The organism is Olivibacter sp. EAT-5 (assembly GCF_044784325.1).
GTDB lineage: Bacteria > Bacteroidota > Bacteroidia > Sphingobacteriales > Sphingobacteriaceae > Olivibacter > Olivibacter oleidegradans.
This window is the reverse complement of record NZ_CP173028.1, coordinates 5,015,214-5,072,884: the sequence shown is the minus strand read 5'-3', so window position 1 is coordinate 5,072,884 and position 57,671 is coordinate 5,015,214. Positions and strand designations below refer to the sequence as shown.

Genomic DNA, 57,671 nt, shown 5'->3' with positions numbered 1-57,671 from the left:
TCTAATCCCCGGAGAAGTAATCGCAGAAATCATTAATGGAACGGAAGAAATCCTTCAAGAACTGAGAGATCTGGGGATAGGCATCTATTCGACCGGGGGAGAAACGGCGGATGTCGGCGATTTGGTTAGAACAATTATCGTCGACAGTACAGTTACCTGCCGCATGAAGAGAGCTGACGTGATTTCAAATCATAAGATAGAGGCAGGAGATGTTATTGTAGGGCTTTCCTCTTACGGAAAAGCTGTGTATGAGTCTGAATACAATGGCGGAATGGGATCAAACGGCTTGACATCCGCCCGTCACGATGTGTTCAATAAGTCAGTCGCTGAAAAATATAAAGAAAGTTACGACCCCGCAATTCCTCATGAGCTTGTTTTTTCGGGAAGCAAAGCGCTTACCGATACGATTACTATTGACGGCGAGGAGATTACAATCGGAAAATTGGTCCTTTCGCCAACCCGTACTTATGCGCCCGTTATGAAGGAAGTGCTCGATCATTATCGCCAAGATATACACGGCATGGTTCATTGCAGTGGTGGAGCACAAACAAAGGTTCTGCATTTTATTGATCGTTTCCATATTATTAAAGATAACCTTTTTCCGATCCCTCCCTTGTTCAGACTGATACAAACGGAGTCAAAGACTGATTGGCAGGAGATGTATAAAGTCTTTAATATGGGACATAGAATGGAGTTATACGTTCCGGAGGCGAGAGCAGTCGATATCATTCGCATCGCAGAAAAATTTGGCATTGAGGCTAAAATAGTAGGAAGAGTTGAAGATAGTGAACAAAAGAAGGTAACCGTCCATTCCGAAGTTGGGGAATTTGTTTACTATTAATTATCTTACGCATACATTATAGTTGAGAAATTAGTTAATATTATGAAGATTATCGGCTGGAAGGAGACTGTCGATTTTATAGATTTTAAACTTTATAATGTTCCAGCCAAAATAGATACGGGAGCCAAAACATCCGTATTACATTGTAAGTTCATCGAACTGGTTAAAGTAAAGCGAAAAAATTTTGTTCGTTTCATCCCCTTGGACGACAATTTTGGGGGAAATGGAACAGTTTATATGCTTCCATACCATAAAGAGCGAAAGGTTAAAAACTCGTTTGGGAGTGAAGAAAATAGATTCATAGTAAAAACAGCAATCTCTATATTTAATGAAAATCACGAGATTGAAATTTCGCTTCGTGATCGGTCGGGTATGGAATTTCCGATGTTACTTGGAAGAAGTTTTATCCGGAAGAAATTTCTGGTCGACGTCTCCAAGTCAAATTTATCAAAAAAAGAAAGCAAAACCAAATAGAAACCTAATAACGAAAGAATCACAACTGACCTCTCGAAACAAAACATGATCAGCTGCTGTTGAAACACATGTTTATCGTTGCGTTCAATTTATTTATACATATTGTGAAGATTGCAGTACTGTCAACCAATAAAAATTTGTATTCTACCAAGCGTTTGGTAGAGGCGGCCCTAAAAAGAGGGCATGAATGTGTTGTGCTAGATCATAGGCAGTGTTATGTAGGCATAAAACAGGGGGAGCCCAGTATACATTACAAAGGGCAGGATGTGTCCAATATCGATGCAATCATCCCCAGAATAGGTGCTTCGGTAACCTTTTACGGCTCGGCTATTGTGAGGCAATTTGAAATTATGGGAGTAGCGTCCGCTAATCCAAGTCAGGCTATTACGCGATCCAGAGATAAATTACGATGTATGCAGATTTTATCCGGTGCCGGTATTGGTATGCCGATAACGGGATTTGCACGACAAACAAATGATGTCGATGATTTAATAAAGATGGTAGGAGGGGCGCCTCTTGTGATCAAACTATTAGAAGGAACACAGGGTATTGGCGTTGTTCTTGCCGAAACCAGAAAGGCTGCCAGCTCGGTGATCGAAGCATTCTATGGGCTTGGAAACAACATTTTGATACAGGAATATATTAAAGAGTCGAGAGGCGCAGACATCAGGGTGTTGGTAGTAGATGGTAAAGTGGTAGGCGCAATGAAGCGCACTGCTAAAGAAGGCGAATTCCGATCGAATCTTCACCGAGGTGGATCTGCTACCGTCATCAAGTTAACGAAAGCCGAAAAAGAAACCGCTTTACGAGCTTCCGCTGAGCTTGGCCTAACCGTTTGTGGAGTAGATATGTTGCAATCTGATAGAGGTCCGCTTGTTTTGGAAGTGAACTCTTCACCGGGTTTAGAAGGTATAGAAAAGGTTACCGGAAAGGACATTGCTACCCACATTATCGAATTTTTGGAAAAGAAACACCAGCTAAAGAAAGAGCCAAAGGAAAGGAAAAAGAAGAGTAAGGTGGGGCAGACACTTTAGTGTCCCGGTCAATCTTTCTTTTACAATCGATTATGCTTTGATTATCAAATTCTTTTTCATATTTTTGCGGACTTTAATAGAAATAGGACAAAAAGCAAATTAAAAAACAGTAAATGCCTACTATTCAACAATTAGTTAGAAAAGGTAGAGTAGCTCTGGTTGATAAGAGTAAATCACCAGCGTTGGACAGCTGTCCACAGCGAAGAGGTGTGTGTACACGTGTATACACCACTACCCCTAAAAAACCAAACTCAGCCATGCGTAAAGTTGCTCGTGTACGTTTAACCAATGGAAAAGAGGTGAACGCCTATATCCCTGGTGAAGGACACAATTTACAAGAGCACTCGATTGTATTGATCCGCGGAGGTCGTGTAAAAGACTTACCAGGTGTGCGTTATCACATCATTCGCGGTGCCTTAGATACTTCCGGTGTTGCCGGTCGTAATCAACGTCGCTCTAAGTATGGAACAAAACGTCCAAAACCAGGACAAGCTGCTGCAGCTCCTGCAAAAGGTAAAAAGAAATAGTTAAACGGAGGAAATTAAGATGAGAAAGTCAAAACCAAAGAAAAGAATCATTTTACCTGATCCAAAGTTTAACGATATTCAGGTTACACGTTTTGTAAATAACATGATGTACGATGGAAAGAAATCCATTGCATACTCAATTTTCTACAATGCTGTTGATTTGGTTGAACAAAAAACCAATGAAAATGGCTTGGAAACATGGAAAAAAGCACTAAACAATGTGATGCCTTCAGTTGAAGTAAAATCACGTCGTGTAGGCGGTGCTAACTTTCAAGTACCAACAGAGGTTCGTCCGGAACGTAAGATTGCCTTGGGAATGAAGTGGCTGATCAGCTATGCTCGTAAACGTGGTGAAAAAACTATGTACGAGAAATTAGCCGGTGAGATAATTTCAGCTTCTAAAGGTGAAGGTGCTGCTGTTAAGAAAAAAGAAGATACCCATAAGATGGCGGAAGCTAACAAAGCTTTCTCTCACTTTAGGTTCTAATCCAATTACAATGACACAGATTAAATTGAATAACACAATAGCATGTAACAAACTAGTGTGTGTCAATTTAATCTGTGTCGTTTTTTGCCGAAGTATAAAGCAAAGTGGATTTACCAATAGTAGATTCACATTTATATAAGAGTTTAAATACACCTTTAGGGAATATAAAAAAGATGTCAAGAGACTTAAAATTCACAAGGAATATCGGTATTGCCGCACACATCGATGCTGGTAAAACCACTACTACCGAGCGTATCTTATACTACGCCGGAGTTAACCACAAAATTGGGGAAGTGCATGAGGGAGCTTCAACCATGGACTGGATGGTCCAGGAAGCTGAGCGCGGTATTACCATTACTTCCGCTGCTACCACTGTATTCTGGAACTATCGAGGAAGTAAATATCAGGTAAATATTATAGATACACCGGGACACGTTGACTTTACCGTTGAGGTAAATCGTTCTTTACGTGTACTGGACGGATTGGTATTTTTGTTCTCTGCAGTTGACGGTGTAGAACCTCAATCCGAAACTAACTGGCGCTTGGCAGATAACTATAAAGTTTCACGTATCGGCTTCGTTAATAAGATGGACCGTTCAGGTGCTGACTTTTTAAAGGTAGTTAAGCAAGTAAAAGATATGTTAGGTGCTGATGCAATTCCTTTGCAATTACCAATCGGTGCTGAGGATAACTTCAAAGGAGTTGTTGATTTGATCAATAACCGTGGGATCGTTTGGAATGAAGAAGATAAGGGTATGACCTTTACTGAAGTGCCTATCCCTGAGGATATGGTTGACGAAGTTGCCGAGTGGAGAGAGAAGCTATTGGAATCGGTAGCGGGTTACGATGAATCGTTGATGGAGAAATTCTTTGAAGATCCTAACTCGATCTCAGAACGTGAAATCTTAACAGCACTTCGTAAAGCGGTAATTGACAATGCTATTGTGCCAATGGTTTGTGGATCGTCCTTTAAAAATAAAGGGGTTCAAACCATGTTGGATTTAGTAATGGAGTTGTTACCGTCCCCGCTAGATCAAGAAGCGGTAAAAGGAACAGATCCTCGGACTGATGCAGAAATTATTCGTAAACCTTCTGTTGACGAACCATTTGCTGCACTAGGTTTCAAAATTGCAACGGATCCATTTGTGGGCCGCTTATGCTTCATTCGTGTTTATTCGGGCATATTGGAAGCAGGTTCCTATGTTTATAATACACGCTCAGGCAATAAGGAGCGTATATCTCGTATCTTCCAAATGCACGCGAATAAGCAAAATCCTATTCCAAATATCGGAGCAGGTGATATCGGTGCAGTTGTTGGTTTCAAAGATATCAAAACCGGGGATACCCTTTGCGATGAAAAACATCCAATTGTTTTAGAATCCATGACTTTCCCCGAACCGGTAATTGGTTTGGCGATTGAGCCTAAGACGCAAGCCGATGTTGACAAGCTGGGTGTTGCTTTGGGTAAATTAGCTGAAGAAGATCCTACCTTCGTGGTACAAAGTGATGAAGAAACAGGCCAAACGGTTATCAAAGGTATGGGTGAGCTACACTTAGATATCTTAATTGATCGTTTGAAGCGCGAATTTAAAGTAGAAGTAAATCAAGGCGCTCCGCAAGTGGCTTATAAAGAGGCGATTACGGCAGAAGCTGCGCACCGCGAAGTATACAAAAAGCAAACCGGTGGTCGTGGTAAGTTTGCGGATATACAAGTAGTTATTTCTCCAATCGATAAAGATTACGAGAAAGGCGGCTTACAATTTGTGAATGAAATCGTAGGTGGAGCAATTCCACGTGAATTTATTCCTTCAGTACAGAAAGGTTTTGAAGCAGCCATGGTAAATGGTGTGTTAGCGGGCTTCCCGGTAACGGATATGAAAGTTCGATTGGTAGATGGATCTTTCCACGCGGTCGACTCCGATGCACTGTCTTTCGAGATTGCCGCTCGTACTGCCTTCCGTGAAGCACTACCGAAATGTCGCCCCGTGTTAATGGAGCCGATCATGAAAATTGAGGTGCTTACACCGGAAGAAAACATGGGAGATGTAATGGGTGACTTAAACCGTCGCCGCGGACAGCTTCAAGGTATGGATACACGTAACGGATCTCAAGTAATTAAAGCACTTGTGCCACTTTCTGAAATGTTCGGTTATGTGACTCAATTGAGAACAATTACATCCGGTCGCGCTACTTCTACCATGGAGTTTGATCACTATGCAGAAGCACCTAAAAACGTTCAGGACGAGGTGATTGCAAAAGCAAAGGGTAAAGTTAAAGCCTAATTTTTAAATCTGATGTTCCGTTATAAATAGCTCTAACGGAACATCATTAATATAACATATAATGAGCCAAAGAATCAGAATTAAATTAAAATCGTACGATTACAATTTGGTTGACAAATCAGCCGAAAAGATTGTAAAAACTGTAAAACCTACAGGAGCTGTAGTAAGCGGTCCAATTCCACTTCCTACTGAAAAGAAAATTTACACCGTTTTACGTTCACCACACGTGAATAAAAAAGCGCGTGAACAATTTCAGTTGTGCTCTTATAAAAGATTGTTAGATATTTACAGCTCTAACTCAAAAACAGTTGACGCTCTGATGAAACTTGAATTGCCTAGTGGTGTAGAAGTTGAAATCAAAGTTTAATGATTTTAGTTTTCTTTAGAACAAGAAGCGAGGGCCAAACCCCTCGCTTTTTTTGTTTAGGGACATGATATAAGCCATAAAATGTGTATTTTAGCAATTAACGCTTTTTTATTTAATAAGTATGGCCAATAAAATCTTAGTTATCGAGGATCAGTCGAAATTAGCATCGTTAATTCAAAGGGGACTCAGCGCAGATGGTTATGACGTTCGGATTGCTTCCGATGGAGAATTGGGCTTGGACATGATATACCACAACGCATTTGACCTTATTGTTTTGGATGTCATGTTGCCTGGAATTAGTGGAATTGAAGTTTGCCAACTGTTGCGTAAAGAAAATAACCCCGTTCCTATTCTAATGCTAACCGCATTAAGTGCAACAAACAATGTTGTAACCGGATTGGATTCAGGAGCGGACGATTACATGGTTAAACCTTTTAAATTCGAGGAACTGAAAGCTCGCATTCGCACATTGGTGAGAAGGGCAAATGGCACTAACGGTCAGCAGAATCCAGCTTCGTCTACTATTCGAATTATGGACTTAGTATTAGATATGGATGCGCGGATCGCTACTCGAGGTGGTAAAGAAATTGCCTTAACGGCAACCGAATACCGTTTGCTGGAATTTATGATGAAAAACAAAAATAAAGTACTAACGAGAATCGAGATTTTAGAACATGTCTGGGACATCAATTTTAATATGGGAACCAACGTGGTAGACGTTTACGTAAACTATCTTAGGAAGAAGGTAGACAAAGGTTTTGACGTAAAATTGATTCATACGATGATAGGAGTCGGTTACTCGATCAAAGAAGCTTAAATATTGAGACTGTCGAAACAAGTGCGGTATAAGCTTCTCTGATGATAAAGAATATGTTGACTTAGATGAAAATCCAAAGTAAGTTTGTCCTTCTTTTCTTCTGTGTTGCGCTCGGATTAATTTCCATTTTAATGGGAGCTATCTTCTTTTTTACGCAGCAGTATGCTTTTGAAGATTTCTATAAGCGCTTGGAGGCAAGGGTGAATATCGGTGCTGAGGTATATATGCAGGAAGACGAACTGACCATTTACTATTACCGACGGATACGAAATCGTTATCTCGAAAGATTGCCGGCAGAAAGCGATTTCTTCTTTCGTGTTGAACATGGAAAGGTAATTCCAAAAAAGGGAGCGCCGCAACTGCCGAAGAGCTTTTTTACGGAAATACTAAAAAAAGGCCGTAGTCGATATAATAACCGGAACGATTTTTTTGCCGGTCGATTTTTTAAGTCGGAGAAAGGTGATTTCATTGTAGTGGTTTACGCCAAAGACCCTTCCGGTTTCCGTGAACTGGCCATGCTTCAAAAAATATTGATCATCGGTTTTTTTATATCTATTCTGGTTGTTTATTTCATCGGCAAGGTTTTTTCTCAACAAATTTTCAAACCTTTTTCGCAAATTATTAAAAAAGTGCAGGAAATAACGGCTGATAACCTACATCTACGCTTGCCTGGACGTAAAGGAACGGATGAGCTGGCTGAAATTACCACAACATTTAATGATATGCTGGATCGATTGGAAACTGCATTTGATACACAGAGTAATTTCATCAGTAATGCTTCTCACGAGCTACGAACTCCCATCAGCATTATATCCGGGGAAGCAGAATTGGCTATGGGTAGCGGTGAATTGCCAGAATCACATAAACAATCCTTGTCGGTCATTATTAGCGAAGCGGATAAATTACAGGAGATTATCAGTGGCTTACTTTACCTTGCCAAAACGTCTGCAGATAAAAGTAAGCAGCCAAAAGAACGGGTGCGAATGGATCAGCTTTTAATGAATATTAAAAAGATCACCGATCAGGTGAATCCCGATTGTGAATTGAGGTTAACCTTTGAAGACTTGCCGGAGGAGGAAGATGAACTTACGGTGATGGGATATGAACATTTGTTACAGCTGGCTTTATCTAATATTGTGACAAATGCCTGCAAATACTCCGACAACAAACCAGTACGAATTCATTTAAAAACTTCTAATAAACATATTCTCATTAATGTTTTAGACGAAGGGATAGGTATCCCCGAACAAGAAAAGAAATACATCTTCGAACCATTTTTCAGGGCATCCAACACTCATTTTTATGAAGGACATGGTGTAGGGTTACCTTTAGCCTTAAAAATAATTCGCTTACACAGAGGCACAATCGATATTAGAACCCAAGTAAATTCCGGAACAGATATCACTGTTTTATTGCCAAGCGTTGCCAATCACAAATAAGGTCATAGCTTGATTTTACCTAAAACTCTAATCCTATTTTAATTTTATCCTTAATCTTCTTTAATGAGTTTCTTATTTCTTTGTAAAGTTAGGTAAAATGAGCAATTGTTTGTGGGAGCTTTAACAATGTTCTTTTTTATTGATTTTTAAGCTAAAAGGAGACATTTTATGAAGAAAATTCTTATTCCGACTGATTTTTCAGGCCAATCATTGGATATTCTGACCGATTATCTTTTGTCTTGCAATGAAAAAGAGGTATCTGTTTTATTCTTTAGCGTAGTGAAACTTTCTGATTCTATAACTGATTTGTTGCTTTTGTCGAAAAGGACTAAAGAAATAGAATTGATCCCAAGATCGTTCGAAAATTATTGTAGATGTATACAGGATGAGTTCGAAAGGATTAAAGATGTAAGATTTGAATACTTTTACGGGAATACAATTGCACTTTTTAGAAACTTTTTGGATGCAAACCGTATCGATGAAATTGTTTACGATCCTTCTATTGAATTACAGATGATTACCAAGGAGAGTTCCGATCCCATTGATCTAATTGAAAGGTGTAAATGGAACAAATGGGTTCCATCAAGAAAGCAGATGGGCAGTAAATTAACCGAGGAGGAGAAAGCAATTTATGCTCGGGAATTAGAAAGAGCGCTCCTATAAATCAAAAAACTTAAAGAATTTACTTATGCTACTGAAAAACAATATACCCATAGGATACGTGCTTGGTAAAGTAAAATACGACAGCGCGCTGGTTGCCATATATGCCATTGTTGTGACGGTTTCACACCAACTGAACATATTTAATTTTGACATTCCAATAGGAGGTGTGCCTGCGATTCTTGGAACGGTTATTTCCTTATTACTGGCTTTTCGTTCAAATCAAGCTTATGATCGTTGGTGGGAGGCCCGCATCGTTTGGGGAGCTATCGTAAATGATTCAAGAAGTTTCGCAAGGCAGGTTATTACATTTATTGGAAATCTTTACGATTCAGGAAGCACCGGCGAATTGAAAGAAAGACTGATTAAACGTCAAATCGCATGGAATTATGCGTTAACGAAGTCGTTGCGGAAACAAGATCCGTATAAAGATATCAAAAGGTTATTATCCGAATCTGATTTTGAGTTTGTCAAGGCTTATGACAATGTACCTAATGCTTTACTTAAGTTGCAAGGCATGGACATTAATAGGGCGACAAATGAGGGGCTTTTAAACCAGTTTCAACAGATTGAATTAGAGAGAACCTTAATGAAGCTGACTGATTCGATGGGGAAATGCGAACGCATAAAAAGTACGGTATTTCCTGAAACGTATACACTATATATACGTTTGGCAATTTATCTATTCATTACAGTGCTGCCATTCAGCCTTTTCGGTTTGTTCGGATATATATCTATTCCTTTGGTTATCGCCATCGGTACGTTGTTCCTTTTAATAGAAAAGATGGCTGTACATTTGCAAGATCCATTTGAGAATAAGCCGACGGATACGCCTATGTCTACCATTTCCGCAAAAATCGAGCGGGATTTAATGCAAATGTGGCTCGATGATCGAATGGAAGATCAGCGAGATGAAGCGAAAAATGCAGATCGAAAAATGTTCTATATACTTTAATTAACCTAACCTTTATCCGTTAAAAAAGCCGGTAGAGATTATCTCTACCGGCTTTTTAACTATAATCGCCATAGCCTATTATTTATAAGCGAAGACATCATCCAATTGGGTGCTTTCTGTAAAAGTTAAGTCAAGGTCAATCAACCTGCCTGTTTCCAGTTCAATAACCATACCGTGAACAGCTAAATCGTCCCTTTCCTTCCAGGCGTTTTGGATGATGGTTGAGGTGCAGAGATTAAATACCTGTTCTGCAACATTCAGTTCAACCAAGCGATTCACCTTAGCAGTAGAGTCGGTAATAGCATCGATTTCGCCTTTATGTAAGCGATAAACGTCTTTAATATGGCAAAGCCAGTTGTCAATTAAGCCAAACTGCTTTTGACTAAGAGCAGCAGCCACGCCGCCGCAACCATAGTGCCCTGCAACGATAACATGTTTAACCTTTAATACATTTACTGCATAGTCCAATACACTCAACATATTCATATCCGAATGAATACACATATTTGCAATATTTCTATGCACAAAAACGTCTCCCGGTCTTGTATGCGTGATTTGATTTGCCGGTACACGACTATCTGCGCAGCCGATCCAAAGAATCTCAGGACGTTGTCCCTTGGCTAATTCTTTAAATAAGCCCGTTGTATCGCTTGCTACTTCATTAACCCATGCGTCATTTCCTGCCTTAATTCTATTAAATGTTTCTTCTAAAATGGGATTCTTAAAAGCTTTGTTCGACATATTAAATTTGTTTTATTGGTTTAATCTTTTTTTTTCTTGTTCTTGGTTGTATTTTCTTAAATAAATGATGGATATTCGGCGCTTCTCGTTTATCATACACATCGATCAATTCGACGCGTTTTCCCGAACTGAGCGCATTTTGTTCAAAGTCTTTGATTACTTGAACAACATCTTTGTCTATGAAACGGCTACCGGTTCCGTCCACGATAATATGCGTTACATCTTTCGGCAAATTATATAATGATTGTTGAATAGCTGCCTTATTTAGAAAGGACACTTCTTCAGATAAGTATACTTTTATTTTTTTATTTCCATTGCTTTCTTCCAGGTCATATCCAAAAGGATTGCGCATATTGTTACGTAAGATATAGAATATAGCCACTACCATGCCAATACCGACCCCTTTTAATAAATCAGTAAAAACAATTGCTAATATCGTAACAACGAACGGAATAAATTGATCGAGCCCTCTTCGGTACATGCGGGTAAATAGGGGGATTTTGGCTAATTTGTATCCGGTAACCAATAGTATGGCCGCTAAGCAGGCGAGCGGTATCATATTAATAATGGCAGGAATAATTAATAGTGCCAATAGCAACCAGAAGCCATGAAACATCGCGCTTTGCCTGGTCTTTCCGCCGGCATTAACATTCGCGGAAGACCTCACAATTACGGAAGTCATTGGAAGGCCACCTAACATACCGGTTGTCATATTTCCAATTCCTTGCGCAACCAACTCCCGATTAGTAGGAGATACACGCTTATAGGGATCTAGTTTATCAACCGCTTCAATGCAGAGAAGTGTTTCCAAACTCGCAACAATAGCAATTGTAAATGCAACTATCCAAACATCATAGTTTACGATCGCAGTGAAATCAGGGAACTGAAATAAGCCTAAAAATTCATTAAAAGAGTTAACAACCGGTATCTCTACTAAATGTTTTGGGTCAATTTCGAGCTTGCTGCCCTTAAAGGCGATATTAAGCAATACGGCGAAAACAACGACCATAAGAGGCGCCGGCACTATACTCAGCTTTTTAAGTTTTGGCCAGTAGATTAATACTAGGAGGGATAAAGCCGTTATAATAGTAGCACCTAAATGGATCGCTCCGAAAGCGGCTTTAATAGCTAATAACGTGTTGTCTCCGTCTAATTGCTTGAAGCTTTCATCTCCAAAAAAATCAGCGTCATATCCCAATGCATGGGGTAACTGTTTAAGGATGATGGTTATACCGATGGCAGCTAACATACCTTCGATAACTGCTGAAGGGAAATAGTTGCCGATGGTTCCTGCTTTAATCATACCAAGAACTAGTTGTATCATGCCCGCCAAGACTACAGCTAATAAAAAAACATGATACGAACCTAACGACTGAATAGCACCGAAAACAATAACCGTTAAGCCGGCGGCAGGGCCACTTACACTTAATTGCGAACCACTAATAGAGGCTACTACGAGTCCTCCGACAATTCCTGTCAATAGACCTGCAAATAAAGGTGCTCCCGATGCCATTGCTATCCCCAAACAAAGGGGGAGGGCAACTAGGAAGACGACCACACTTGCGGGTAAGTCGTACTTTAAGTCTCTTTTGGCAACTTTAAAAAATGCTGAAAAACGTGTGCCTAGCATAAAATTTTAATGTGTTAGATAAATGATAATTATTTGTTGTTTTAAGCAAGTATATGTTATCCCTACAATACAGCACCGAATCTTTATTATTGGTTATACGATTATAAAGAGCTGATTGTGGGAGTATATCAGTCCTTTACTAGCTCGCATAACCAATAAGGTATGTGGGTGCTATAGCTTTAGGAAAAATTAATTTGGGAATTACTTGTTTAACAATTTGGAGGCGGCGTCGGGACAGAAGGGTAGAATGACTTTACGCTGATGTCATCATCTGTAACATATTGCTTAATAGCTAAATAACGCAAAGGAGTCATGAAAATGTCCCAATTAATTACCGTTGCGAATTCTTTGCTGAAATTTTCAATATTGGTGTCGCCACAATTAGATTTACCGGAGTGGTTTTCAATCTCTAATTGCAAGATAACTGCCATTACATGTTTGCTATCGTATAAAGAAGCATATATAGGTGCGATTGAAATAGCCATCTTCAAAAAGAAGATAGAAAGAAAAAGAGCGCTATATACTTTTCTGATCCTTTTCGTTCTCATGCTATTTTAAGTTGGTAATTTCATATCATACCTGTCGCTAAAATAAACAAAAAACATTTATATATGATTTTAATGAATAAAAAAATTACGAAAGTCAGACAAAGTTGGGGAGTTTAAAAACTAAACCAGACAGGCTTTGTTTTTCAGTCGTGATCTTCATATGATCGATATTAATAAGACACGAGAATCATCGGCCAAAGCAAAATAGCTGGATGATAAAGGCTTTTGAACGCAAGCTCCTATGTCAGTACTTAAAGCGAGGGCAATGAAAATGAGCTTTATGAAGCATTAAGGGTAAATTTATTTTAGGTGAAATGTATAAATTACCTTGAGATTATTCAATAAAAAAGGCGACTTTTGCAGCAAATAGAATTTTTATGTAAAAACTTTACTTGAGGGCTTTTGTATGGAGAATAACCTGGACACTCTGGTAGAACAAATAGAATTATTGATTGCCGAAGGTGATAAGGAACAGCTACAAGAATATCTGGATAGCCTAAATATATCCGAGGTAGAAGATCTCATCGACGAACTGCCCGAATATGGTTCTACATTTATTGAGACGCTCAGTATCAATAGAGCGGTTAATGTCTTTAGGATTTTAGATTTCCCTACGCAAGAGCGGATTATAAAGAAACTATCCGGTGCAAAAATAACTGAACTGATCAACGAGTTGCCCCCGGATGATCGAACAGCTTTCTTTAGCGAACTTCACGGCGACGCTGTGAAGAAGATGATCATATTAATGCCGCCTGAGGATAGAAAGGAGGCTCTGACATTATTGGGTTATCCCGAGGATAGTGTAGGTCGGTTGATGACACCGGACTACGTAACGGTGAAACAAGACTTTACCGTGGCGCAAGCACTGGAACACATACGTAAATATGGGAAAGACTCCGAAACCATTGACGTCATTTACGTGATAGACGATAAAGGCGTGTTACTTGACGATATCCGAATCCGCGAAATACTTTTGTCCGCTCCCGATGTAAAGGTTGCCGATCTAATGGATAATCGATTAATCGCCCTTAATGCTTTCGATCCACAAGAAGAAGCTATTAATATATTTAGGATGAACAACCGGGTAGCTCTACCCGTAACTGATAAGCAGGGCATTATGTTGGGAATCGTGACGGTGGACGATGTGTTGTGGATAGCTAATGAAGAGTATACTGAGGACATACAACGAATGGGGGGGTCCGAAGCGCTGGACGAGCCTTATTTGGACGTATCAATTTGGCATCTGGTAAAAAAACGGGCTCCATGGTTAATGGTGTTGTTTATCGGTCAGCTATTTACAGCTACCGTTATTGAAAAATATGAGGTACAATTGGCGACAGCCGTTGTATTAATGACCTTTGTTCCTTTGATTACTTCAAGTGGAGGGAATACCGGTTCGCAAGCTTCTGCTCTTATTATCCAGGCGATGGCTATGGGAGAGGTTAATCTATCTGATTGGTTTAGAGTCTTTAAAAGGGAATTGATATCCGGTGTCATATTAGGCGTTATCTTAGGTGTGCTTGGCTTATTGCGGATATTCGGTTATCATCTTTTCGGCGAATATGGGCAAGACTGGTTTTTAATCAGTATGGTCGTAGGCCTATCCCTGGTAGGAGTGATATTATGGGGTTCTTTGGTTGGCTCCATGCTTCCCTTCATTTTAAGAAAATTGGGAGCCGATCCCGCCACGTCATCGGCTCCTTTTGTTGCTACTTTAGTGGATGTTACGGGGTTGGTCATCTATTTCACCGTGGCGACATCGATTCTAAAGGGTACGCTGCTTTAATCGATTATTACTTTTTCTTTTTATAGGCCAGGTAAAATACCTGTGGTAAAACAACAAGGCTCAGTATCATGCAGATTAAGAGCCCCCCAACGATCATGATGGCTAAGGGTTTCTGTATTTCAGAACCCATTCCCTGAGAAAGGGCAGCTGGTAATAAACCTAATGATCCCATAATAGCAATCATAAACACCGGTCTAATTCGGTCATATACTCCTTCCGAAATAGCATTTGATAGATCTTTGCCCTTGATTAAATTACTTTTCATAACCGAAATAAGAATAATTCCATCAATTGTTCCTACACCGAACAAAATAATGAAACCAATACCGGCAGAAATACCAAAAATAGTTCCTGTTAACCATAAAGATATGAAGCCACCAATAAAGGCAAAAGGAATGGTTATTAACGAAATGAGTGTATCCTTTAAGTTGCCAAAGTTTAAGTACAAAAGAAAGGCTATTAGCAGCAGCGACACAGGCACTATAACGGCCAGTCTACTTAAAGCGCGTTGTTGGTTTTCAAAATCACCCGCCCACTCTAATCTGTAGGATGAGGGGAGAGACACTTGTTTCGTTACCTTATCCTGTGCTTCTTTAATTGCGCTGCCCAGGTCACGCCCCCTGACTGAAAAGCCGACGGCAATATAGCGCGAGTTCCCTTGCCGATAAATAAAGGCAGGGCCTGAATGATACCCGATGTCAGCAATTTCGTAGAGCGGAATTTTAGCATTGTCGATTGAGGGAACTAAAATATTTTTAATCTGTTCTTCTGTATCCCGAAAGGGCTTATCATAGCGTACGCGAATATCAAACATCTTTTCTCCGTCATAAAAGGTAGACGCCGCCTTTCCGCCAATAGCCATTTCAACAACGGCTTGTGCGTCACGCATGGAAACACCGTATCGTGCCATTCTGGCCTCACTCAAGCGTATTCTTAATTCCGGTAAGCCAATATTTCTAAAAACTAATAGATCTTCAATCCCCTTTACCTGATTCAGGCTTTTGGCTATACTATCCGCAATTTGTTCTAATTTGTATAGATCATCACCGTATACTTTTGCCACTAAAGAACTCTTAACACCGGCAACATACTCCTCCACATTATCCATAATGGGTTGGCTAAAGCCGAAATTAATTCCCGGATAAACATTAAGCGTTGCTTCCATCTCTTCCAGGAGGTCTTCTTTCGTTATGTTTTTTCGCCATTCGTTGTCGTCCTTTAGCTGTACGTGAAATTCTATATTAAAGAAACCAGTTGGGTCAGTTCCATCGTTAGGTCGTCCTGTTTGTGTCAGTATAAACTTCACTTCCTGAAATCTTCTCAATTTTTCTTTCATTTCTTTGGTTAAACGTACCGATTCGTCGAGATTTACGCTATTTGGTAGGGTTGCTCGTATATAGATGGCACCCTCATTCAATTCAGGTATGAATTCTGTACCAATTTTGGTAAAGCCGATGCTGCAAATTGTTAAAAGCAAAGCAAATAAGAACAAGGTTGTTTTGATATGCCTGTGGGCAAATTGATAGCAATTGAAAATGAGCCGACGAAAGAACTCGGCAACGGGATTGTGCCGATCCACCACATGGGTATTCAATAAGAGCTTGCACATGGCCGGAACGTAGGTGAGCGATAATAAAAGCGATCCTAAAAGTGCATAACCCAAAGTGAAAGCTAAGGGTGCAAACATCTTGCCTTCAACTTTCTGGAAAGTGAAAATCGGCATCAGTGCGATGATCAATATAATTTGGGCAAAAAGGATAGATTTTGCGACGCCCTTTGCGTTTTTTCTTATAATGCCTCCTTTAGCAATTTTGTTGAAGCGTTCCATTCCCAATAGCTTCGCCTTTTTGTCGAGACTTACATATACGTGCTCTACAATAACCATCGTACCTTCCAAAAGTAATCCGAAATCAATAGCACCAATTGAAATTAAATTGGCGGGTAAACCCTGGATTCTCAACATCAAAATTGCGAACAGAAACGCCAGTGGGATGACGGAAGCAACGATTACGGTTGTACGCCAGTTAAATAGAAATAAGAATATGACAACAGATACCAGTACAATACCTTCAATCAAGTTATGCGTTACAGTATCTACCGTTTTCTCCACAAGATGCGTGCGATCGTGAAAAGCTTCAATCTTAACACCTTTCGGCAATATACGATCGTTTAAATCCTGTATACGTTCTTTCAATCGTTCAATAACTTCACTTGGGTTTTCGCCCCGTAACATCACGACGATGCCTTCGATCAGGTCGTCTTGTTCATTTAATCCGGCCTGACCTAATCTTGGTTTACTGCTAATCTGGACGTCGGCCACATTCTTTACCAGTACGGGTACCCCGTTTACATTTTTTATCAATATACTGGCGATATCACTTACCTTGTCAAGTAAACCAACGCCCCGAACCACATAGGCTTGATCGCCCCTTTGAATGACATCGCCTCCCACATTAATATTGCTCTTTTCTACCGCATCATACACATCAAGCGCCGTCAAATTATAGTTTGCTAACTCAGCGGGATTAACTCTTATTTCAAATATCTTTTCCTCACCACCGAAACTAACAATGTCTGCCACGCCATCTACGGATAAAAGTTCTCTTTCAATAACCCAGTTTTGCAATGCAGATAACTCTCTAATCGGAATCTTTTTTTCACTTTTAATTACATACCTAAAAATCTCGCCGGTTGCCCCATAGGGCGGCTCTATTTCTGCTTCAGCCCCTTCGGGTAGATCAACAGCACGCAACCGGTTGGCTGTATACTGTTGGGCGTAAAAGTCTTCTATATGATCTTTGAAATTGACAGTGATCACAGATAGGCCAAAAAGTGATATGGAGCGGACTTCTGTTTTACCGGGAATGGTGTTCATTTCCTTGCTTATCGGCAAAGTAATGAACTTTTCTATTTCTTCGGCGCTTCTCCCGGGCCATTGCGTGATGATCCGTGCACGTGTATTGGTAACATCAGGAAAGGCTTCTATAGGAGTATGTTTATACGCATAGACGCCGGCGGCTATCAAGAGGGCCACAAAAAAGAAAACAATCAGTTGATTCTTCAGTGAAAAACCAACAATCTTCTCTACAAGTTTAATCATTTGAAATAAAGTATGAGTAGGGGATAGCGCTTAAAATAACTTAGAACAAATTGTTATCTTCCGATCAATCGGTTATAGATTAATAAACTGTTTTTACCAATAATACGATCACCGTCATGAAGGTGGTCATCAGACACATAATAATAATGATTGTCTTCATAGCTAGGTGTAAAATCCACCACCTCTAAATCACAATCGTTATTGTATTTAATAAGATGATACGCTTCATTATCAAAAATAACGGCGTTATGTGGAATGGCCATGCTGTGAACTTGATGATCTAAGTAAACATCAATAGTAGCCATCATTTCCGGTCTTAATAGTAAGTCTTGATTGTCTAGCTCAATAATGGCTTTCAGAACACGTTCGTTTGGGTCCACTACATTGGAAATACGATTAATAACCCCATTAAAATGCTTGTTTGGATAGGCTGTTGTTTCTATATTGACAGATTGTCCCCTTCGTACACTACTAATATTGCCGGTATACACGTTAGCTTTTACCCAAACCCTACTCAAATCGCCAATTACAAACAGCGGTTCTCCTCCCGCTTCTATCTGTTGACCATTTACAATATTTTTCTCCACGATGTACCCATCATTCTTTGAGCGGATAACCAGTACTCCTTTTTCAATATTGCCACCAAAGATGTCTAAGCTTGCTTTGGTCTTTTTAATTTCGGATTGTGCATTGCTTACATCAGCCTGTGCCTCTAAAATTTCTTTATCCGAAGCTACGCCATCGGCATATAAATTTTGGGTTGCGCTTAATTGTCTTTGTGCAATTTTTAATTTTAGTTCGGCTTCATTCAAACCGGCAACCATATCATTCAGGTCTGTGCTGCTTATTTCAAGTAATATCTGACCTTTCTTCACATAGTCGCCAAGGCTGAATCCCACATGTTGCACCACACCGCTTAATAGCGGTACAAATTTGTAAACTTTATCTTCGTCATAGCTAACACTTCCGGTAAGTTTGAGAATTTCCTTGTTTTCAACGCTTGTTCGGATCGTCTCGGTTGATATTATTTTTTTAAGATCATCGTTCAAACAGGTTTTTTTTATGTTTTCTTCTTCTTGACCTCCATTGCTTTCTTTACTTGAATTACAAGAGCTTACACCTAAGGCTATAATGAACGAAATAAATATTATACTTTTTCTCATTAGAATGAATTTGTTTATGTATCACCTGTTTAAGGTACTAATCTATAAATGCTATTTTCAGCGCCGAAGCGCTTTGAATAAACTTGGTTAATATGTTAGTTGAAGCTTACTTTCTTATACCTATTCAATTTTTCCTATCCAGCTACAGATCCTTGCCAATTATATAGGTCAGTTCGCAAGCCTGTAATTGAATATCCCTTTTCGTTTTGTAGTACAATTGTTTATTGCTTTTAAATGAATCGAAGAGATCAAGAAATTCAAGCAGGCTTAGGTTGCGGCCGAGTAGATTATTGGCGATAGATGATTGCATTTTTTCTAACTGAACAAGGTAATTGGCATCGAAACTTCTATAAAGCTGAATCCGCTGGCGGATGTTTTTGTAGGCCTCGTCCAGCTGATTGCGAATGGCGTTTCTCTTTTCCTCCGTCAACTGCTCCTGCTTTTTCATCTCAATTGTGGCATACTTAATATTGCCTTTGTTTCTATCAAACAAGGGTAAATCGAACGAAATACCGGCACCGAAAAAATTGAACATCGTAGAACCATTGCGATCATAGTTTAAATTAACAGTCAGGTCTGGAATCCTTTTTGCTTTTTCAACAGCCAATGTAGATGATGAAACTTCTTTTAGACTATTGGCAATCTTAAGTTGACTGTTATGATGATCAGCCATTTCAAGCAATGCCGTATAGGGCATATCGGACCATTTATTAATCGTCTTTTCGTTAAGTTTATTGTCATTTAGTACAATGAAGGTAGAACCACTAATGGCCATAAGCGTTTTTAGATTTGATTGCAACTTATTGCGTTCTTCGCTAGTTTCATTAAGCTCACTGAGCAGCTCAATTCCAAGCGCCTTTAGGCGTAGATAGCTGGCTTGCGATATATTTCCTTCCTGCAGTTGCGCCTCCTGTGCCTTTACTAGCTTGTTAACGAGCTGTGCTTGTCGTTCCAGATCCGAAAAAGTTTCCTGATTAAATAATAAATTAGCCAGAAGCGCCCTAAACTCTACTTTTAATGATTGTAAAAAGTCGATGAACGTATTTTCCGCTAATTGTTTATTGCTAACTTCAAGGCTTATGTTTTTCTTTCTTTTCCTAGCCGTTAAGATCAATTGTTCGAGTTGTACGGTAAATTGTTGATTGCGCGCAAAGCTTCCGAATAGGGGCGGAATGGATTCGGATGTAGAATTGCGATTCAAGTTGATTTCATCAATACTCAAGTTTGGGTTTGGCCAAACTTTCGCTTGCAGTATCAAAGCATTTGCCTGATCGATATTTAATCGTTCGGCTATCAATGATAAGTTATTGCGAAGAAATAGCTGTTCCGCTTCTTCGGGATATATGCGGAGCGTATCCGGTTTTATCTGTCCGTAAGAGACGCTACAAATGGAAGAAAGAAAAAATATAACCAATAGAATAGGTGTCTTTGCCGTCATTATCATTCATTATAATGCAGCAAAGATGAGGCACGCCTTATTAGGAATACTTTATAAGTATATTAGAGTTAGATTAAAGTTGTGGGCCTTTTGAACTTTCCCTTACGATTAGTAAGGGGTCAAGCTTGATTCTTTGCGGGGCCATTTTATAAAAACTTCCCTCTTTTAACATCGTCAAAAATAACTGTGCTGTCTCTTGTCCCATCAAATGCGTTTGTTGATCAATGGTTGAAAGAGATGGCGTAACCAGACTGCCGAAAGCTTCGTTGGCAAAGCCTATTACACCTACTTCTTCCGGTATTCTGATCTGTTGTGATTTTAACTGCTGTATAACTCCCATAGCAGTAAAGTCTTCTAGTGTAAAAATAGCATCAAAGTCGATGCCTCTGCTTGTCAACTCCTTTACACAGTCTTTACCGAAATTCAGCGATAAGTTGCCCTTAAGAATTAAATCCTCGTTAACGGGAATATTATAGGCTTTCAAAGCATCTAAATAACCTTTTAGACGTTCCTTAAAAATGGATAGATCCCTTGTTTCTGTAATGTGGACGATCTTTTTGTACCCAGATTGGATGAGGTGTTCTGTTGCCATATAGCCACCTTTGTAATCGTCTATAGTAACGGACGGTGCATTCAATTGATATAACGCACGATCGAAAAACGTAAGCGGAATATTTTTCGAGATAATTTCCTCAAAGATGGTACTATCTTCACGGTCGATAGCAAATGAGGTAATGATGCCATCAACACGCGAATTAAGCAGCGTTTCAATACCTTTGTCCTCTTTTTTATAGGATTCCTGCGATTGGTATAAAAGTATCGAATATCCATGTTGGTTCATAATAGATTCAATACCATGTACCACTGAGCTGAAGAAACTAACGTCCAACGAAGGGACGAGGACACCGATGATATTACTTTTGCCCGAACGTAGCGAAGAGGCAATCTTGTTTTTACTATACCCTAGTTTCTCGGCTGTCTTCTTTACAGCTTCTTTTGTTGATTTACTAATAGCAGGATGATCATTTAAGGCCCTTGCAACAGTTGAAAATGTGATGTTCAGTTCTTTGGCAATATCCAGTATAGTGACTTTCTTCATTCGGTAATATAATATTTAAACTTGGGTTGCCGGAACTAGACCACCAAAGCAAAGATCCACGGCTATTATAGAAAATATACGAAATAATTTATCAAACATAGAAAAAATGAAGGTGATATGCAATTTTGCTATATAGCAGCGGGCGATATCATTGTGAAGCCAAAAACAATAAAATAATACGCTGCCTATTGCAATTTTCATTCTTTAGTTCTATTTTTATGCCAACGTTAGCATTAACCTAAGTAAACTGAAGATCTATGTTATTATTAGGAATAGATATTGGAACATCTGCTATTAAGATATCAGTGGTAGACGCTGACAAGCAAAGCTGTGTCGCCTCGTTAAGATATCCCGAAGAAGAGGAGACAGCGATTTTAACTCCCGAGGCAGGCTGGGCGGAGCAATCACCCGATATGTGGTGGGAGCATGTTCAACAAGCGATCCGCTCATTAAACAATCAAAAATGTTATAACCCGCAAGATATTAAGGCTATTGGTATTGCTTATCAAATGCATGGATTGGTCATGGTTGACAAAGCGTTAAATAATCTTCGTAACGTGATTATCTGGTGTGACAGTCGGGCTGTTTCAATAGGAGAGAAGGCTTTTCGTGCATTAGGAGAAGAAGCCGCTCTTGCTAGCTTGCTCAATTCTCCCGGAAATTTCACCGCTGCTAAATTGGGATGGATAAAAGAATATGAACCAGTTCTATATGATAGCGTATATAAAGTAATGCTTCCAGGCGATTATATTGCCATGAAATTAACAGGAACCATTACGACAAGTATTTCAGCTCTTTCTGAAGGGATATTTTGGGATTTTCGGAACAAGCGATTATCCAAAGAACTTATGGACTATTTTGGCTTTAGAGAAGATCTAATACCAACAGTGGCACCCCTTTTCGGGGAACACGGCAGGCTTAGCAAGGAGATAGCCGATAAATTGGGTCTTGCTGCCGGTATTCCTATAAGTTATAAGGCAGGAGACCAGCCTAATAATGCATTATCCTTAAATGTTTTAAATCCGGGAGAGGTGGCCGCAACGGCAGGCACATCCGGCGTTATTTATGGTGTAAGTGACCAACTTGTTTATGATCGCCTCTCGCGTGTGAATACATTTGCTCACGTCAATTACGGGTTAGATGACCCGAAGGTTGGTGTATTGCTTTGTATAAACGGCACAGGGATTTTAAATAGATGGGTTAAAGAACAATTCGGAAAGGGACTTGATTATGAGGATATGAATAGGCTGGCTTCGACAGTTTCCTTAGGAAGCGATGGACTTAAGATACTGCCATTTGGAAATGGTGCCGAACGGATTTTGGAAAACCGTATACTTGGTGCGCACTTAGCCAATCTGGATTTAAATAAGCATCAGCGTGAACATGTATTTAGAGCTAGCCAGGAGGGAATTGCCTTTGCTTTTCGATATGGTCTTGATATTATGAGAGAGAACGGTATGTCTCCCGAGGTGATACGTGCGGGTAAAGCTAATTTATTTTTAAGTGACCTATTCACACAGATTTTTGTGAACGTAACGGATACCCCCGTCGAACTTTACAATAACGATGGCAGTGTTGGAGCTGCGCTTGGAGCAGGTATTGGTGCCGGCGTTTTTAATTCATCGAAAGAGGCTTTTCAAAACGCAAAAGCACTTAGGGTAATTGAACCAAATCCCAACTGGAACTATGAGGAGGAATATGGTCAATGGCTGCATCTATTAGAGAATCAAATGAAATAATGTATTATAATAAACTAATAAATAGATATCATATGTCAATTATTATTGGAGAACGCGAGTATTTTAAAGGAATCGGACAAATAAAGTATGAAGGTCCGGAAAGTGATAACCCATTAGCTTATCGTTGGTACGATCCTAACCGGGTAGTAGGAGGTAAAACCATGAAAGAGCATCTTCGCTTTGCTGTAGCCTATTGGCACTCATTCAACGGAACGGGTTCGGATCCTTTTGGTGGTCAAACGCATGTGTTTCCGTGGGATGAGCACGCAGACGTAATTCAGCGGGCAAAAGACAAAATGGATGCCGCATTTGAGTTCTTTACCAAAATTGACATGCCATACTATTGCTTCCATGATGTAGATGTAGTGGATTATGGAGATAATGTTATGGAAAATGAAGAACGTCTACAAAAATTAGTCGCTTATGCAAAAGAAAAACAACAGGCTAGTGGCGTAAAATTGCTATGGGGGACGGCTAATCTCTTCAGTCATAAACGCTATATGAACGGCGCTGCAACGAATCCTGATTTCCATGTAGTGGCACACGCGGGCGCACAAATCAAAGCGGCGCTCGACGCAACAATCGCTTTAGGTGGTGAAAATTATGTCTTCTGGGGTGGTAGGGAAGGTTATATGACCTTGCTGAACACGGACATGAAGAGGGAACAGGAGCATTTGGCGAAGATGTTACATATAGCAAAAGACTATGCACGTTCGCAAGGTTTCAAGGGCACCTTCTTCATTGAACCCAAACCTTGTGAACCTACAAAACATCAATATGACTACGATGCCGCGACTGTTATAGGTTTTCTACGTCAATATGACTTGTTAAATGATTTTAAGCTAAATCTGGAAGTGAACCACGCTACCTTAGCAGGACATACTTTCCAGCATGAGCTACAAGTAGCTGCGGATGCGGGATTATTAGGTTCCATTGACGCTAACCGTGGCGATTACCAAAATGGATGGGATACGGATCAGTTTCCGAATAATATCAACGAACTGGTGGAATCCCTGTTGATCATTTTAGAGGCGGGTGGTTTTGCTGGAGGCGGTATTAACTTTGACGCTAAAATTAGACGAAACTCAACCGATCCGGCCGATTTATTCTACGCACATATCGGTGGCGCAGATACTTTTGCACGTGCTTTATTAGTGGCAGACAAAATTTTAAAAAACTCTGACTATACTAAAATAAGAAGAGAGCGCTACCTTTCTTTCGATAGCGGTGATGGCAAAGCCTATGAGGAAGGAAAGCTATCGTTAGCGGATCTTCGAAACCTGGCGATTTCGCTTGGTGAACCGAAAGCAATCAGTGGTAAACAAGAATATTTGGAGAATCTGATTAATCGGTATATTTAAAAATGTACTCGGAAACCCTGCCCCATAAGCAGGGTTTTTGGTTTGCTCAAAAAAATGTAATATATTGAACCCTCAGTATTAGAAAAGCCAACAAAAAGTAAAATTTGGAATGAAACCGAGACGTAAATAATATTGACACATAGAGCAATATTATTTACGCGAGCTCTCATCAGCAATTAAAAAAAATAATAGATGAAAACAATTAAAGGACCAGGCATTTTTTTAGCACAATTTATTGGAGAAAATCCACCATTTAATACCCTAGATTCTATTTGTAAGTGGGCTAAAGATTTAGGGTTCAAAGGTATACAAATTCCCACATGGGCGACTTCTTATTTCGACTTGCAAAAAGCCGCTGAAAGCAAGACCTATGCTGATGAAATAAAAGGGCTTGTAAATAGTTACGGTTTAGAGATTACGGAGTTATCAACCCATTTACAAGGACAACTGGTAGCAGTGAATCCCGCATATGATAAATTGTTTGACGGCTTTGCTCCGGAGAAGTATCATAATAACCCGAAAGCTCGTACCGAATGGGCGGTTCAGCAGCTCAAATATGCAGCGAAAGCCTCACAGCATCTTGGCCTTACCGAGCATGCTACTTTTAGCGGTGCCTTGCTGTGGCATACCGTGTATCCTTGGCCGCAACGCCCTGCGGGTCTAGTGGAAGAAGGCTTTAAAGAGTTGGCTAATCGATGGTTACCCATCTTAAATACATTTGACGAAGCTGGTGTTGATTTATGTTACGAAATTCATCCGGGGGAAGACCTACATGATGGTATTAGCTACGAGATGTTTCTAGATAAAGTCGATAACCACAAAAGAGCTTGTCTTTTATATGATCCATCTCACTTTGTACTTCAATGCTTGGATTACCTAGCCTATATAGATCATTACCATGAGCGTATTAGAATGTTTCATGTAAAAGATGCCGAATTTAATCCAACAGGTAAACAAGGTGTTTATGGAGGATATCAGGGTTGGGTTGAACGTGCGGGTCGATTCAGGTCGTTAGGCGATGGTCAGGTAGACTTTAAGTCAGTGTTTAGTAAACTCACCGCGTACGATTTTAGCGGATGGGCTGTTATGGAATGGGAGTGCGCACTAAAACACCCCGAAGATGGTGCTAAAGAAGGGGCTAAGTTTATTAGTGAACATATTATTCGAGTAACGGATAAAACATTCGATGATTTTGCTTCTACCGGGGTGAATGAGAAACTCAATAAAGAGATACTAGGAATCCGCTAGATCAAAGAGTAGGAGGTCGTCTAGAAAGTAGTTTCCGGACGACCTCTTACTTAGATTTAGAAACTGCAATTAAATCCGAGATTAAACCACCGTCCCGGCAGCGGAATAGCTGATGCTTCAATATAGCTCGTATCGAATATATTATTGGCGTCTAAGAACAGTCTGTACTTCTTCCAGTTATAGCTCAGTTTTACATCTGTTAAAAAATAATTTTTATAACTTATCCGCTCAACAAAACGTTCTGATATACTGAATGATATAGGTTCTGATCTAAAGCTTAATTGCAGTGCTGCTTGATGCCTTAAACTCTCAATGGCGTATTTGGACATAACAGGATCCCGGTAAACTGCCTTTACCTTGGGATCTAGGTAATTATAGGCAAGACAGAGATACCAGTTACTATTAGCGAGGGTGCTCAATTGCCAATTGGCATTTACATTAAAACCCTGCACTTGATTTTGCATAAAATTGGAAGCACGCCAACTTTCATCGGTGTTAGCCCTTGTCCAATCAATAAAATCAGTTATTTTCCTGTAAAAATAACTGATGTTTACAAAACTACGCTCATTGTTATATTTTAATCCCCCTTCTGTATACCAAGCATTTTCGGAATTTAAATCGGGATTACCAACGTTGCCTCCACCATTGGTGTAAAGATCGGTAAAAGAAGGAATTCGCTGTCCCGAACCCGTGTTGATATAGAGACGCCAATGAGGAGCTAATTTATAGCCCAAGTCTAAGCCAGGGTATACCTGCCAGCCGAAATGTGTGTTATAATTCAAATAGGCGCCGATATTAGCTGTTAATCGTTCCGAAAATTCAGTTTCATACTCGGCGTACAGGCCATAGTTATTTCGTTGTCGATCACCCATATTCGTACTGATGAGAAATTCATTTCGCAACTCTATGCCTAATCCTAATACACCTCTTCCTGTGCCATAGGTAGCATTGAACTCTGTGTTAACTACATGAGAGTGGTGTAAATTTCTGAACAAGCTTAAATTATATTGGTTGTAACGATAGTCGTCATAATTATATCGATAACTCAGTCGCGGTGAAAACTTCCATCGATTTAAAGTGCTGCTGGTAAACCCAAGCGAAAAAAGGGCGGTTTGTACAATCTCCTTTGCTTCTTTGTCATTTGGCGGAGCGTAGAAAGCATTGGCTCCAAAATTATTATAGGTATAGCCTCCCATGAGGTTCCACAGTCCCTCATGATGGTTTTTTATCTTTCCTTGATAAAAAATCTTGCTGTTATTGTAGGGCGTATTATAACGATATCCATTTCCGGAATCATGACTTCCATATACGAGATGCGTCGCAGTACTACCTGCGAATCCGGTGCCCAATTGGATAGTGCGTCCGTTATAAAGGCCGCTGCCTTCTTCCTTGCTTTTTAAACTGGAAGCGAGTTGGACAGTTCCCTCGTAGAAATCGTTATCAGGTGTTCGGGTGACGATGTTAATGGCTCCGGTTAAACTATTTATACCATAGACACGAGCCGCTGGCCCACGGATAACTTCCACTCGTTCTATGGCTCCGATAGGAATTGGGATATTCATGGAATGGTGTGCGGTTTGTGGATCATTTACTTTAATACCATTGATCAAAATCATCGTTTGCTCGAAAGTACCCCCATCAATACTGATATCCGCTTGTGCACCCCACGGACCTCGCTGTCGAACATCCACACCGGGTATAAAGCTGAGCAACTCACTAACCGAACGCGCAGGTAAATTTTTTATTTGCTCTTTCGTTAGGATATTGATATTTCTGTTTTGTTCCGAAAAAGGTGTCTGAAGGCGATTTTCATTAATAATCACTTCATTTAGTGAAGTAGTCACGGTATCCGTGTCAATAGATGATAGGGGCGATTGTGCTAATAGGGCCTTTGTAAAGAGGCAAAAGACTATAAACGTAAAAACTCTCATGACAGCTAGGTGTTTTTAAAAGTGCTTCTTCCGGTTTCTCATAGTAGAAACCGGTGCAAATTAAACAGCTATTACGTTAGATTAGGTAGTCCGGTTTTAATATTAGAGGTAGTCCGGATTACTTATTGCCATTCTTCCCTGCCAAAGGCTTTACCATTAGGGGGGATGCTATCTTTTTCGGGATTAACCAGGTGGCGGCTATCAATTTTTAAAAGATTTTCCAGATCGGGCTGCCCGGCATCGATCCATGCCGAATACCAGAAACTGCCGGTAGCTAAGATTGATTTCCTCATCTGTCTTTCTACCATTCCGCCCAATGATCGATGATAAGCTGTTGAGTAAGAACGGGAATAGACCCTTTCCAATGTACGTAGTCGGTTTTCATAGGTGTATTTTTTTTCCTTGGGATGCCGATCGTTAAGCGTAGATTCCAAAGTCAACACGCTGTCGACGAGTAAAAAACTTTGCTGGACGATTCTCCAAGCCTCATCTAGCGGATCTGCAACATACCGGGCACGGCCGACAATAAAATTATATTGATGAGCAAACAATTCAGGAAGACGGCTTTCCCAGAACGCGTGGATTCCGACTTGATTGGTCAATTGACCATTGTAATTGTGCGTCGTATGAAGTGGAACATGTGCGTCGGCAATATAGTGCCCCAAGTCAGCAGAATATCGTAGAATCTTCGATAGTTCACCATCGCTAAAGGCTTTTGTTAAAAGACGGTAGGTTCGATCGATCTGCCAAGGCACAATACCATGGCTGTTGAGTGTATCCTCGCCGTACTTTGAGACAGCTTCCGACCAATGCTTCGGTAAACTATCAAATGGATGGCTTCCATAAGCATCGATGTCAATATAGTGTCGGGCCGCCTCGTATTCATTGGCATATCTTCTTTTGTCAGCATCCACCGCGTGTTCACTTAAATACAACAGATGTTTTTTGTAAAAAGGAGCCAATTGGCTTGGTAAGGTGAAAACGGCTAAGCGATTGATCTCTGTGTGGGCATAAAAGCCCCAAGAACTTAAGAAAAATATGGTTGTACAGGCTAATAAAAATGTCAGGATACGATTCATAAGCAAGATTCGTTTCAAACTCTTTTTAAAACTTTTTTGTAATATCCAAATCTTAATTCTATATTTGCAGTCCGAAAAAAAACATTAAGGATTAAAGGCTAAAAAATGGCAAACCATAAATCTTCAATTAAAAGAATTAGAGCTAACGCTGCGAAGCGTTTAAGAAATCGTTACCAAGCAAAAACAACGCGTAACGCTATTAAGAAATTACGTGCGACAACTTCGAAAGAGGAAGCTGCTACTTTATTACCTCGTGTAATATCAATGCTAGATCGTTTAGCAAAGAAAAACGTGATTCATAAAAACAAAGCATCTAACAATAAGTCTAAATTGACGAAGTTCGTTAACGGTTTAGCTTAAGATATATAGTTTAAGATTTTTGGGGTTGGGATTTTTTCCACAACCCCTTTTATTATTTGGTGGCCCTTTCACGAATTTCCTTCAATATACCATCCAACTTTTTTGGATCTTTAGCATAAGGTTCTAAATCAATAATAGCAACTTTTCTAAATTCTATTGGATGGCTTTCGCTTTGCAGGGAAAAATATCCGCTGCTCAGCAATTTCCCATCTTGTTTCACTTTAGGGTCGTAATTGCTAACGCCACCACCATTTATCGTCGGCTTGGTATAAACCATTACGGTATCACGATTGATGATATGTTTGATAATGGAATCACCGAGCACTAGCACATCCGCAGTAACCCATTGATCACCGGCATAGGTCTTTGAATTAGAGTTCAAACAATGAGGCGTATATTGCTCATTTTTATAAACGACCTCGGTACCCGGCGTGCATAAATTTCCGGTGCTTCTTTCTTCTTTTCCATTCCCGCCAAGAAGTTGTGCTTCAAGAGAAATCGGAAAGTCTTGATCTTTTAACATAGTATGAGGTTCCTGCCCATGAAGCATAATACCGCTGTTTCTCCAGGCCCAACCTTCACCGCCTTTTGCTTGCTCACCAACAAATCGATATTCAACTCTTAACAAATAATAAGAATACGGTTTATTATAAAAAATATGTCCGTACTGTTGGTCGAACTGATCATATCCTTCGTAGCCTACCTTGATAACGCCATTTTCCACCCGAAACGTGTTAGCATAATTTTCGCCAACCTCATGTTTGGCAATCTTTACCGTCCAATCATCAAGGTTTTTTCCGTTGAATAAATCAACCCAAGACGGTGTTTCCATTTTTGCTTCTTTCGATTGAATGTGTTGACAAGCCGATAGCGTTCCGCCGATCAATGCGCACATTCCTAGCTGTAGTAATTTGTTCATTGCTTATAATTGCGTAAATTAAGGCCTAAAATAGTAAACTTAGATGAATTTGCTACTATAAGATTTGGGTTTTAGCTATCGGGAGGAGGAGAGAGGATTTCCAACCGAAATTTGCTATCTTAGTCCTATAAATTTCACTGAACCTGAAAATCTTTTTTAAACCTTAGAATTAAAATTATGCAGGAAACCTACACCAAAAGAATGCGTTTAAAACAATGGGCAGAACAAGACAGACCAAGAGAAAAGTTATTATTAAATGGCCGTCGTTTACTCAGTGACGCTGAACTGATAGCCATTTTAATAGGCAGCGGATCAAAAGAGGAAACCGCTGTTGAGCTCAGTAAGCGTATTTTAAGTGATGTGGAAAACAACCTGAGTGACTTAGCGCGATTAACCCTTGCAGATTTATGCAATTATAAGGGAATAGGAGAGGCGAAAGCTATTGCCATCATTGCTGCTTTGGAGCTGGGACGACGGAGAAAAGAGAATGCCTCGGTACTAAAGCCTCAAATTGAGAGTAGCGAAGATGCCTATCAGGTGTTGCAATCGGTTTATGCTGATCTATCTCATGAGGAATTCTGGATTCTGTTATTAAATACAAATAATAGGGTAATTGCAAAGGAATTAATAAGCAAAGGTGGGAGCGGTGTGGTGGCTGTTGATGCCAAGGGTGTGTTTCAAGCGGTATTGCAGGCAAAGGCAACGGGTTTGATCTTAAGCCATAACCATCCTTCCGGCTCGCTGAGGCCAAGCATGGCAGACAAACAGCTGACGAAGAAAATTGTTGAGGGAGGGAAACTGCTTGACGTTAGGGTACTGGATCATCTCATCATTTCCGATGAAGGCTATTACAGCTTTTTAGATCATGGGGATATCTAGTAACCGAATTCAAGTTAATATTCGTGATCTATCTTATCTCAAAGTACGATAAAAATAAAAAATATGCTAAGTTTGCAACAATTTTTAGCGTTGCAACCGGTGGGACGATTAACAGGTAGCCTGTTTATTGCAGCCTCCGTATTGAGTCTGGATTTAATAAACTTTTATTGGCGATATTTATTTAATCTGTCACCCAAGCAACGTCGAAATAAAAAAGCAAAGAAAACAGACTATTTCCATGAAGATATCGTACAACTGGCTCAAACAATTTATATCTACTGATAAAAACCCGAACGAACTTTCACAAATATTAACAGATATTGGTTTAGAAGTTGAAGGTGTTGAAGAAATCCAGGGCATTCCTGGGGGTTTGACAGGTTTAGTGATCGGAGAGGTGAAAACTTGCCAGCAACACCCAAATGCTGATAGACTGCGTATTACTACGGTCGATGTCGGGGAAGCTTCTTTATTACACATTGTCTGCGGGGCCCCAAATGTCGCTGCCGGCCAGAAAGTAGTAGTAGCAACCGTTGGTACAACGGTTTACCCATTGGAGGGTGAACCTTTTAAAATCAATAAATCGAAAATAAGGGGAGAAGTTTCCGAAGGGATGATCTGCGCGGAGGATGAAATAGGTTTGGGCAAATCGCACGAAGGAATTATGGTATTGCCCGCTGACGCACCCGTTGGAAGTTTGGCTAAAGATTTTTTCGGCGTAAAAGACGATTATTGCTTCGAAATCGGGCTGACGCCGAATCGTGCTGATGCCGCCTCTCATTTAGGGGTTGCTAGGGATGTAGCGGCTGTTTTGAGACAGGAAGTAAAGTTGCCGGATATTAGCTCCTTCAAAGCGGGATCGGGTCGTTTGATGCCTGTCACTGTGGATAACACCAATGCTTGTAAGCGTTATTCTTCCCTGAGTATTAGTGGCGTAAAAGTTGCCGACTCACCTGAGTGGTTACAGGAAAAACTAAGGGCAATTGGCTTAAGACCCATTAATAATATTGTTGACGTCACCAATTATGTCCTTCACGAGCTAGGGCAACCACTGCATGCATTTGATGCAGATAAGGTAGCAGGTAGTCACATTATCGTTCGCAACGCGAAAGAAGGCGAGGCTTTTGTTACATTAGACGAGGTAGAACGTAAGCTATCTGCGGAAGATCTTATGATTTGTGACGAGGAGAAGCCCCTATGCATTGCTGGCGTATTTGGCGGACTAAATTCAGGTGTTACCGGAACGACTATGAATGTGTTTTTGGAAAGCGCCTATTTTGATGCCGTTTCTATTAGAAAGTCGTCAAAGCGACATAACTTGAAAACAGATGCTTCGTTCCGATTTGAACGTGGTACAGATCCCGATATGACCGTTTATGCGCTTAAACGGGCTGCGTTGCTAATGGTGGAAGTCGCAGGTGGAGAAATATCTTCCGAGATATCAGATATTTATCCTGCTCCGGTAAAACCTTTTGTTTTTGAGGTCAATCCGGACAACGTTCGACGTTTGATCGGTAAAAATATCACTGACGAAAATATTGTTGATATTTTACAGGCATTGCAAATACAGATAGCAAGCAAAGACGCAGGCGTTTTGACGGTTTATGTTCCGCCCTATAAAGTTGATGTGACGCGGGAGGTTGACATTACCGAAGAAGTTTTGCGCATTTACGGTTATAATAATATCGAGATGAAGCAGCAAATCAAGGCTTCATTGAATACTTCTGCAAAACCAGACAAAGAAGTGATTCAGAACCTCGTTGCGGATACTTTAATAGCCAATGGATTTATTGAGATTTTATCCAACTCGCTTACTAAATTAGCCTATGCCGATAATGAAGAGACAGTGGTTAAGATACTAAATCCCTTAAGCAGTGATTTGGACGTCATGCGACAAAACTTGCTCTTTTCCGCATTAGAAGCTGTTGCATATAATCAAAAGCGAAAAAATCCCGATTTGAAATTATTTGAGTTCGGGAAGACTTATCATATGGTAGACGGCGTTTACGAAGAAGAACAGCAATTAAGTTTAACCATTACGGGCGCTCAACATACCCAGCAATGGAACCAACAGTCGCAGCCCGTTTCTTTTTACGATATAAAAGCAGCAGTTGATGCCTTAGTGAAGCGTCTTAACATTCGCGATCTCAAAACGGAAGACTTGGAGAGCGCGCATTTTTCATATGGCCTACAATATGTTAAAGGACAAAAGACCTTAGTGAAATTTGGCGCAGTTTCTACAAAGGCTTTAAAAAAAGCCGATGTGAACGGCACGGTATATTATGCGGTATTCAATTGGGAATTACTACTAAAGGCCATCCGTAAAAATAAAATCACCTATAAGGAAGTAGCCAAATTTCCTGCGGTAAGAAGAGATTTATCGCTATTGATTGATCAGCAAGTAACCTTCGACGCTTTAAAGAATATAGCCGAACGAACCGAACGTAAACTTCTCAAATCAGTAGGTGTTTTTGATGTTTATGTAGGTGACAAGTTGCCGGCGGGAAAGAAGTCCTACGCTTTGAGCTTTGAGTTGCAAGACGAGGAAAAAACCTTAACAGATAAACAAATTGATTCGGTGATACAAAAATTAATACTTAACTTTGAAAAAGAAGTAGGTGCAGAAATTAGAAAGGGATAGAGGCTAACTAAAAATGCTAAATAGAGATGTCAACGGTTTCAGCGCAATTAGATAATGTCGTAGAGAAAACAGCAAAACTGATTGAATTATGTTTATCTTTACAAGAAGAAAACGACATGCTTAAATTGGAGAATCAATCCATTAAAGTAGCATTTGAAGCGTCCAAAGATAAAAATAAGGATCTGGAGGAGAAACTGAAGGCGCTAACTGTTGCCCGTTCTTTGGAAGGCGCACCGGTAGAAAAGGAAGTCATTAATGAAAAAACACTTGACATCAAGCAAAAAATTAACGATTTTGTGCGAGAAATAGATAAATGTATTGAGTTACTAAAATAGAGTAACCCAAATTATATAGTGAATCAAGCTCATTCTATGGGAGATATTTCCATAAAAATAAATATTGCAGACAGGATATATCCTTTACGGATAGAGATGGAAGAAGAAGAGATTATCCGTCATGCAGCGAAATTAATTAACGACCGTATAAAAGATCTACAGGAGAATTATGCGGTAAGAGATAAGCAAGATCTGCTTTCGATGGCTGTATTGCATTATGCTACAGCAGCCTTAAAGGCAGAAAAAAAGGTGAGAGAAGAGGATACAAGCGTATCCGATAAAGTTTACCAATTAGATCAATTGCTATCGGAGTTTTTTAAAGATTGATTCGTTCTTTTGAAATATAGAGCTATAAGATTTAACCGCAGTTAATTCGGGTTTCACTATTTTTAAACTTAACACTTCAATATAAAGAAGCGTAAATAGACATACTCCATTTTGCTTTCGCCACCTGGAGATAGTTAGTACGCTAAACCTGTATATAGAAGTTTAAAATAATTGGAACCTATTTTTAACTGCGGTTTTTTTTTGCGTAAACCTTCCTGACCTTATGGGAAAGGTGTTGGTTTTGCACGATGATTAAGCAATCAACGGTTCTAGAAACGGGGATAGTATGATCCCCCGGTTCTATTATCAACTAAATATATATATAAACAACATGGAAATAGTAATTTATGTGTTATTAGGTTTGGCTATTGGCGTATTGATCGGACGCTTTTTACTCCGTAGCTTACTTAAGAAGCAAGAAATTGCAGCACAGAATAAGGTTAAACGTATCTTAAAAGAGGCTGAACAAGAGGCGGAGATGCTGAAGAAAAATCGTTTATTGGAAGCAAAAGAAAAGTTTCTTCATTTAAAGGCCGAACATGAACGGGAGGTTAACCAAAAAAATAATGCGATCAATCAAAAGGAGAACTCACTTCGCCAAAAAGAACAATCACTTAATTCCAAATTAGAGCAAGTTAATCGGGAAAAGCAAGAGCTTGATAACGTTAAGAAAAATCTGGAACGTCAGATTGAGCTGAACAACAAAAAACAGGATGAGGTGGAGCATTTGAAAATGCAGCACATTAAGCAGTTAGAAACAATTGCGGGTTTATCGGCGGAAGAAGCGAAAGAACAACTGGTAAATAACCTAAGAGAAGAGGCACGGTCGAAAGCAATGATCCAGATAAAAGACATTGTAGATGAGGCCAAACTCACTGCCAGTAAAGAAGCAAAAAAGGTGGTCATTCAAACTATACAGCGTACGGCTACCGAAAGCGCTATCGAAAATACGGTTTCCATCTTTAACATAGAAAATGATGAAATCAAAGGACGCGTTATCGGTCGTGAAGGACGTAATATCCGTGCATTGGAAGCAGCTACTGGCGTAGAGATCATCGTTGACGACACGCCTGAGGCGATTATCTTGTCCGGGTTTGATCCGGTAAGAAGAGAGATTGCGCGGCTTGCTTTGCACCGATTGGTTACAGATGGACGTATTCACCCCGCCCGCATTGAAGAAGTTGTAGCGAAAACCAAAAAGCAGATAGAAGACGAAATTGTAGAGATTGGCGAACGTACTGTTATTGATTTGGGCATCCATGGTTTACATCCGGAGTTGATCCGGATGGTTGGCAGAATGCGTTATCGTTCCTCGTATGGGCAAAACTTGTTGCAGCACTCGCGCGAAGTGGCTAATTTTTGTGCAACCATGGCGGCTGAATTGGGATTAAACGTAAAACTCGCAAAACGTGCCGGCTTATTGCATGATATCGGTAAAGTGCCTGACGATAATCCTGAATTACCTCATGCGATTTTAGGTATGCAATTGGCCGAGAAATACAAAGAACACCCTGAAGTTTGCAATGCTATCGGAGCTCACCACGATGAAATTGAAATGACTTCGCTTATTTCTCCAATCGTACAAGCATGTGACGCGATCTCCGGTGCAAGGCCTGGAGCGAGGAGAGAAGTTGTTGAAAGTTATATCAAGCGTTTAAAGGAGTTGGAAGAGCTAGCACTTTCTTATCCAGGCGTGGAAAAAACGTTTGCGATACAAGCCGGTAGGGAATTGCGTGTGGTGGTAGAAAGTGAAAAAGTTACTGATGCCCAGGCAGAAATATTAGCGGCAGATATATCCAATCGTATACAAACCGAAATGACATATCCCGGGCAGATTAAGGTTACGGTTATCCGCGAAACCCGATCAGTGGCCTTTGCAAAATAAATAATACAAGGAGGTTGTTTAAAAAGGCCTTTTCTTGACATTTTTTCGATTGCTTGCTCATCGCTGGTAGGCAATCGAAATAAGTTGAGATATGAGTACACGGTCGAATGAACATCGGGAAAGCTTTTAGGCATCCTCTAAATTCTTACTCTTATGTCAAAACAGCTTAAGTCGGCGAAGCAGATACAGACAAAGAAACGCCCTATTGATCTTTATTTTGAGCAATATGCTGAACACCACCAACATTCAAGCAACAAACTGATTCATTGGATCTGTGTTCCACTTATAACCTTTAGTATTTCCGGGCTTATCTGGTTCATCCCTTTTCCACATCTTGAATTCTTAGGGCGTTATAATGGTTTTATTAACTGGTTTACCATCGCAATGGCACTGGTGGTTTACTACTATCTCCGTTTAGCTCCTACGTTATCTTATGCGATGCTTTTTAGCTTTGGGGTTTTCAGCTATATTATCGTACAACTGGAGTATTGGGAAAAAGCAGGAGGGCCTGCACCCTGGTTGATATGCCTGATCATTTTTGTTATAGCCTGGATCGGACAATTTATAGGTCACAAAATTGAAGGTAAGAAACCCTCGTTTTTGACAGATATCAAGTTTCTTTTAATCGGTCCGGTTTGGTTATGGCATTTTATTTTCAAAAGGCTAGGAATACCGTATTAAGGTTTAAGGTCTTAGGTATTAGCTGTTAGGTCTTCAATCCTAACAACCAATAACCGGTAACCAACAACAAACAAACAATTTTGGTTACAAATAATTAACTTTAACCTAACCAAAAGATTAAGTATAGTACTTATCATTATCAAATGAAGATATTGTATGCTGTACAGGGAACAGGTAACGGACATTTAAGCCGGGCGATGGATGTGATCCCTTGTTTAAAAAAACGGGCAGAGGTAGACATTCTCGTGAGCGGTATCCAAGCCGATTTAGATTTGCCTTTTGAGGTCAAATATCGTAAGCACGGGCTTAGCTTTATCTTTGGAAAAGCAGGCGGTGTCGACCTCTGGCGAACTTTTATGAGTAATAAAGTTCGAGATATCGTAAAAGAGGTAAATGAAACGCCTGTTGAGGATTATGATCTCGTGATTAACGATTTTGAGCCCGTAACTGCCTGGGCTTGTCATTTACGCGAGCATCCTTGCATCGGCATGAGTCATCAATCAGCTGTTTTGGATTCCAAATCGCCAAAGCCTGAAGAAGTGGACATGATGGGTAAGTTTATTTTAAAGCATTATGCCCCGGTAGATGTAAGTTACGGTTTCCATTTTCAACCTTACAGTCCCTCTATATTTACACCGGTTATCAGAAAGCAAATCCGGGAGCAGGAAATCAGTGATAAGGGGCACTATACGGTGTACCTACCGGCCTATGATGACGCACGTCTATTAAAAAGCCTGCTACGCTTTGATCAAGTTCAATGGGACGTGTTCTCTAAGCATAATCGAGTGCCCTTTTCACTCAAGAATGTGAACGTTCAGCCTATTAATAATCAGAAATTTGTGGAAAGTATGGCCTCTTGCCATGGTATTTTATGCGGGGCGGGCTTTGAGACGCCTGCTGAAGCGCTTTTTTTGGGTAAGAAGTTAATGGTTGTTCCGATGAAAAATCAATATGAGCAACATTTAAATGCGGCGGCGTTAATGCAAATGGGCATACCGGTTATCAAAAATCTCAAATCAAAGAATGATGAAGCTATTGAGCGCTGGATAAATACCGATCAGGGGGTAAAAGTTAGTTACCCCGACAATACACAAGAAATTGTAGATAAGATTTTAGCCACGCATCTCCATATATGAATCGCAGCTTATTTGGTGAAGAGTTTATCTGGGGCGTATCTACGGCCGCTTATCAGATAGAAGGGGGGCATAATGCTGACGGGAAAGGCCCATCCATATGGGATGTTTTTAGTAAAAAGAAAGGAAAAATCAGAAACGGGCATCATGCGGAAGTTGCGTGCGATTTTTACAATCGGTATGAAGACGATATTTTACTAATGAAACAGCTGAATATCCCGCATTTTCGCTTTTCCATTGCTTGGACACGTATACTGCCGGAAGGTGTGGGAGAAATTAATCGCGAGGGTATCAACTTTTATAACCGGGTCATTGATACGTGTATCCAACATGGAATTACACCTTGGGTAACCTTATATCATTGGGATCTTCCGCAAGCACTGGAAAACAAAGGTGGCTGGACCAACCGTTCCATTTTAGAATGGTTTGAGACCTATGTCCGTTTATGTGTTGATTCTTTTGGCGATCGTGTAAAGCATTGGATGGTTATGAACGAGCCGGTTGCCTTCGTTGGTGCGGGCTATTTTTTCGGAAAGCACGCGCCGGGACGGTGGGGCCTCCGCTATTTCCTTCCGGCGGTGCACCATGCTACGCTTAGCATGGCCCGAGGGGCCAAAATTATAAAAGAGCGTTATCCTACGGCAATGGTAGGCACTACTTTTTCACATTCGGTGCTCGAGCCCATATCCCTTAAGACGAGACATATCCATGCACTTAGAAGGGCAGATGCAATTATGAATCGCCTTTTTTTAGAACCTATCTTAGGGATGGGATATCCCATCGACGCTGTCAAAGCACTTAAAAATTTAAAGAAATATATACTTCCAGGCGACGAAGAGAATATCGGTTTTAATTTCGATTTTATAGGACTTCAAACTTATACACGAGAGGTTATCCAATTTTCAATGCTGATGCCTTATGTGTGGGCTAACATTGTTGAACCTCGCAAAAGGGGGGTAAAACACACGACGGCGATGGATTGGGAAATTTACCCGCCGTCTATCTATGAGGCACTTAAGCGGTTCCAGAGCTATCCTAACATGCCTCCCATCATTATTACCGAAAATGGAGCAGCATTTAAAGACGAGGTGATCGGTGATCGTGTCTATGATGCGGAACGGACAAAATATTTACAAGATCACATTCAGCAGGTCTTGCGCGCTAAAGTGGAGGGAGTAGATGTGCGTGGCTATTTTGTATGGACCTTTACCGATAATTTTGAATGGGCGGAAGGATACCATCCGCGCTTCGGTCTGGTGCATGTCGACTTTGAAACGCAAAAACGTATCGTTAAAGAAAGCGGGAAATGGTATGGAGAGTGGTTAAGTCGTTGATTTGTTAAGTAGGGTCTTAAGTGATGAATGTTGAATGTTGAATGTTGAATGTTGAATGTTGAATGATGAATAATGAATGATGAATTTTTGCGTAGAGTAGAATAGTTCATGCCTATAGCTTAATATAGACATAGGATGTAAGACAGGAAGTGTTGATACTTGATACCTCCTAAGACATAGGAAGGGAAGAAAACGCGCAACCCACAACTCGCAACTTAAAACTACTCCCTTAACTATTTTCCCACTAACTATTTTCCCACTAACTATTTCCCCACTCAACTAATTTTTTTATGTTTGCCTATCATGATCAAACCATTAATTATCGCGGGTCTTGTAGCTGTGTCGGCACTTCCTACATTCGCGCAGCAAAAAACGAAACAAAAAATAATACCCAAGCAAAATAAAGTTACACCCATGTTCGAAAGTAAAATCGACTCAGCTTCTTATGCCTTTGGTTTAAGTATGGCAAGAGATTTAAAGAAGAGAGGATTGAAAAATCTAAACGGAAAATTAGTAGCACAGGCTATCGAGGACTATTTTTCAGAGAGTCCTATCCGTATAAAAGAAGAAGATGAATATAAGGCTATCAGCGACGTGTTAACAGCGGCAGCAGAAGATTTAAAGAAAGAGCAAACAGCTGCGGGTGATTCCTTCTTAGCACAAAACAAAACGAAAGCAGGGGTTCATACTACAACGAGTGGTTTGCAATATGAAATTATTCGGGACGCTGTCGGACCGAAACCATTGGCGACAGATTCCGTTACCGTAAACTATAAGGGTGCACTTTTAAGTGGAAAAGTATTTGATAGCTCTTACGATCGGGGCGAACCGATTTCATTTCAATTAAATCGCGTTATTCAGGGATGGCAGGAAGGCTTGCAGCTAATGCCTGTTGGGTCGCACTATCGCTTCTATATACCCTATCAATTAGGATATGGAGAGCGCGGTGCCGGAAACGATATTCCTCCATTTAGCGTTTTGGTATTTGATGTTGAGCTGCTTAAAATAGGAGGCTAGTATTCATGAATGCGCTTGGAAAATCCGATTTAAAAGTTAGCGAAATCAGCTTTGGCTGTATGTCCTTAGGAGAAAACCAATCGCATGCAAGTCACTTATTACGTAAAGCTTTTGACAATGGCATTAACTTTTTCGATACGGCCGATCTCTACGATAAAGGGATGAACGAAACCTATGTTGGCGAAGCGCTGAAATCGGTCAGAAAAGAGATTGTTCTTGCCACAAAAGTTGGAAATCAATGGCGACCAGATGGAAATGGCTGGGAGTGGAATCCTTCGAAAGAGTACATTCTCAAAGCGGTAGAGCAAAGCCTTCGACGTTTGCAGACGGACTATATCGATCTGTACCAGCTTCATGGCGGTACCATAGAAGATCCAATAGATGAGACGATTGAGGCCTTCGAACTATTGAAGCAACAGGGTAAAATTAGGTGGTATGGAATTTCATCGATTCGACCAAATGTCATTCGCGAATATATTAAGCGATCTAGTATTGTGTCGGTGATGATGCAATACAGTCTGTTGGATCATCGTCCGGAAGAGGAGATACTGAAGTTGTTAGCTGATCACCATATTAGTGTAATCAGTAGAGGAGCTTTGGCTCAAGGAAGATTGCTTGGAAAGAAAGAAGGAGATTATTTGCAATTCAGTTCGAGTGAGGTACTCAAAGCCGCTAAAGCCATTCATAAACTAGCCGGAAAGTTGGATACATCGGATACTGCTGTGGCATTAGCCTATGTACTCGAAAATCGGGCAGTAGCTTCGGCCGTAACAGGCTTTCGTACAGAAGAGCAGTTGGATCAAGGGTTAAGCATTCTGAAAAACCGGCCGAAACTATCACCTGATGAACTGCAGGTGTTAAGAACGCAAGTCCGAAGCTTTACCTACGATAGCCATAGATAGAATAAACCCACAAACCAAATAAAATCAAGATGAACTATAAACAACATGTATGGAGTAGCCTGATTGCTATCGTAGCAATCGTTTTTACAACAAGCGTTTTAAAAGCGCAAGATAGGCCGGAAGAAAAATTAGGTTGGAAATTAGGCGCCCAGGCCTATAGTTTTAACCGATTTACTTTCGCCGAGGCAATTGCTAAAGTAGATAGCTGTAAATTGAAGTATATTGAAGCTTATCCGGGTCAAACTATTGGTGGTGGGATAGAAGGTAAAATGGATTTCGCCATGAGCAAAGAAAAAAGAGCGCAGGTTTTGCAATTGTTGAAAGACAAAGGAATTACCTTGGTTGCTTTCGGTGTTGTAAGCGCCGATTCGCCGGAAGCTTGGCGTCAACTTTTTGAGTTTGCCAAAGCCATGGGTATTAAAAATATCAATACTGAGCCTAAGCAAGAAGATCTTCCTTTAATCGGAAAGTTGGCTACTGAGTTTAAAATCAAAGTATCCATTCACAACCATCCGAATCCAACCCACTACTGGAGCCCTGAAATTGTGTTAAATGCTATCCAACTGGCAAACAGTAAATATGTAGGCGCCTGTGCCGATATTGGCCACTGGGTACGTTCCGGTTTAGATCCCATAGAATGTCTACAAAAGTATAAAGGACATATCAACCATTTACATTTTAAAGATTTGAACGAAAAATCCAGAGATGCACATGACGTACACTGGGGTACCGGTGTAGGAAATATAAAAGGGGTGATGCAAGAATTAAAAAACCAAAAGTTTAAAGGGATGCTTTCAGCGGAATACGAATACAATTGGTTAGCCAATTCTGTAGATATCGCGGCTAGTGCTGAAAACTTCCGCAAATTAGTGAAAGACTTAGAGTAGGATAAGTTTAAGCTATACGTTGTAAGTTATACCGTATAGAATGGAGCCATTGCACACTGCAGTGGCTTTTTTATTTACAAATCAACGTAAAATTTTTTTTGAAGCTATCGTGTCACAGCAAGGCGGGGCTTTCGTTTATTTATTACAAACATTTCCACTGATTTTAAATACATCAAGAATTTATTATATTCGCCTTAATTATCATATATTCTTATGAATAAACAATTTTCCTCAAATACGCCCCCTCCGGTAGCCTAAAGGCTAAATAACCGGATTTATCATTTTCATGTTCTCACTTTTTCAGTGAGGGGATATTGTCTACATTTTCATGTGACCATTCAAGGTTGTTTGGCCTCTAAGCAGGTATTAACGTAATTATTTTCTAACAATCTTGAAATGACAAATTTAAAATACATCATAATGGTCTTAATGGGAGGCATCATGTATGGTACGATGTCCTCGTTCGTAAAGTTATTCTATTCACGCGGGTACCATGCCGCTGAACTATCCTTTTCACAAGCATTCTTGGCAGCAGTATTTCTCGGGACAGCCCAATTCCTTTTCCGTAAGGGAAAAGTACGCCTCGCACGGAATGAATTTATATCTCTCTTAGCAACAGGCGGAGCGATTGGTCTCACCAATTATTTATACTATCAGTCCGTAAGCTATATTTCCGCATCACTTGCTATCGTAATTCTTATGCAGTTTACATGGTTCAGTCTATTACTGGATTGGACTGTGTTCGGTAAAAAGCCAAATAAGTCGGAATTGCTGACGGTTGTTTTCATTCTTATCGGCACGGTTATGGCCGCAAACCTTTTCGGAGAAGATGTCCAATCCCTCTCGTGGATCGGTATTGCCTTGGCACTTTGTTCATCGTTGACCTATGCCATCTATATCGTTGCGAATAGTAGGGTTGGCCACGCGGTGGGCTGGTTGCCTAAAAGCATGGTAATCATGACGGGTTCTGCATTGACTATTTTTATCATCAATGTAAAAACCATTTTGGTGGGAAGCTATTTCAGCTATGAATTTGCAATGATGGCAGTTTTTCTTGCCATCATCGGAACGACCATTCCCACGGCGCTTTTTGCAACCGCTATTCCGAAGGTCGGGGCAGGCATCAGCTCCATACTAATGACGATCGAGCTTCCCGTTGCCGTCCTTTGCGCAAGCATCGTTCTGAATGAACAACTAGGGTTCGTGCAGATTGTAGGCATACTTGTGATGCTGGCAGCAATATCGACAATGAATTATTATAAATCACTAAAAAACAAAAAAGAAAAACAATCAGGTTCTGCATTGTCTCCATAATTTAAGCATTATATGTACCTGGTTTAGCCTTTTATCTATTTTAGTATGCTTTTACTGAATTGATTTGGGACGCGGTTGTTGCAAGCACTTAGATCCGACCTTGAGCCGTGCTCCATCCGTGTCCCATTCGCCCTATATCCCAGTGATATCCTTATATGGTACGTAAAAAGGCCCAAAACACGGCTTTTTAAGCAATACCTATCGGACTCCTATCGAACTAAGCTATAGATGCGATCAAGCATGAACAAAGATCGTGTGAAAGAAGTTTGGGCCCCTCGCTTGTACCTCTTTTGGAGATGGCTTCGGTGGTTCGATTCACCTTGGTCGGAGCTCAATGGGGACTCGTGGCGAGATCCTTGGGGAAACGCTCCATTAAGTGCGCCTTCAACCCCGCTCAAGTTAGCTCGCTGGGGAGAGGATGGGGAGGAGCGAGGGAGTAACTAGATAGCTTTTCAGATCTTATCTTCGACAGGTGCTTAAATAGTATCTACGACGTTCTGTCTTATGCCTGACGATTCATCGAATCCACGTGGTAATCCCTTTTTATTCCATTCAATTACCCCTTAACTCCGTACCAAATTCGTAAGTTTATTAGGTGCTGTTCAGGTTTTACCAGATTTTAGTCAGGTTTATCTGATAAAAAGCTGATAGGATCTGGTAAATATCTGATGAAATCTCGAATTTGGCACGAATTTAACCTGAAGTTGGTTATGCCTTTTAGACTTTGGCATGCTAAGCAGCGCAGCTTCAGGCAGTGTATATGTGCTTAGTCTTACATTTAAATACAAGTAGGTAGCTGTCTCCGTTATCTTTTTTGAACTGTTGATGATTTATAACATCACTTCGAGGGGGTGTTTTTTATGAACGAACACGAAATGATCCATTTACGAGTTCCGAAATCATGAAGATTTTATTTAAGTTATTTTTATAGTCTCGAATTGCGAAAGCAATATTATAAAGAGGTTATGAAAGTGTTAAGCGTTATATAAAATGCTGATTTTATGCTTAATATTCCAATGACAAGGTATGTCTAACAATTCAATCCTTGTTTAGTCTTAACACTATATTAACAATAGATATATATAAGAATAATACGAACTTAACATTCTGTTTACCTGTTCTTGCGTCCTTTGTAGCGGAATATTACAAGTTACATGAAAGTCAAGACCCTAATCTTTTTAACTCTATTATTTAGCGGTTCAATTACTTTTGCTCAACAAAAGGGAATCGTTAGTGGTGTTGTGGTAGATGCTTCATTAAATAATGAAACCATGCCCGCGGTGTCCGTCGCCGTGCAAGGTACCAAGTTGGGTGCCAATACAGATATCGACGGAAAATTCAAATTAGAACTTAATCCTGGAACTCATATCCTCGTGTTTAGTTATGTAGGTTACCAAACTTTACGGGATACAGTCACTGTAAAAGCAGGAAACAACATTAATCTTAATGTCGCCATGGCCTCCGATGCACAGATGCTCGATGATGTAGTGATTGTTGGTGAAGTAAGAAAGGATACTGAATCGGCTTTGTTAAGAAAGCAGATGAACTCGGCTGTGATTACGCAAAGCATTGGCTCACAGGAAATGAGCCGAAAAGGTATCAGTAATGCAGCCGTTGCTATTACGAAAGTAACTGGTATTGCGAAACAAGAAGGGACAACGGGTGTATTTGTTCGTGGTTTAGGAGATCGTTATAATAATACCTTGTTAAATGGTTTGCCGTTGCCATCGAATGAGCCAACAAGTAAGAACATCTCGTTAGATTTATTTGGAACGGATGTTATTCAATCAATTGGCATTAGTAAAACATATACTGCAGAGGACTATGGTGATGTTGGAGGTGCTACTGTTAACATTCTTTCGAAAGAACACGTTGGTAATCCTACATTAAGCGTAGAAATTGGTGGTGGTTTAAACACAAATGCTTTTCGGTCTGATTTTAAAAGAGCAGATAACTGGAAGCGCTTTGGTTTCTATAATATCAAGCCACCTACTACGCTGCAACAATATACTTTCGGGAGTAAATGGTCGCCTAATACTGTTGATAAGCCTTTTAATTATGACTTTTCTATTCAAGGGGGAAAAAGTTTTCAGATAGGCCAAGAAGGGAGATTAAATGTTTTTGCAACTGTCTCTCATAAAAACAATTATCAGTTTAGAGAAGGTTCTGAGAAAGTAATGGGTTCAAGGGTTGATATCGTCAATGCCGATTACTTCAACATAGAGAAGAATGTTTACGAGACGAATACCACTGGTATGTTCAACCTAGATTATCGAGTTAATTCAAAAAACCGATTAAGGTGGAATAGCATATTCATTAATGGCTCTTCTAGTGCTGTGAATGATTATGATGTGGCTCCATTAGATGAACCAATACAATTTACACGACAAACATTGACCCAGCAAAACCAATTATTCTTGAATCAGTTGCTCGGAGAACATCAATTAAAAGAACGTTTATCTTTAGACTGGGGAGCATCTTATGGTATCGTCAATGCTGATATGCCTGATCGGATTACTAGTACCTTATCAACTAGTAACAGTGGAGGTTTTGAGTTCAACAATTCTCAGGTAAATAATCAGAATAGGTATTTTCAATATATTAATGAGAAAGAAGTCGCAGGGAGATTTGCTTTTAATTATAAGCTGTTTGAAAATGAAGCAGGGGAATACGACGGAAAACTAAGTGTGGGTTACACCGGACGGTATAAAAAACGGGATTTCGAAGCTACTCAAATTAACGCTCGCATCCAACAGTCCGGCATAGCAGCTGATCCTAACAATCTAGATGCATTTTTGAATGCAGATAACTTTACAACTGCTACTGGTACAGGTCCAACGTTTCGCTTTGAAACCGCAAGAGTTTTAAGTTTGGTTCCCCAAACATACGACGCTAATTTAAATATACATGGTGGCTTCGCCCTTTTTGAGCATAGTCCAAACAAAAAACTTACCTATACATTGGGGTTAAGAGCAGACAAGGTCTTACAAAAAATGACATGGGACGTAAATATTCTGCAACCCATAGTAGATTTTGATCAAGCGGACATTGATAAAATTTTTATATTACCTGAAGCTACTCTTAAATATGCTTTGTCGGAAAATCAAAACTTACGAGTAGCAGCTAGTAAATCTTATACGCTTCCTCAATTCTTAGAAAAAGCCCCTTTTCAATACGAAGATGTGACATCTTTGACCTTCGGAAACGGAGCGTTAAAGCCCGCAGACAATTATAATTTAGATATCAAATGGGAGCAGTTTCCAAGTTCTGATGAATTATTTTCGGCAGGAATCTTTGGTAAATATATCAAAGATCCGATTAGCCAAACATTAATCACGTCAGCGGCATCGAACTTGTTTTCATTTCTAAATGCTGGAGATTATGCTTACGTATTTGGTGCCGAAGTAGAGATGAGAAAGAACATTGCTGGCGGTTTTTCGGGAGGGATGAACGTAACTTATATGTATAGTCGCCAAGAGTTGGATCCCGAGAAAGTTGCGGAAGAGACCGACTACACAATGAGTGTTAATTTTAATGGTGATCATGATCGCCTACAAGGAGCCTCGCCTTTGTTGGTGAATGCAGACTTGACTTATAAGTTAAATACTGGAAAAATCAGGCCAACTGTTGCTGTCGTAGGAAATTACTTCTATGATCGAATTTTTTCATTGGGAGCTTTCGGTAGAGGGAACACAGTAGAAAAAGGCTACCCTACTTTGAATTTTATTTCAAACACTGCAATAAATGAAAGATGGGAGGTAGGATTGAAAATTAATAACTTATTAAATAATGAAGTGCGTATGGAACAGGAAAATACCGATCAAAGTGTAGAGGTATATAACTACAGGAGAGGATTGGACTTTAGTTTAGGTATTAAATACAAGATTTTTTAGACAAAAATAAAAACAGAAAACAACAGAGTTATTCATTCAAAATGACAATTATGAAAAAATTATTCTTAAGCATGATGGTTATCGCAACTATGTTTGCAAGCTGTAGCAGCGATGATGATAATAATCCAGGCCCTGATGGTGGAGAAATTACTTTTGAGGATGGTATTATTAGTGGAAATATCGATAGAAACGCTCGTGTAACCGCGGGGAGAACATATACTTTGCGTGGTCCGGTCTATGTTAAGTCAGGAGCAACCTTAACAATTGAACCAGGTGTGCGTATTGAAGCGGAATATTCAGAGAATGTAACAAATGTAGCTTTTTTAGCTGTTGAACGAGGTGCTATGATCAATGCTGCCGGAACAGCGGAAAATCCAATAGTATTTACTTCAGGCGCTGCTACACCTGCTGCTGGGCAATGGGGTGGCATTGTTATTTGCGGAAATGCTGGCACTAATAAAGGTGCAAATGCACAAGCAGAAGTGGCTGGTTTGATATATGGCGGTAATAATAATACTGATAATTCAGGTGTCTTATCACACATCATTATTGAGTATTCAGGCAATAAAATTAATGACGAATCTGAATTCAATGCGCTTACGTTATACGCTGTTGGTAACGGGACTACTGTAAACAATATATTTATCAATCAAGTTTCCGATGACGGTGTAGAATGGTTTGGAGGTTCGGTAAATGCTGAAAATTTGACAGTGATCGGGTCGCAAGATGATTCCTTTGACTGGGCTGAAGGCTGGAATGGTAGAGTGACGAACTTGTATGCTGATCAATCTGCAGCTACAACTTATTCTTCAGATAGCCGTGGCATTGAAGCGGACAGCAACCAGGATAATCCAACTTTAGCTCCTGTTTCAAGTCCGACGTTAACAAATTTAACATTAATAGGTCGTAATAGCACCTCTGTAACTTCGGAAGCGGGAATGATGTTGCGTCGTGGTACATTAGGCTCAATCACCAATGTTTATCTAAAAGATTTTATCGCTGGAGAAGGCGTTGTTGCAAGTGGTGCAGAATCTTTAGCTCATTTTCAAGCTAATAAAGTGAAACAAGTTCGTTTTGATAACGTACCAAATAAAGGTACTGCTGGAACGTACGAAGAAGATCCTAACGCTACGGGCGCTGGTAACGGTGCTGCTCGTCCTAATTGGTCAACTTGGGCTGAGTCGCATTTAACTGCCAACTAGTCTATTGTTAACATAAATGCTTTAAAGCGGCTATCTAACAGGATAGCCGCTTTTTTGTTATCTATACTTGGATGTTTGATATAGGATGACTGTTAGGTTTAACTAAAACCTCACTTCAAAGACGTTCGTCCTTATAGCAAACACTATTGGCTTTATAATAAACACATTCAGATTTAATTTAAAGTTGTTTGCCTTTATCTTGTTTCCGTACAACTTTGCCTTAATTCCGGTCGTCTTTACTTCAAAGTCGGTTGGGTTTATGATGAATCCTTTTGGGTTTATTTCATTGCTGTACGACTTTGTAGCAAAGTTGATCGACCTTATATGAAGGACGTTTCCATCTATAATAAAGTCATATGGGTTTATAGTAAAAACCGTTGACTTTACTATAAAGACAATTGGGATTACGTTAAAGTCAATTGGAATTGAGGTAATTCCGTACTTCTTTAAAGCAAAGCTAATTGCCGTTACATTTATGTTGATCGGCTTTATAATAAAGGTGATCAAATTTGTATTAAATATGGTTGTCTTTATGACGATCCCGGTTGACTTTACGTCAATACTAGTTAGGCTTGTTTTAATGTCATTAGGGATTGGTTTGAGGCTGGAGGGAGTATTGAGTAGTTAATAGGGAGCAGTTAGTAGTGAGTAGTTAATAGTGAATGGGGTAGGACTTAAATGAGGACGTAAGGCATGTTCCCAACTACCAGGTTCCCTTGTTCACTGGAAGGAGATGAATAGGAAGTAGTGAGTAGTTAATAGTGAATGGAGTAGGAGTTAAATGAGGACGTAGGGCCTATTCCCAACTAACAGGGTCCCTTGTTCACTGAGGGGATATAGCGTACTGCCTATAGTCTAAAAAAAAATAACATTCCTTTAACATTTAAACGACGTTCTGTTTAACTCTCGATACTAGTTTTATGCCAGGAAAGCCTTACTTTTATGGAACTTATTCTTCGTCGTAAACTAAGCAGAAAGTGGATGAACTTCTTCTTTATTACCTGTCTTTTGTTTTTGGTTGTGAAGCGATATTTTCAAGTTTGTCGTGTTCCTACACAAAGTCATTCGTTTATTAGCTTCAATACCCATCCTCCTGAAGAATTGCCCATCAATTATGAGGGTGAATTTTCCGTCATAACTTATAATATTGCGGGTTTGCCACAGCTTATTTGCAGCGCTGTTACCGAGCGTTCGTCAAGTATTGCAGAAATTGGGCGTCGATTGAATGATTATGATATTGTTCATGTGCAGGAAGACTTTAACTATAATAGCTTCTTGTACTATAGTGGTAATGAGCATCCTTATAAAACCAAAACGAAAGGAGGCGTACCTTTTGGTGATGGTTTGAATACACTCTCAAAATATCGTATTACGGAAATACACCGCATTCCTTGGAATAATTGCACAGGGGCGGACTGTTTGACACCTAAGGGTTTTACGTTTAGTAAGATTGAAGTAGGGAAGGGCGTATTTATCGATTTTTATAATGTACACGCAAATGCGGCGGATGATCCGGCCGCTGCTGCCGCGAGACGGAAGAATATGATTCAACTGTCCAATTATATTAAAGAGCACTCAGGCGATCGAGCGGTCATCGTTATGGGTGATTTAAATGCGCACTTCTGCTATGAACATGACAATATTCGCGATCTGCTTGCCCAAAATGGTTTGAAAGATGCATGGGTAACGCTCAAGGCTAAGGATAGCTTCCCCGCTTTCAAAAAATTTGTGAAAGAGGATATTTTGAAGTTGACTGACGACTGTGAGTCTATCGATAAGATACTCTTTCGAAGCAGTGCTGATCTGTTGCTGACTCCAAATGCCTACCGTTTCGAGAACGAGAAATTCAATAATAAAGAAGGAATACCGCTCTCGGACCATTGCCCCGTGAGTTTATCGTTTAGTTGGCAGCAACGTAGTTATTAGTTGTTGGTTATTAGTTATTGGTTATTAGTTGTTGGTTATTAGTTGTTGGTTATTGGTTGTGGGTTATTGGTTGTGGGTTGTGGGTGTGAGTTTTCTTCCTGTCTTTATGTTCTAGCAGGTATCAAGTATCAAGACACCAGCCTACCGGCAGGCAGGTAAGTATCAGGACATAAGTATCACGACTTTCCGTTCTATGTCAACTATTTTCCTGTTCAACTACTCAACAACTTAACTACTTAACAACTCGGCGACTTAACTACTCAACTAACCCCAAAAATGCCTCATAATAAGCTTTGACCATTTTCTTCCAACCGAAGTGTCTTTTTGTATAATTAACCGACGCTGTCTTTTTCTCCTCGTCGCTAGGTTTCTTCATAAACTCGTTTAGTGTCGTAATCCATTCTTCTGCTTGTTCTGATGGTAACAGATAACCGTTCTTCCCGTGTTTTACAGCGTCCGAAATACCTCCTGTGTGGGAGGCAAAAACAGTTGTTCCACATAAGGCAGCTTCCAAACAAACCAGGCCAAAGCCCTCCATATCACCCTCTACTTCGATATTGGGCATAATAAAGGCACTTGCATGATACAGGATGTTCAGAATTTCATCGAACGGCAATCGTCCCAAGTGTTTGGCTCTTTTTCTTATTTCAGGCTTGCTTAATAACTGACGCAATTTCGGCTCATCGGTGGCCGCACCTAGAAATAACGCAAGTTTGTTTCGGAAAAAGGGTGGAAGGAATTTAAAGAAGCGTTCTTGTTTGGTTGCTTTCCAATGAAACGGCCCTATAAAGAGCAATAAATAATCATGTTGCAAATGAGGCATTACGCGTTCGACAAACCAAGAAAATCCCTTTCTCTTAACGGGCCTGCCCATGGCTACCAATAATTGTTTTCCACGAATATCCAAACGGTACCTTGCTTGGAAATCGTCATGGAAATTTAATGAGAATTTATGTTTAGGTATTTTTTCATCGACACCGTTTGAAATGACTCGTAGCTTTCCCGTAGCGATCCCCACGCTTTGTGCGGCTTGGGCCGTAGCCTTGCTTACTGCCACGATAAGATCAAAGCGATTCAGTTTTGGGAGAATAAATTTCCTATATAAAAAACTCGGAAAGACGACGTCTAAACCATGTATGGTAACCGTGTGTTTAATGTGCGGATTGAATCGACAGCACAATAAATAATAGGAGGCAATCAATGCATCATTAAAATGGATAAGTTTAATATTGGGATGCTGATTGATAAGATGTCTTATGTTTTTTCCGAGTGCTAGAAAAAAGCTCAGCCGGCTACCGATGCCTTTGTATATTAACTCGTGCACCGTACACCATTTTCTCATACCCACTACCAGTTCATAGCTTTGCTTTTCCATACCGCCGGTAGTAGGGGGATATTTATGACTTACAAATAGAACTTCCATGAATAATTATACTGCTTGCAGTTGCGGGGCCTTTCTATGATATACAACATAACTGATACCGCCAAAAAGTAACCAAACGAGTTGTCGAGCCCGCCGGACAACGGAGACGCTAAGCCATAGGCTACCCGTTATACCAATAAATTCTAACATAAATTGATTGCCATACTCTTCAATACCGATTTGCCCGGGAATTATTGCGCCTGCTGATTTAAAAAAAATAACGCCCATATCCATGGCTAAACTTTCAATTACGTCAATATTGATATCCAGCGAATGCAAGATGAGCAGGAATTCCAGGGAACCGACAAACCAATGGAGCGAGAAAAAGAGAAACGACAGCCATAGCGCCTTTTTCTCTTGGTGATAGTATAACTTTGTTTCGGATAGGGTAGTTGTTAGACTTAGTTTGAGTTGACTAAAACGGGTTGTAAGTTTCTTATGCAACGATTTAGTAAGGCGAAATATTAAGAAAATAAGCAGACTGATGACTGAAAAAACAATCACAAAATAAGGGAAAAAAGACGCTACTTGTCGATTAAAACTATCGTTGCTGCTCTGCTTAAGTAGAATAGCTACCGCTAGTGCCGACAACAGAAGCTGCGAGGCGATCATCAGAAAGCGTGAAACGATAACCGATCTAATAGCCGATTTTCTTTCGATCATATAGGGTTTCAACAATTCGGCCTTTAGAAAATCGCCTCCAATAATGCTACTGGGATTAAAAAGGCTGACCGTTTCACCAATAAGTCTGATCCAAAACAATTGATAAATGTTGATTCGCTTTCGCTGGTCTCCCAAGCAATAAGCCCAGGCCAGGGTGCCTAGGAGATACGCGAGGCAGGTAAGGATCAAAAACCAGCAAAAACCCCAGCCGATATGTGCTAACGACTGGGTTACCTGCGTAAGGTCTGTATGAGCAATGTAGATTCCTAAAGAAATAGTAACAGATAAGAATAGTATAATTTTAATAAATCGAAGCATTCCGGTACTAAGAGGTTAGTTTGTAAATGCTGGGAACTTTGCCCAACTGCTCAATATCGTTAAAGTAAATGTCCGCTAGCCGCTCCCAGTTCCGTTTTGTGCTTTCTTGTATGCCCAGCATGCTGAATTGCCGGTGAATCGTTTTTTTATTCAATAACGTTTCTATACGGTCTACAAATTCTCCCTCACTGTTAGGATTGCAAGCAAAGCCATTAACACCATTTTCTATTAGATCTTTGGAACCCCCACCGTCAGCAATGACACAAGGCAGGCCGGAGGCCTGTGCTTCTAAAATAACATTGCCATAAGTTTCACTAACAGATGGGAAGACAAAAATGGAACTCGATGCATAAAGACTTGCTAATTCGTCGTGACCAACATGGCCTAAAAAGATTGCTCCAGGCATATTGCTTTCGCATGCTTTTCTTGCGGATCCATCTCCTACAACTAAAAAATTACATGCAATTCCTCGTATTTTAATTAATCGATAAATTTTAAAGAGCATTTCCAGGTTTTTTTCCCATACCAAGCGGCTTACAAACAAGAGTGTAGGTTGTTGGTTCCCGGTTATTTTTTCAAGCTTTGCCAGATCCTTTTTCAGCGGATTAAACAATGTATTGTCAATTCCTCTTTCCCATAGCAACATCTTCGATGCTTGAATGCCGTAATTGATTAGTTCCTGTTTAATGGTTCTTGTTGGAACATAAATGCAATCACATTGATTATAAAATAATTTTTTCTTCGACGAAACATATCGCTTAACCGGGCCGATAAGAAAAGGCAAATGTTTCAAGTAGTAGTCTATATATGAAATAAAGTGGGTGTGATAAATGCTGACGACCGGGATATGCCGCTTGCTGGCGTAAGTGACCGCAAAATGCCCCAAAAGAGAAGGGGTAGCGATGTGTACGATATCCGGACCGAATGTATCTAGTTTACGGATTAATCTTCTTTTTATTAAGGAAGGAATCGATAACGTATAATTCTTATTGGAAGGAATGGTGATGGTTGGAACTTTAAGCGAAGGAAAGTCTAACAGCTGATCAGGGCCATCACCATAAATAAATATGAATTCAAAACGATCGAACGGAATCCTCTTAATAAGCTGAAACATCGTTCGGGATGCCCCATCTTTATCTTCATGCAAGATTTCCGCAAAAAACGCTACTTTAATTTTTCGCATAGCATATACTTCGTACTTATAAAGCTATCGGTTTAAATTAATAATAGCATTAATCAATTGTTATGAATTCATCATGTAATGAAGAAAACCTAGCCGATAGCCTTGTTTTTTTCACAAAGGCATAATGCTTTTTTAAAATAGGCTTAACGCGGATAGCTTAGATTTGTATCAGAGTTAAATAGTAATTGATTCATGTAAATTAGGTTTGGTTAAAATTGGGAAAAGGCTCGCTGTGAAGCGCGCCTTTTTTTGTTGTTATTAGTTGTTAGTTATTAGTTGTTAGTTATTGGTTGTTTTGTTAGTTATTGGTTGTTAGTTATTGGTTGTTAGTTAGTTATTGGTTGTTAGTTATTGGTTGTTAGTTGTTAGGTGCTATTATTAAACTCTATTCCTTCATGCTAAGTGTCAGGGTCATTTTTCCATAGTCAATGATACCTTGATATTGGGTGAGTATATCGCCGCCAATAACGCCGATTACAGGCTCGACTGAAAGATTCTCGTAGGCGAAATTAATAGAAGACAAATCCAGCACGGCCACTTCAAAATTTTTAAGGTGGAAAGTGCCGATTTGAAAATCAGGAAGTTGCCAAGTGAAACTTTCCATATTAGTCGTACCCAAACCGGTAGATACGCGGTCACTGCTTTTAAGTTGCTCATTACCTATGTGACGTTCTACGATTGTTTTGTCGAATACAGTTTTGGACGCACCCGTATCCAATACAGCTTTAAAGCTATGTTCGAAAACAACGACTTCCACCAATAAGTGGAAGCCGTCATCTTGAAGATTTAATAATGCTAGTGGTATTTTAATCATTAACGATATTAGTTTTTTAGATGATTTTACTCTCAGAAAGCACGTTATTCATGCTTCTCACGGCTTCGGCACTTTGTCTGAATTTAGCCTTGTCTTCTTCGTCCAATTGAAGAGCAATTATTTTTTCGGCGCCGTTTTTACCGATAATAACAGGAACTCCTAACGTGATGTCCTGCTCGCCATATTCGCCTTCTAAGTAAACAGAAGCCGTGAATAGTTTTTTCTGATTTCTGACAATACTTTCCACCATCCCGGCGATAGCTGCACCCGGCGCATACCAAGCAGAGGTGCCTATAAGTTTCGTTAAAGTGGCTCCACCTACCATCGTGTCGGCTACTACTTGTTCCTGTTGCTGTGCAGATAAAAACTGTGTCACTGGAATACTGTTCCAAGTGGCGTGTTTTATCAACGGAATCATCGTAGTATCACCGTGCCCGCCTATGACAATGGCGTTTAAATCGGAAGGAGAGGCTCCGGTATGCTGACTGATCTGGTATTTAAATCGGGAAGAGTCCAATGCGCCACCCATACCGATAACTCTGTTTTTAGGTAAGCCAGTGGCTTTAAGGGTAAGGTAGGTCATGGTGTCCATGGGGTTAGAAACCACTAGAATAATCACCTCAGGCGAATATTTTAGCAGATTCTCGGCAACCGATTTAACAATATTTGCATTTGTTCCGATCAATTCCTCACGTGTCATTCCCGGTTTACGCGGTATACCGGAAGTAATAACAGCAACGCTTGATCCGGCAGTTTTTTCATAATCATTTGTCACCCCCGTGATTTTAGTGTCAAATCCTAAAAGGGCTGCGGTTTGCGAAATATCCTGCGCCTTGCCTTCGGCAACTCCTTCTTTGATATCCAGCAGTATAACTTCTTCTGCAAGTTCTTTCCTTGTGATATTATCTGCAGCGGTTGCGCCTACGGCACCGGCGCCAATAACGGTGATTTTCATAAATTTCCGGAATTAAATGATTCGTTAAAATTATTGTTTTTTACCTCAGTTCCGCACGATGGTAAAATAGTAAAAAGGAATGGGAATGGCAAAACAAGTCGTAAGTTATAAGTCATAAGTTGTAAGCTATCACTTGTATGGGGTAAATCGTGTTACCGTTGCTACTAACAACTTAAAAACTTAAAACCTAAAACTTATAACGTATAACTAAAACGGATAACCAATAGCCAAGTTGAAGACCAAGTTATCACGTCGCCAATCAGGGTCTCTAAAATTAATTTTATTGAAAACCCAGCGCTGGCCATCCGGTAAATAAGGGATACGGAGTGGAATAGCAAGATCCGTTCTTAAAATGAGGAAAGTCAGATCAAAGCGGAGCCCTACGCCGCCGCCAACCGCTAATTCCTTAAAGAAATTCTTGGAAAATTTGCCACCTTGAAATACCGTATCTGCATTTTGTAACCAAATGTTACCGGCGTCGATAAAGGCCGCCCAATCTAATATACTAACAATCTTAGACCGATACTCTAAATTGAATTCCATGCGGATATCACCGGTCATATCCGGAACGAAATTGTCGTTTCCAAATCGCTCGGGGTTATAAGATCCCGGACCAATTGCCCGGGCTCTAAAAGCACGTAAACTGTTAGGCCCACCCGCAAAGAACTGCTTCACATAGGGAAGTCGGGTCGAATTGCCATAGGAATAACCATAACCAAACAAAGCACGAGCGGCAAGCGTCCGATTTTGCCCCAGCTTCATATAATGACGGTACTCAATTTCGGTTTTAATATATTGCGAAAATGCAGCGTTAAAAATACTGTCTTGCTTCCCTTTTTTTACGTTTGATCCCAAAATCAAACCAACGGTATTGGCGGAAAGATCCAAACCACCGGAAAAGTAAAAGGTATGTTTCCTATCGGTTTCCATGGTATTGGTATAGGTAAATTTGTAGTTCGGACCAAAGGTGAACTGTCGGTCGATCGCTCTTTGTAAATAGGGAAACTCTGTAGCTAAGCTATCGTAAAAGCGGGTTACATTTACCGGTTGCACGTAGGCAACGTCTAATACGTTCAGTTGATGTGTTTTTTTTGCGGATTCCTGCCAGTTATAGCCCCATGCAAAACGTAACGAATTCAAACGGTAGGCCTGTCGTCTATTTAGAAATTCGTAGCCTACCAGCGTGGTAGTATGCGGGACGAACCGACGCGTAGGCTCCCAACCAAAAGGAGCAATGATACGTGGCCAAGTTAAGGAGGCTTCTAAACCATAACGGTAAAAATTCGAGTTGATATTGATACCACCACCTGATTGCACTTCGTAGCCGCCATAAGCAGTTAAACGTAAAAGTTCAGCTCCTTTGAACGCATTTCGATGACTCCAGCTGACGTTAACCTCGGAACCATTGTAAACAGCAGCTGTTTTACCAAGCAATTCAACACGTACGGCCTTTTTTTGTTGTGGCGTAAGGTAGTAATGGACATCTAATTTATTGCTTTTTCCACGATCGGCCAACATAAAGTTATTTTTGACAAAGCGGAAAGTTCCCATTCCGACAAGCTGACTAATCGTTTGATTTTGCCGATCTCGGTTATAGAGATCGCCTTTATGGAAAAACATCGTTCTGGCGAGTGCAAACTTTCGAAAGGTCCGATGTGGATCTATAAAATAAAAGCCTTTGTATTCTTCGGCATCTTTGGGAGTAGCCACTTCATAATTACCCTGAACTAGTGAATATTCCGGATAAATGAAAATGTTGTTGATCGTATAAGGTTGTTTCGCATTTTTTGGTGTTTCCTCTTTTAGTTTGACATTCATATCTACCATGTGATTGCCAATCATACTGTCTACTTGTACCAGAAGGTGATCAGGGCTGAAAAAATAATAACCTTTATCCTTGAGGATATTATCAATCCGCTCGCGTTCCGCAATGATCC

At 40.1% G+C, this 57,671-nt stretch carries 49 protein-coding genes (2 of these 49 cut by a window edge); 33 read left to right on the top strand and 16 right to left on the bottom strand.

Annotated features, from left to right (window positions below):
- The 11 genes from ACH11B_RS21150 to ACH11B_RS21100 all read left to right on the top strand — a co-directional run.
- Positions 1-841: the 3' portion of an AIR synthase related protein gene (locus ACH11B_RS21150; RefSeq protein ID WP_013667234.1), read on the top strand. The gene continues 335 nt to the left of window position 1, outside the view; only the last 841 of its 1,176 coding nucleotides appear in the window; its start codon lies off the left edge, out of view; the stop codon is at positions 839-841.
- A gap of 42 nt (positions 842-883) precedes the next feature.
- Positions 884-1,315 (top strand): RimK/LysX family protein, encoded by a 432-nt coding sequence (locus ACH11B_RS21145; protein ID WP_130855779.1) that lies wholly within the window; start codon positions 884-886, stop codon positions 1,313-1,315.
- A 104-nt stretch (positions 1,316-1,419) separates the two neighbouring features.
- Positions 1,420-2,349, top strand: coding sequence for a 30S ribosomal protein S6--L-glutamate ligase (rimK, locus tag ACH11B_RS21140; protein ID WP_049795159.1), 930 nt, complete (start codon positions 1,420-1,422; stop codon positions 2,347-2,349).
- 113 nt (positions 2,350-2,462) lie between these two features.
- Positions 2,463-2,876, top strand: a complete 414-nt coding sequence (rpsL, locus tag ACH11B_RS21135; RefSeq protein ID WP_002993550.1) for a 30S ribosomal protein S12 — start codon at positions 2,463-2,465, stop codon at positions 2,874-2,876.
- Positions 2,877-2,895: 19 nt separating this feature from the next.
- Entirely contained in the window at positions 2,896-3,363 is a 468-nt protein-coding gene (gene rpsG, locus ACH11B_RS21130; protein WP_013667231.1) for a 30S ribosomal protein S7, read from the top strand.
- Between the two features lie 173 nt (positions 3,364-3,536).
- Positions 3,537-5,645, top strand: a complete 2,109-nt coding sequence (gene fusA / locus ACH11B_RS21125) for an elongation factor G (RefSeq protein WP_130855780.1) — start codon at positions 3,537-3,539, stop codon at positions 5,643-5,645.
- A gap of 61 nt (positions 5,646-5,706) precedes the next feature.
- Positions 5,707-6,012, top strand: coding sequence for a 30S ribosomal protein S10 (rpsJ, locus tag ACH11B_RS21120; protein ID WP_013667229.1), 306 nt, complete (start codon positions 5,707-5,709; stop codon positions 6,010-6,012).
- A gap of 121 nt (positions 6,013-6,133) precedes the next feature.
- On the top strand, positions 6,134-6,829 hold the full coding sequence (locus ACH11B_RS21115) for a response regulator transcription factor (RefSeq protein WP_013667228.1): 696 nt from the start codon (positions 6,134-6,136) through the stop codon (positions 6,827-6,829).
- A gap of 65 nt (positions 6,830-6,894) precedes the next feature.
- A complete protein-coding gene (locus tag ACH11B_RS21110) occupies positions 6,895-8,268 on the top strand; it encodes an ATP-binding protein (RefSeq protein ID WP_377608716.1) in 1,374 nt (457 codons plus the stop codon).
- 168 nt (positions 8,269-8,436) lie between these two features.
- Positions 8,437-8,931: a hypothetical protein gene (locus ACH11B_RS21105; RefSeq protein ID WP_013667226.1), complete on the top strand. Its 495-nt coding sequence runs from the start codon at positions 8,437-8,439 to the stop codon at positions 8,929-8,931.
- Positions 8,932-8,956: 25 nt separating this feature from the next.
- Complete coding sequence (locus ACH11B_RS21100; protein ID WP_013667225.1) at positions 8,957-9,883, top strand: bestrophin family protein; 927 nt, start codon at positions 8,957-8,959, stop codon at positions 9,881-9,883.
- A 78-nt stretch (positions 9,884-9,961) separates the two neighbouring features.
- Here the strand turns inward: ACH11B_RS21100 and ACH11B_RS21095 are convergent, their stop codons facing one another.
- From ACH11B_RS21095 to ACH11B_RS21085, 3 genes are all read right to left on the bottom strand, one after another.
- A complete protein-coding gene (locus ACH11B_RS21095; protein WP_013667224.1) occupies positions 9,962-10,624 on the bottom strand; it encodes a carbonic anhydrase in 663 nt (220 codons plus the stop codon).
- Between the two features lies 1 nt (position 10,625).
- Positions 10,626-12,254, bottom strand: coding sequence for a SulP family inorganic anion transporter (locus ACH11B_RS21090; RefSeq protein WP_130855782.1), 1,629 nt, complete (start codon positions 12,252-12,254; stop codon positions 10,626-10,628).
- Between the two features lie 209 nt (positions 12,255-12,463).
- Positions 12,464-12,802 (bottom strand): hypothetical protein, encoded by a 339-nt coding sequence (locus ACH11B_RS21085; RefSeq protein WP_013667222.1) that lies wholly within the window; start codon positions 12,800-12,802, stop codon positions 12,464-12,466.
- A gap of 406 nt (positions 12,803-13,208) precedes the next feature.
- Between ACH11B_RS21085 and mgtE the strand changes: the two genes are divergently transcribed.
- Complete coding sequence (gene mgtE / locus ACH11B_RS21080; protein ID WP_013667221.1) at positions 13,209-14,588, top strand: magnesium transporter; 1,380 nt, start codon at positions 13,209-13,211, stop codon at positions 14,586-14,588.
- A gap of 7 nt (positions 14,589-14,595) precedes the next feature.
- Here the strand turns inward: mgtE and ACH11B_RS21075 are convergent, their stop codons facing one another.
- From ACH11B_RS21075 to ACH11B_RS21060, 4 genes are all read right to left on the bottom strand, one after another.
- The gene (locus tag ACH11B_RS21075; RefSeq protein WP_130855783.1) at positions 14,596-17,688 is read right to left on the bottom strand and encodes an efflux RND transporter permease subunit; all 3,093 of its coding nucleotides are present in this window, start codon (positions 17,686-17,688) and stop codon (positions 14,596-14,598) included.
- Between the two features lie 53 nt (positions 17,689-17,741).
- A complete protein-coding gene (locus ACH11B_RS21070) occupies positions 17,742-18,851 on the bottom strand; it encodes an efflux RND transporter periplasmic adaptor subunit (RefSeq protein ID WP_013667219.1) in 1,110 nt (369 codons plus the stop codon).
- A gap of 142 nt (positions 18,852-18,993) precedes the next feature.
- On the bottom strand, positions 18,994-20,289 hold the full coding sequence (locus tag ACH11B_RS21065) for a TolC family protein (protein ID WP_377608719.1): 1,296 nt from the start codon (positions 20,287-20,289) through the stop codon (positions 18,994-18,996).
- A gap of 73 nt (positions 20,290-20,362) precedes the next feature.
- Entirely contained in the window at positions 20,363-21,388 is a 1,026-nt protein-coding gene (locus ACH11B_RS21060) for a LacI family DNA-binding transcriptional regulator (RefSeq protein ID WP_289553260.1), read from the bottom strand.
- 257 nt (positions 21,389-21,645) lie between these two features.
- On the opposite strand from ACH11B_RS21060, the gene ACH11B_RS21055 reads away from it, so the two are divergent.
- The 3 genes from ACH11B_RS21055 (at position 21,646) to ACH11B_RS21045 (ending at position 25,736) form a co-directional block, all read left to right on the top strand.
- Positions 21,646-23,127 carry a xylulokinase gene (locus ACH11B_RS21055; RefSeq protein WP_377608721.1) on the top strand — a complete coding sequence of 494 codons (1,482 nt, stop codon included), beginning with the start codon at positions 21,646-21,648 and terminating at the stop codon, positions 23,125-23,127.
- A gap of 32 nt (positions 23,128-23,159) precedes the next feature.
- Entirely contained in the window at positions 23,160-24,488 is a 1,329-nt protein-coding gene (gene xylA / locus ACH11B_RS21050; protein ID WP_130855788.1) for a xylose isomerase, read from the top strand.
- 192 nt (positions 24,489-24,680) lie between these two features.
- Positions 24,681-25,736 (top strand): sugar phosphate isomerase/epimerase, encoded by a 1,056-nt coding sequence (locus ACH11B_RS21045; RefSeq protein WP_130855789.1) that lies wholly within the window; start codon positions 24,681-24,683, stop codon positions 25,734-25,736.
- A 56-nt stretch (positions 25,737-25,792) separates the two neighbouring features.
- Here ACH11B_RS21045 and ACH11B_RS21040 read toward each other — a convergent pair whose 3' ends face one another.
- Together ACH11B_RS21040 and ACH11B_RS21035 are read right to left on the bottom strand one after the other, a co-directional pair.
- Positions 25,793-27,667, bottom strand: coding sequence for a TonB-dependent receptor plug domain-containing protein (locus ACH11B_RS21040; protein ID WP_377608723.1), 1,875 nt, complete (start codon positions 27,665-27,667; stop codon positions 25,793-25,795).
- Between the two features lie 122 nt (positions 27,668-27,789).
- Positions 27,790-28,746: a zinc dependent phospholipase C family protein gene (locus ACH11B_RS21035; protein ID WP_377608726.1), complete on the bottom strand. Its 957-nt coding sequence runs from the start codon at positions 28,744-28,746 to the stop codon at positions 27,790-27,792.
- A gap of 105 nt (positions 28,747-28,851) precedes the next feature.
- Between ACH11B_RS21035 and rpsT the strand changes: the two genes are divergently transcribed.
- A complete protein-coding gene (gene rpsT / locus ACH11B_RS21030) occupies positions 28,852-29,106 on the top strand; it encodes a 30S ribosomal protein S20 (protein ID WP_013667210.1) in 255 nt (84 codons plus the stop codon).
- Positions 29,107-29,158: 52 nt separating this feature from the next.
- Here the strand turns inward: rpsT and ACH11B_RS21025 are convergent, their stop codons facing one another.
- Positions 29,159-30,025: a DUF1080 domain-containing protein gene (locus ACH11B_RS21025; protein ID WP_377608728.1), complete on the bottom strand. Its 867-nt coding sequence runs from the start codon at positions 30,023-30,025 to the stop codon at positions 29,159-29,161.
- A 177-nt stretch (positions 30,026-30,202) separates the two neighbouring features.
- On the opposite strand from ACH11B_RS21025, the gene radC reads away from it, so the two are divergent.
- The 17 genes from radC to ACH11B_RS20940 all read left to right on the top strand — a co-directional run bounded on the left by radC (position 30,203) and on the right by ACH11B_RS20940 (position 50,378).
- Positions 30,203-30,904, top strand: coding sequence for a DNA repair protein RadC (gene radC, locus ACH11B_RS21020; protein WP_013667208.1), 702 nt, complete (start codon positions 30,203-30,205; stop codon positions 30,902-30,904).
- Between the two features lie 63 nt (positions 30,905-30,967).
- Positions 30,968-31,186: a hypothetical protein gene (locus ACH11B_RS21015; RefSeq protein ID WP_013667207.1), complete on the top strand. Its 219-nt coding sequence runs from the start codon at positions 30,968-30,970 to the stop codon at positions 31,184-31,186.
- A complete protein-coding gene (gene pheT, locus ACH11B_RS21010; protein ID WP_377608730.1) occupies positions 31,143-33,542 on the top strand; it encodes a phenylalanine--tRNA ligase subunit beta in 2,400 nt (799 codons plus the stop codon). Before ACH11B_RS21015 ends, pheT begins: the two co-directional genes overlap by 44 nt.
- Positions 33,543-33,568: 26 nt before the next feature.
- On the top strand, positions 33,569-33,877 hold the full coding sequence (locus ACH11B_RS21005; RefSeq protein ID WP_013667205.1) for a hypothetical protein: 309 nt from the start codon (positions 33,569-33,571) through the stop codon (positions 33,875-33,877).
- Positions 33,878-33,913: 36 nt separating this feature from the next.
- Positions 33,914-34,204, top strand: coding sequence for a cell division protein ZapA (locus ACH11B_RS21000; protein WP_041387595.1), 291 nt, complete (start codon positions 33,914-33,916; stop codon positions 34,202-34,204).
- Positions 34,205-34,535: 331 nt separating this feature from the next.
- Complete coding sequence (rny, locus tag ACH11B_RS20995; protein WP_013667203.1) at positions 34,536-36,089, top strand: ribonuclease Y; 1,554 nt, start codon at positions 34,536-34,538, stop codon at positions 36,087-36,089.
- Positions 36,090-36,242: 153 nt separating this feature from the next.
- A complete protein-coding gene (locus ACH11B_RS20990; protein ID WP_013667202.1) occupies positions 36,243-36,770 on the top strand; it encodes an Mpo1-like protein in 528 nt (175 codons plus the stop codon).
- Between the two features lie 143 nt (positions 36,771-36,913).
- Complete coding sequence (locus ACH11B_RS20985) at positions 36,914-37,906, top strand: glycosyltransferase family protein (RefSeq protein ID WP_377608734.1); 993 nt, start codon at positions 36,914-36,916, stop codon at positions 37,904-37,906.
- Positions 37,903-39,237 (top strand): GH1 family beta-glucosidase, encoded by a 1,335-nt coding sequence (locus ACH11B_RS20980; RefSeq protein WP_013667200.1) that lies wholly within the window; start codon positions 37,903-37,905, stop codon positions 39,235-39,237. Before ACH11B_RS20985 ends, ACH11B_RS20980 begins: the two co-directional genes overlap by 4 nt.
- Before the next feature lie 303 nt (positions 39,238-39,540).
- Complete coding sequence (locus ACH11B_RS20975) at positions 39,541-40,254, top strand: FKBP-type peptidyl-prolyl cis-trans isomerase (RefSeq protein ID WP_157622266.1); 714 nt, start codon at positions 39,541-39,543, stop codon at positions 40,252-40,254.
- A 5-nt stretch (positions 40,255-40,259) separates the two neighbouring features.
- Positions 40,260-41,156: an aldo/keto reductase gene (locus ACH11B_RS20970; protein ID WP_377608737.1), complete on the top strand. Its 897-nt coding sequence runs from the start codon at positions 40,260-40,262 to the stop codon at positions 41,154-41,156.
- Between the two features lie 29 nt (positions 41,157-41,185).
- On the top strand, positions 41,186-42,043 hold the full coding sequence (locus ACH11B_RS20965) for a sugar phosphate isomerase/epimerase (protein ID WP_289553249.1): 858 nt from the start codon (positions 41,186-41,188) through the stop codon (positions 42,041-42,043).
- A 396-nt stretch (positions 42,044-42,439) separates the two neighbouring features.
- A complete protein-coding gene (locus tag ACH11B_RS20960) occupies positions 42,440-43,357 on the top strand; it encodes a DMT family transporter (RefSeq protein WP_377608739.1) in 918 nt (305 codons plus the stop codon).
- A gap of 240 nt (positions 43,358-43,597) precedes the next feature.
- Entirely contained in the window at positions 43,598-43,801 is a 204-nt protein-coding gene (locus tag ACH11B_RS20955; protein ID WP_289553246.1) for a hypothetical protein, read from the top strand.
- Positions 43,802-44,511: 710 nt separating this feature from the next.
- Positions 44,512-47,250, top strand: a complete 2,739-nt coding sequence (locus tag ACH11B_RS20950) for a TonB-dependent receptor domain-containing protein (RefSeq protein ID WP_377608741.1) — start codon at positions 44,512-44,514, stop codon at positions 47,248-47,250.
- 50 nt (positions 47,251-47,300) lie between these two features.
- Complete coding sequence (locus ACH11B_RS20945) at positions 47,301-48,452, top strand: hypothetical protein (protein ID WP_130855803.1); 1,152 nt, start codon at positions 47,301-47,303, stop codon at positions 48,450-48,452.
- 942 nt (positions 48,453-49,394) lie between these two features.
- Positions 49,395-50,378, top strand: coding sequence for an endonuclease/exonuclease/phosphatase family protein (locus tag ACH11B_RS20940; RefSeq protein WP_242627173.1), 984 nt, complete (start codon positions 49,395-49,397; stop codon positions 50,376-50,378).
- 256 nt (positions 50,379-50,634) lie between these two features.
- Here the strand turns inward: ACH11B_RS20940 and ACH11B_RS20935 are convergent, their stop codons facing one another.
- From ACH11B_RS20935 to ACH11B_RS20910, 6 genes are all read right to left on the bottom strand, one after another.
- Positions 50,635-51,801: a glycosyltransferase family 4 protein gene (locus ACH11B_RS20935; protein WP_130855805.1), complete on the bottom strand. Its 1,167-nt coding sequence runs from the start codon at positions 51,799-51,801 to the stop codon at positions 50,635-50,637.
- A 6-nt stretch (positions 51,802-51,807) separates the two neighbouring features.
- Positions 51,808-52,782 (bottom strand): flippase-like domain-containing protein, encoded by a 975-nt coding sequence (locus tag ACH11B_RS20930; protein ID WP_377608743.1) that lies wholly within the window; start codon positions 52,780-52,782, stop codon positions 51,808-51,810.
- 7 nt (positions 52,783-52,789) lie between these two features.
- Positions 52,790-53,965, bottom strand: coding sequence for a glycosyltransferase family 4 protein (locus tag ACH11B_RS20925; protein WP_377608745.1), 1,176 nt, complete (start codon positions 53,963-53,965; stop codon positions 52,790-52,792).
- Positions 53,966-54,350: 385 nt separating this feature from the next.
- Complete coding sequence (locus ACH11B_RS20920) at positions 54,351-54,779, bottom strand: retropepsin-like aspartic protease (RefSeq protein WP_130855808.1); 429 nt, start codon at positions 54,777-54,779, stop codon at positions 54,351-54,353.
- Between the two features lie 16 nt (positions 54,780-54,795).
- Complete coding sequence (gene mdh, locus ACH11B_RS20915; RefSeq protein ID WP_013667184.1) at positions 54,796-55,734, bottom strand: malate dehydrogenase; 939 nt, start codon at positions 55,732-55,734, stop codon at positions 54,796-54,798.
- Between the two features lie 207 nt (positions 55,735-55,941).
- A protein-coding gene (locus ACH11B_RS20910; protein WP_242627174.1) for a BamA/TamA family outer membrane protein crosses the window boundary here: on the bottom strand, positions 55,942-57,671 show its 3' portion. The gene runs 571 nt beyond the window's last position; only the last 1,730 of its 2,301 coding nucleotides appear in the window; the start codon falls outside the window, past its right edge — the gene reads right to left on this strand; the stop codon is at positions 55,942-55,944.

Coding starts and splice junctions, on each gene's coding strand:
- ACH11B_RS20935 (WP_130855805.1), bottom strand. CDS start 51,801: ATGGAAGTTCTATTTGTAAGTCATAAATATCCCCCTACTACCGGCGGT.
- ACH11B_RS21025 (WP_377608728.1), bottom strand. CDS start 30,025: ATGAACAAATTACTACAGCTAGGAATGTGCGCATTGATCGGCGGAACG.
- ACH11B_RS21015 (WP_013667207.1), top strand. CDS start 30,968: ATGCTAAGTTTGCAACAATTTTTAGCGTTGCAACCGGTGGGACGATTA.
- fusA (WP_130855780.1), top strand. CDS start 3,537: ATGTCAAGAGACTTAAAATTCACAAGGAATATCGGTATTGCCGCACAC.
- ACH11B_RS21005 (WP_013667205.1), top strand. CDS start 33,569: ATGTCAACGGTTTCAGCGCAATTAGATAATGTCGTAGAGAAAACAGCA.
- rpsG (WP_013667231.1), top strand. CDS start 2,896: ATGAGAAAGTCAAAACCAAAGAAAAGAATCATTTTACCTGATCCAAAG.
- ACH11B_RS21145 (WP_130855779.1), top strand. CDS start 884: ATGAAGATTATCGGCTGGAAGGAGACTGTCGATTTTATAGATTTTAAA.
- ACH11B_RS20920 (WP_130855808.1), bottom strand. CDS start 54,779: ATGATTAAAATACCACTAGCATTATTAAATCTTCAAGATGACGGCTTC.
- ACH11B_RS20930 (WP_377608743.1), bottom strand. CDS start 52,782: ATGCTTCGATTTATTAAAATTATACTATTCTTATCTGTTACTATTTCT.
- ACH11B_RS20975 (WP_157622266.1), top strand. CDS start 39,541: ATGATCAAACCATTAATTATCGCGGGTCTTGTAGCTGTGTCGGCACTT.
- rny (WP_013667203.1), top strand. CDS start 34,536: ATGGAAATAGTAATTTATGTGTTATTAGGTTTGGCTATTGGCGTATTG.
- ACH11B_RS21000 (WP_041387595.1), top strand. CDS start 33,914: ATGGGAGATATTTCCATAAAAATAAATATTGCAGACAGGATATATCCT.
- ACH11B_RS20925 (WP_377608745.1), bottom strand. CDS start 53,965: ATGCGAAAAATTAAAGTAGCGTTTTTTGCGGAAATCTTGCATGAAGAT.
- ACH11B_RS20945 (WP_130855803.1), top strand. CDS start 47,301: ATGAAAAAATTATTCTTAAGCATGATGGTTATCGCAACTATGTTTGCA.
- ACH11B_RS21060 (WP_289553260.1), bottom strand. CDS start 21,388: ATGAAGAAAGTCACTATACTGGATATTGCCAAAGAACTGAACATCACA.
- ACH11B_RS21105 (WP_013667226.1), top strand. CDS start 8,437: ATGAAGAAAATTCTTATTCCGACTGATTTTTCAGGCCAATCATTGGAT.
- ACH11B_RS21065 (WP_377608719.1), bottom strand. CDS start 20,289: ATGACGGCAAAGACACCTATTCTATTGGTTATATTTTTTCTTTCTTCC.
- ACH11B_RS20985 (WP_377608734.1), top strand. CDS start 36,914: ATGAAGATATTGTATGCTGTACAGGGAACAGGTAACGGACATTTAAGC.
- ACH11B_RS21075 (WP_130855783.1), bottom strand. CDS start 17,688: ATGATTAAACTTGTAGAGAAGATTGTTGGTTTTTCACTGAAGAATCAA.
- ACH11B_RS21110 (WP_377608716.1), top strand. CDS start 6,895: ATGAAAATCCAAAGTAAGTTTGTCCTTCTTTTCTTCTGTGTTGCGCTC.
- mdh (WP_013667184.1), bottom strand. CDS start 55,734: ATGAAAATCACCGTTATTGGCGCCGGTGCCGTAGGCGCAACCGCTGCA.
- ACH11B_RS21100 (WP_013667225.1), top strand. CDS start 8,957: ATGCTACTGAAAAACAATATACCCATAGGATACGTGCTTGGTAAAGTA.
- ACH11B_RS21045 (WP_130855789.1), top strand. CDS start 24,681: ATGAAAACAATTAAAGGACCAGGCATTTTTTTAGCACAATTTATTGGA.
- rpsJ (WP_013667229.1), top strand. CDS start 5,707: ATGAGCCAAAGAATCAGAATTAAATTAAAATCGTACGATTACAATTTG.
- ACH11B_RS21035 (WP_377608726.1), bottom strand. CDS start 28,746: ATGAATCGTATCCTGACATTTTTATTAGCCTGTACAACCATATTTTTC.
- ACH11B_RS20965 (WP_289553249.1), top strand. CDS start 41,186: ATGAACTATAAACAACATGTATGGAGTAGCCTGATTGCTATCGTAGCA.
- ACH11B_RS20960 (WP_377608739.1), top strand. CDS start 42,440: ATGACAAATTTAAAATACATCATAATGGTCTTAATGGGAGGCATCATG.
- ACH11B_RS21095 (WP_013667224.1), bottom strand. CDS start 10,624: ATGTCGAACAAAGCTTTTAAGAATCCCATTTTAGAAGAAACATTTAAT.
- ACH11B_RS21090 (WP_130855782.1), bottom strand. CDS start 12,254: ATGCTAGGCACACGTTTTTCAGCATTTTTTAAAGTTGCCAAAAGAGAC.
- ACH11B_RS20980 (WP_013667200.1), top strand. CDS start 37,903: ATGAATCGCAGCTTATTTGGTGAAGAGTTTATCTGGGGCGTATCTACG.
- mgtE (WP_013667221.1), top strand. CDS start 13,209: ATGGAGAATAACCTGGACACTCTGGTAGAACAAATAGAATTATTGATT.
- ACH11B_RS21085 (WP_013667222.1), bottom strand. CDS start 12,802: ATGAGAACGAAAAGGATCAGAAAAGTATATAGCGCTCTTTTTCTTTCT.
- ACH11B_RS21070 (WP_013667219.1), bottom strand. CDS start 18,851: ATGAGAAAAAGTATAATATTTATTTCGTTCATTATAGCCTTAGGTGTA.
- xylA (WP_130855788.1), top strand. CDS start 23,160: ATGTCAATTATTATTGGAGAACGCGAGTATTTTAAAGGAATCGGACAA.
- ACH11B_RS21040 (WP_377608723.1), bottom strand. CDS start 27,667: ATGAGAGTTTTTACGTTTATAGTCTTTTGCCTCTTTACAAAGGCCCTA.
- ACH11B_RS20940 (WP_242627173.1), top strand. CDS start 49,395: ATGGAACTTATTCTTCGTCGTAAACTAAGCAGAAAGTGGATGAACTTC.
- rpsT (WP_013667210.1), top strand. CDS start 28,852: ATGGCAAACCATAAATCTTCAATTAAAAGAATTAGAGCTAACGCTGCG.
- ACH11B_RS20955 (WP_289553246.1), top strand. CDS start 43,598: ATGAACAAAGATCGTGTGAAAGAAGTTTGGGCCCCTCGCTTGTACCTC.
- ACH11B_RS20950 (WP_377608741.1), top strand. CDS start 44,512: ATGAAAGTCAAGACCCTAATCTTTTTAACTCTATTATTTAGCGGTTCA.
- pheT (WP_377608730.1), top strand. CDS start 31,143: ATGAAGATATCGTACAACTGGCTCAAACAATTTATATCTACTGATAAA.
- ACH11B_RS20990 (WP_013667202.1), top strand. CDS start 36,243: ATGTCAAAACAGCTTAAGTCGGCGAAGCAGATACAGACAAAGAAACGC.
- ACH11B_RS21055 (WP_377608721.1), top strand. CDS start 21,646: ATGTTATTATTAGGAATAGATATTGGAACATCTGCTATTAAGATATCA.
- radC (WP_013667208.1), top strand. CDS start 30,203: ATGCAGGAAACCTACACCAAAAGAATGCGTTTAAAACAATGGGCAGAA.
- ACH11B_RS20970 (WP_377608737.1), top strand. CDS start 40,260: ATGAATGCGCTTGGAAAATCCGATTTAAAAGTTAGCGAAATCAGCTTT.
- ACH11B_RS21115 (WP_013667228.1), top strand. CDS start 6,134: ATGGCCAATAAAATCTTAGTTATCGAGGATCAGTCGAAATTAGCATCG.
- rpsL (WP_002993550.1), top strand. CDS start 2,463: ATGCCTACTATTCAACAATTAGTTAGAAAAGGTAGAGTAGCTCTGGTT.